At 33.3% G+C, this 57,671-nt stretch carries 32 protein-coding genes and 1 pseudogene (1 of these 33 running past the window's edge); 30 read left to right on the forward strand and 3 right to left on the reverse strand.

Features of this window, described 5'->3' with window-relative positions; translation table 11 throughout:
• Positions 1–213: 213 nt before the first annotated feature.
• Positions 214–4,344, reverse strand: a complete 4,131-nt coding sequence (locus ABYI63_RS10135; RefSeq protein WP_372756103.1) for a two-component regulator propeller domain-containing protein — start codon at positions 4,342–4,344, stop codon at positions 214–216.
• A gap of 291 nt (positions 4,345–4,635) precedes the next feature.
• On the opposite strand from ABYI63_RS10135, the gene ABYI63_RS10140 reads away from it, so the two are divergent.
• The 26 genes and pseudogenes from ABYI63_RS10140 (at position 4,636) to ABYI63_RS10265 (ending at position 50,596) form a co-directional block, all read left to right on the forward strand.
• Complete coding sequence (locus ABYI63_RS10140; RefSeq protein ID WP_372756105.1) at positions 4,636–6,105, forward strand: arylsulfatase; 1,470 nt, start codon at positions 4,636–4,638, stop codon at positions 6,103–6,105.
• A 64-nt stretch (positions 6,106–6,169) separates the two neighbouring features.
• Positions 6,170–8,758, forward strand: a complete 2,589-nt coding sequence (locus ABYI63_RS10145) for a fibronectin type III domain-containing protein (RefSeq protein WP_372756107.1) — start codon at positions 6,170–6,172, stop codon at positions 8,756–8,758.
• 25 nt (positions 8,759–8,783) lie between these two features.
• On the forward strand, positions 8,784–11,933 hold the full coding sequence (locus ABYI63_RS10150) for a glycoside hydrolase family 2 TIM barrel-domain containing protein (protein ID WP_372756109.1): 3,150 nt from the start codon (positions 8,784–8,786) through the stop codon (positions 11,931–11,933).
• A 120-nt stretch (positions 11,934–12,053) separates the two neighbouring features.
• Entirely contained in the window at positions 12,054–15,152 is a 3,099-nt protein-coding gene (locus ABYI63_RS10155; RefSeq protein WP_372756111.1) for a glycoside hydrolase family 2 TIM barrel-domain containing protein, read from the forward strand.
• Positions 15,153–15,313: 161 nt separating this feature from the next.
• Positions 15,314–17,422, forward strand: a complete 2,109-nt coding sequence (locus tag ABYI63_RS10160) for a T9SS type A sorting domain-containing protein (RefSeq protein WP_372756113.1) — start codon at positions 15,314–15,316, stop codon at positions 17,420–17,422.
• Positions 17,423–17,723: 301 nt separating this feature from the next.
• Positions 17,724–20,897, forward strand: a complete 3,174-nt coding sequence (locus tag ABYI63_RS10165) for a SusC/RagA family TonB-linked outer membrane protein (RefSeq protein ID WP_372756115.1) — start codon at positions 17,724–17,726, stop codon at positions 20,895–20,897.
• Between the two features lie 11 nt (positions 20,898–20,908).
• Entirely contained in the window at positions 20,909–22,762 is a 1,854-nt protein-coding gene (locus tag ABYI63_RS10170; protein WP_372756117.1) for a RagB/SusD family nutrient uptake outer membrane protein, read from the forward strand.
• 29 nt (positions 22,763–22,791) lie between these two features.
• Positions 22,792–25,845 (forward strand): SusC/RagA family TonB-linked outer membrane protein, encoded by a 3,054-nt coding sequence (locus ABYI63_RS10175; protein ID WP_372756119.1) that lies wholly within the window; start codon positions 22,792–22,794, stop codon positions 25,843–25,845.
• 13 nt (positions 25,846–25,858) lie between these two features.
• Positions 25,859–27,616 carry a RagB/SusD family nutrient uptake outer membrane protein gene (locus ABYI63_RS10180; protein WP_372756121.1) on the forward strand — a complete coding sequence of 586 codons (1,758 nt, stop codon included), beginning with the start codon at positions 25,859–25,861 and terminating at the stop codon, positions 27,614–27,616.
• Between the two features lie 25 nt (positions 27,617–27,641).
• Positions 27,642–28,568: a DUF1735 domain-containing protein gene (locus ABYI63_RS10185; RefSeq protein WP_372756123.1), complete on the forward strand. Its 927-nt coding sequence runs from the start codon at positions 27,642–27,644 to the stop codon at positions 28,566–28,568.
• 342 nt (positions 28,569–28,910) lie between these two features.
• A complete protein-coding gene (locus ABYI63_RS10190) occupies positions 28,911–30,425 on the forward strand; it encodes a sulfatase-like hydrolase/transferase (protein WP_372756125.1) in 1,515 nt (504 codons plus the stop codon).
• Between the two features lie 21 nt (positions 30,426–30,446).
• A complete protein-coding gene (locus ABYI63_RS10195; protein ID WP_372756127.1) occupies positions 30,447–31,568 on the forward strand; it encodes an alpha-L-fucosidase in 1,122 nt (373 codons plus the stop codon).
• Between the two features lie 294 nt (positions 31,569–31,862).
• A pseudogene (locus tag ABYI63_RS10200) lies at positions 31,863–33,392 on the forward strand (arylsulfatase).
• 15 nt (positions 33,393–33,407) lie between these two features.
• Complete coding sequence (locus ABYI63_RS10205; RefSeq protein ID WP_372756129.1) at positions 33,408–34,832, forward strand: arylsulfatase; 1,425 nt, start codon at positions 33,408–33,410, stop codon at positions 34,830–34,832.
• A gap of 25 nt (positions 34,833–34,857) precedes the next feature.
• The gene (locus tag ABYI63_RS10210; RefSeq protein ID WP_372756131.1) at positions 34,858–36,225 is read left to right on the forward strand and encodes an alpha-L-fucosidase; all 1,368 of its coding nucleotides are present in this window, start codon (positions 34,858–34,860) and stop codon (positions 36,223–36,225) included.
• A gap of 256 nt (positions 36,226–36,481) precedes the next feature.
• Positions 36,482–36,745 carry a hypothetical protein gene (locus ABYI63_RS10215; protein WP_372756133.1) on the forward strand — a complete coding sequence of 88 codons (264 nt, stop codon included), beginning with the start codon at positions 36,482–36,484 and terminating at the stop codon, positions 36,743–36,745.
• Positions 36,746–36,747: 2 nt separating this feature from the next.
• Positions 36,748–36,897 carry a T9SS type A sorting domain-containing protein gene (locus ABYI63_RS10220; protein WP_372756136.1) on the forward strand — a complete coding sequence of 50 codons (150 nt, stop codon included), beginning with the start codon at positions 36,748–36,750 and terminating at the stop codon, positions 36,895–36,897.
• Positions 36,898–36,990: 93 nt separating this feature from the next.
• Positions 36,991–38,403, forward strand: a complete 1,413-nt coding sequence (locus ABYI63_RS10225; protein WP_372756138.1) for a sulfatase — start codon at positions 36,991–36,993, stop codon at positions 38,401–38,403.
• 21 nt (positions 38,404–38,424) lie between these two features.
• Entirely contained in the window at positions 38,425–39,864 is a 1,440-nt protein-coding gene (locus tag ABYI63_RS10230) for a sulfatase-like hydrolase/transferase (RefSeq protein ID WP_372756140.1), read from the forward strand.
• 397 nt (positions 39,865–40,261) lie between these two features.
• Positions 40,262–41,200 carry a LamG-like jellyroll fold domain-containing protein gene (locus ABYI63_RS10235; protein WP_372756142.1) on the forward strand — a complete coding sequence of 313 codons (939 nt, stop codon included), beginning with the start codon at positions 40,262–40,264 and terminating at the stop codon, positions 41,198–41,200.
• Positions 41,201–41,268: 68 nt separating this feature from the next.
• Entirely contained in the window at positions 41,269–42,777 is a 1,509-nt protein-coding gene (locus tag ABYI63_RS10240; RefSeq protein WP_372756144.1) for a T9SS type A sorting domain-containing protein, read from the forward strand.
• A 348-nt stretch (positions 42,778–43,125) separates the two neighbouring features.
• Entirely contained in the window at positions 43,126–44,982 is a 1,857-nt protein-coding gene (locus ABYI63_RS10245; protein WP_372756146.1) for a sulfatase, read from the forward strand.
• Between the two features lie 69 nt (positions 44,983–45,051).
• Entirely contained in the window at positions 45,052–46,659 is a 1,608-nt protein-coding gene (locus ABYI63_RS10250) for a sulfatase (protein ID WP_372756148.1), read from the forward strand.
• Between the two features lie 56 nt (positions 46,660–46,715).
• Positions 46,716–47,864: a galactokinase gene (galK, locus tag ABYI63_RS10255; RefSeq protein ID WP_372756150.1), complete on the forward strand. Its 1,149-nt coding sequence runs from the start codon at positions 46,716–46,718 to the stop codon at positions 47,862–47,864.
• Positions 47,865–47,879: 15 nt separating this feature from the next.
• Positions 47,880–48,899 (forward strand): UDP-glucose--hexose-1-phosphate uridylyltransferase, encoded by a 1,020-nt coding sequence (locus tag ABYI63_RS10260; RefSeq protein WP_372756152.1) that lies wholly within the window; start codon positions 47,880–47,882, stop codon positions 48,897–48,899.
• A 44-nt stretch (positions 48,900–48,943) separates the two neighbouring features.
• Complete coding sequence (locus tag ABYI63_RS10265) at positions 48,944–50,596, forward strand: sodium/sugar symporter (protein ID WP_372756154.1); 1,653 nt, start codon at positions 48,944–48,946, stop codon at positions 50,594–50,596.
• 82 nt (positions 50,597–50,678) lie between these two features.
• On the opposite strand, the gene ABYI63_RS10270 is transcribed toward ABYI63_RS10265, so the two are convergent.
• Both ABYI63_RS10270 and ABYI63_RS10275 read right to left on the reverse strand, forming a co-directional pair.
• Complete coding sequence (locus ABYI63_RS10270; RefSeq protein ID WP_372756156.1) at positions 50,679–52,013, reverse strand: exonuclease domain-containing protein; 1,335 nt, start codon at positions 52,011–52,013, stop codon at positions 50,679–50,681.
• Positions 52,010–52,783: an XRE family transcriptional regulator gene (locus tag ABYI63_RS10275; protein ID WP_372756158.1), complete on the reverse strand. Its 774-nt coding sequence runs from the start codon at positions 52,781–52,783 to the stop codon at positions 52,010–52,012. The genes ABYI63_RS10270 and ABYI63_RS10275 overlap by 4 nt, the downstream gene beginning before the upstream one ends.
• 414 nt (positions 52,784–53,197) lie before the next feature.
• Here ABYI63_RS10275 and ABYI63_RS10280 point away from each other — a divergent pair, with 414 nt between their 5' ends.
• The 4 genes from ABYI63_RS10280 to ABYI63_RS10295 all read left to right on the forward strand — a co-directional run.
• Positions 53,198–53,827, forward strand: a complete 630-nt coding sequence (locus ABYI63_RS10280; RefSeq protein WP_372756160.1) for a T9SS type A sorting domain-containing protein — start codon at positions 53,198–53,200, stop codon at positions 53,825–53,827.
• A gap of 1,263 nt (positions 53,828–55,090) precedes the next feature.
• Positions 55,091–56,026 (forward strand): tetratricopeptide repeat protein, encoded by a 936-nt coding sequence (locus tag ABYI63_RS10285; protein WP_372756162.1) that lies wholly within the window; start codon positions 55,091–55,093, stop codon positions 56,024–56,026.
• 587 nt (positions 56,027–56,613) lie between these two features.
• Positions 56,614–57,522 carry a phospholipase D family protein gene (locus tag ABYI63_RS10290; RefSeq protein WP_372756164.1) on the forward strand — a complete coding sequence of 303 codons (909 nt, stop codon included), beginning with the start codon at positions 56,614–56,616 and terminating at the stop codon, positions 57,520–57,522.
• A 25-nt stretch (positions 57,523–57,547) separates the two neighbouring features.
• Positions 57,548–57,671 carry part of the coding region annotated (locus tag ABYI63_RS10295; RefSeq protein ID WP_372756166.1) for a type I restriction-modification system subunit M on the forward strand (this coding region is incomplete at its 3' end). Its footprint extends 1,264 nt past the window's final position, so 124 of the 1,388 annotated nt are shown.

The raw sequence follows: 57,671 nt of genomic DNA on the forward strand, positions 1-57,671 counted from the left end.
ACCCTAGCTCTATTTCTTGAACAACTTGTAGTTTTAGACTTAAACTGTAGTCCTTTTGCGTGCGCTTTTTGTAATTTGATTCTTGTGGTTCCATGAATGATTAAGTGTTAAGTGTAACACTATTCTAGGACGTCACAATTAAAATAAATAAAAAACCGACCTCAAGTACTTAAATTGTGGTCGGTTTTTTATTTTCAGCAGCTAATTATATAACTACAGTTGCTCTAACTCTACTTCTTGCTTTGGGGCTTTATGGTTATTAATGTATTCGGTTGGGCTCATTCCATATTCCTTATTAAAACACTTGCTGAAATATTTTTGGTTGTTAAAACCTGTCATATAAGCTACTTCAGAGATATACATTTTGTTCTGTTTTAATAATTGTGCCGCTCTTTTTAATTTAATGGTTTTTATGAAGTTTATAGGAGTGTCGTTTAAAATCAGTTGCACTTTTCTGTAAAGGTTGGCCCTGCTCATTCCAATTTCAGAAGCTAAAAATTCAACAGTTAAAATGTTATTATTCATGTTTTCTTCAATAATTTTAATAAGCTTCTTAATTAAAATTTCATCATTAGAGTCCACTTGAATATCAACAGGTGCTGTTGTAATAACCTTACTGTATTTTTCCTTTAGGTTTTCTCTGGTTTTAAAGGTGTTTTTTAGTTTCCATTTCAAGAAGTCTAAACTAAAAGGTTTTTCAATATAATCATTAGCACCAAGGCTTAAGCATTCAATTTTAGTGTCGTTAGAGTTTTTAGCGGTTAGCATGAATATGGGAATATTATTAAATTCCTCATTCTTTTTAATTTGTTTTAACATCGAAATACCATCTTGTACAGGCATCATGATGTCACTAATTATAAGATCTGGTTTTTCAGTTAATGCGGTTTCATAACCTTCTTTTCCATTAGAGGCTTCTATGATGGTGAAATCTGAATTTAATTCATCCTTAATCATTTGTCTTAAATCAATATTATCTTCTACAATAAGGATTTTTGCTTTGTTGGATTTTACAATGGCTTGTAATGGCTTAATATCGCCAGGAGTTTTATCGATAACCTGAAATTCTGAAGCTTTAATAAAGTTTCTTTTTAATGGCATTCCGGTATCAATTCGTTCATTTTTATTGTACTTACCTTTAGAAATAGGAAGGTAAAAAGTGAACTCTGTAAACACATTTTCTTCGCTTTCTACTGTAATTGCGCCATGGTGACGGTCTATTAGTTTATGTACAAGCTCCATACCAATTCCTGTACCTGGAATTTGATTTCGTTGTGCTTTAGTGGCTTGGTAATAGCGATCAAAAATATATTGTAAATCTTTTTTAGGAATACCAATACCGTTGTCTTTTACAGTACATTTTATATGTTTTCCAATTAAGTTCTTATTACCAATTAGGGTATTATTTAGTTTTACTTGTTCTAGAGTTACGGTAATAGCTCCTTTTTCTTTGGTATATTTAAAGGCATTAGACAGGAGGTTGAAAAGTGTTTTTTCTAAAATATCTACATCATACCAGCCTAAAATTTCATCTTCAGCGGAAATGAATTCGTATTTTATATCATTGTTATTGGCAAAATCATTAAAAGCATTTTTAATGGTATGAACATCTTCTACAACATTATTCTTTGAGATATTTAGCTTTAATTTACCTTCATCAAATTTTCGAATATCCATTATTTGATTAATAAGGCGGTGCATTCGGAGGGTGTTGTTATAAATACGTTCGGAACTTACTGGGCTTAAAGTAAAATTCTTTTCTTTTATTACTTTTTCAATGGTTCCTAATATTAAGGACAATGGCGTTCTTAATTCATGAGAAATATCGGTAAAGAAAACCATTTTCATTCTATTATGTTCGTTGTCTTTTTCTCGGCTAATAGTTTCTTTTAATAAATTTTTCTTCAACACATACCATCTTCTTATTAAAATAGAGCTTATATAAATTATTAATAAGCCTAATATAATATAGATGATTATAGCCCAGGTACTTTTCCAAATAGGGGGTTGAATTGTAAAGGTTACTTTTGTTGGTTCTTCGTTCCAAACGCCATCACTGTTAGAACTTTTTACCATGAAGGTATAAGTGCCATTAGCAAGGTCATTATAATTGGCATTTCTATTAAAAGCACTGGTATAAACCCAGTAATTATGAAGCCCTTCTAATTTATATGCATATTCGTTTTTATTGGGTGCTGTTAAATCTAAAGAAGAGAAATTAACATAAATGTTATTTTGACTATATGGAAGTGTAATTTCTTTGGCGGAATTAATATTAATTTCATTCATTCTATTTAGCGTGCTATCGGACTTTGAATCGTCATTTTCGCCAAATGTTGAGAAGCTTGTAATTACAGTAGTGGGTACTATTGTTTGAGGAATTAGTTTTTTAGGATAAACACTGTAAAAACCATCGGAACAACCAAAATATAAGATATCTTTCTGTGGGTTGGAAGCACTTGAATTAAAAACAAACTGGTTTTCATTAATTCCGTCTTCAACACCAAATGGGGTGAATCTTTGAGTATTTATATTGTAAACGGTTAATCCATCTCGGGTACTCATCCATATATTTCCATTATAATCTTCTTCAATGGCAGAAACAATTTTTGGACTGTTAGCCTTACTTTCTTTAAAGTTTTTAAATGTATCCGAATTTTTTTGATATAGATTTAATCCGCCGCCACGAGTACCTATCCATACATTACCGTTTTTATCTTCGTGAAGGCTTAAAATAGCATTGGAAGTTAAACCGTTTTCTTTAGTTGGTAGATAATGTTTATAACGTTCCTTAACTAAATCTATTAAATATAAACCTTCTCCGCGAGTACCTATCCATAGTTTGTCTTCACTAGTTAACAAAAGGGCAGAAGTATGATGGTTTTTTAATTTTTCTATTATTTTTTTCTTAAAATCCGATATGGATTTGTTTCTATTCCAAACATCAATGCCACCGCTCCATAAGGCCACCCAAATTTCATTTTTATTGGTAGAGGCTATATGTTTAATGTGGTTCTTATAGGATTTAAGTTTTACTAAATTTAAAGAAGATGAATTTGGTTTGTAATTAATAGATTGATAAATACTTAAATTATCGGCAATTAAAAGTTCTGTTTTTTCGTAGGTTGTGGTAATAATATTAACCTCTTTTATGTTATTTTCAATTTTTGAATGTGTTTTTGTTAATGGATTGAAATTATAAAGTCCAGCATTTGTACCTACAAGAATACTATTAGTATCTTGAACGTTTAAACTTGAAGTTAAGTTATTATTGGTGGTAATCTGAGTATATTCAAAAAGTGAAGTTCTACCAAGGTATTTATTAATGCCTTTAAAAGAGCCTATCCATAAATTTCCATAGGAATCGTAAATAGTTGAGGTAATTTGGTTATTTAATAAATGAACGTTATGGTTGTTTTTATTATAATGATTGAAAGTATATTTATTGTTATTTCTAGTGGCTTTAATCATGCCATTTGAGGTGCCCACCCACAAATTATTATTTTCTGGATTAATTGCAGTGGTAGTTAGGTTACCAGCTACATTAAATGTGTTTAAAAGTTGTGAATAATTTTCAAGGACTTCTAAATTGTTATCCGATTTATTATAGCCTAAAACATATAAATTTTGTGGAGTAATTGCCAGTATTTTATTGTTCTCAAACAATTTCATGTCTACGATTCGTTCGGTAAAATTAGTTGCAACTAAACTGCCATTACTATCTAAAATTTGTATGCCTTGGTTCGTTCCTGCCCATTGTCTTTTAAAATCATCTTCTACCAAAACACTAATTTCTTTAGTTGTTCGGAAAAGGGAATTATTTGGTAAATTGCTAAATTCCGAAGCTAAATTTAGTTTCGTTATATCTTCATTAATCTTAATTTTTAGTAGTCCAACACCTTTTAAATTAACCCAGATAAAACCGTTTTTGGATTTATTTTTAACTACAGAAGTAACATTTTTTAGAAAGCCAGTAAATTTATTTTCTTTTCTGTTAAAATGAATAAGATAACTTTCACTGCCTATCCATAAATTTTGGTATTCATCTTCAATAATTGAATTTATATTATTATTTGGGAGTGAGTTGGGGTTAAAAACATCTAATTGATATTGAACCAGGTTATGACCATCATATTTGTCTAAACCAGAATTACTACCAATCCATAAATACCCAGAACTGTCTTCAAACAAGATGTTAACCTTTTTATTAAACAAAACCCCATGAATGTCTAATTCATGAAAATTAACAGGATTAGTTTGAGAGTATGCGGATGAAACATATAGGAGCGGTATAATTATAAAAAAATACTTAAGTATGGTTAATATTGGTTTAAAAAATGTCATAAAAAATGAATGGATTAAAAATGTTGAAAAGGTGCCTTTATTTCAATTTTGAGACAATTTACATAAATTTATTTCAATAACTGGTTTTAAGTTAACAGCTTAAAGGGGTGTTTTTGTAAAAAATATGGGGTTTAAATGTTGCATTTTGTGCTGTTTTATTATGGAATAATTGGCTGCAACATTTTTAGGGTGTATTTAGGAAAATCTTTTTTTACTTTAATAATATATTTGAATGTGTTGAAATGCATGTGTTAGAACATGTTAATTCAAATTAATATAAATTGAAAATAAATGAAAAAAGGTATTGTTATCTTAACAGCTATTTCTTTAAGCTTAGTGTTTTCCTGCGTAAATAAGGCTAATAATAACCAAGTTCCTACAAAGGTTGTTGAAGAGAACCCCGCTAAACCCAATATTATTTATATTCTGGCAGATGATTTAGGTTATGGTGATTTAAGTAGTTACGGTCAAGAAAAATTTAGTACCCCTAACATTGATAAATTAGCATCTCAGGGTATGGCGTTTACACAACATTATGCCGGTAATACTGTTTGTGCGCCCTCTCGATCTGCATTATTAACAGGTATGCATACGGGACATACTCCCATTCGTGGAAACAAAGAAGTAAAACCAGAAGGACAATTTCCAATACCAGATAACACTTATACGTTAGCAGAAGCCTTAAAAAAAGTAGGATATGTTACTGGCGCATTTGGAAAATGGGGTTTAGGGTTTCCAGGTTCCGAAGGCGATCCTGTGAACCAGGGTTTTGATGTCTTTTATGGTTATAACTGTCAGCGATTAGGGCATCATTATTACCCATATCATTTGTGGTCTAACCGAGATTCTATTGTATTAACTGAAAACGCTGGAAATAAAAAAGGAGTTTATGCACCTGAATTAATTCAAGAAAAAACGATTGCCTTTTTAGAAGAAAATAAAGATAAACCTTTCTTTTTATATGTACCATCCATAATTCCTCATGCGGAATTGGCTGCGCCAGATTCTTATATAGAGAAATATAGAGGAAAGTATCCACCAGAAAAGAAATTTAAAGGATTAGATAGTGGCCCAAATTACAGACAGGGGCATTATGAATCTCAAAAAGACCCACATGCAACTTTTGTAGCTATGATAGAAATTCTTGATTATCAAGTAGGTGAAATTATGGCTAAAGTAAAAGAATTAGGTATTGAAGAAAATACCATCATAGTATTTGCGTCAGATAATGGTCCGCATGAAGAAGGTGGAGCAGATCCTGAATATTTTAACAGTAACGGGCCATTTAAAGGAGTTAAAAGAGATCTATATGAAGGTGGTATCCGTGTTCCTATGATTGTAAAGTGGCCTGGAAAAATTAAAGAAGGAACTACATCAGATTTGATTTCGGCCTTTTGGGATGTGTTTCCAACATTTTCAGAAATAGCAGGATCTCCTGTACCGAATAATTTAGATGGTATTTCATTTTTACCAACATTATTAGGTAATGATAAGGAACAAAAACAACACGACTATTTATATTGGGAATTTCACGAAAGAGGTGGAAGGCAGGCTGTTAGAAAAGGAAAATGGAAAGCCGTAAAATACAATGTTTTAAAGAAACCTAATGCAGCTATAGAATTGTATGACCTTTCTGTAGATGAAGGTGAAACTAATAATTTGGCAAGTAAATATCCTGAAATTGTTGAGGAAATGGAGACCATTATGGTAGAAGCAAGAACACCTTCAAAAGTGTTTAAGTTCAATCAAGTATCTTTTTAAGTTTAATTAAATGGCTTTTAAGTAAGTAATATATCCTCTGTTATTTAATAAGTTAATATCTGTTATGTTTTTAAAAAATATTCATGTTGTATTATTTATAGGTTTGTTACAGGTGTTTAGTGTACCTGCTCAAAATATAAAAACAATTGATATTAACACTTCTAAAGGGCATTCAATCAAAAGAGGTGCGAGTGGTTTTAATGTTAGAATTGCTGACAAAGTATGGAGTTATACGCATCCCGAGTTTGTTGAAATCGTAAAAGAACTAAAACCAGGTTGGTTACGTTTTTTTTCTGGAACTATGGGTGATGCCTTCAGCAGTGCTACGGGGCAGTATGATTTGGATTATATTGCCATGTTCGACCACCAAAAGGAGTTTCTTAAAGGGCATCATTTTGTTGAAACCAAAGGACCACACAGGCTTACCGATTTATACCGACTTTTAAGAGAAATAAATGGAAAGTTGATTATTACAGTTAATGCATTTACAGAAAGTCCGGAAATGATTTTAGAATTAGCACGTTTCTGTAAAAACAACAATATTAAAGTAGAAACCTGGCAATTTTGCAACGAGCCATATTTTTATATTCCTAATAGAAATAGATATTGGTGGAATGATGGTTACGATTATGCAGCTAAAATGCAACCTTATGCTGAAGTTATAAAACAAATTTTTCCTGATGCTAATTTAGCACTTAATTATACTTGGGATGGTGTTTGGACATTCATGAAAGAAATAAATGAATATCAAAAAGAACATGGTGCCTACTGGAATGTGTTTTCTAAACATTCATACGCACCGCATACAGGAAAAAAAGAAACCTTAGAGCAGGCTTACAAACGTGCTAATACGAAACTAATAGAAGCTACATCACCTGCAGCTATGGATGAAATTGAAGCATACACCTGGAAAGATGTTCCAATGGTAATTACCGAATTTGGAGTTTGGAATAGCCCTTTAAACGGTATTTATTCAAGCATCTACAATATAGAGTACGTAATGCGCCAATTACAACATACCAATACGCAATATGTTGGCGCTCATGAAGTAAGTAATAAATATGTGCCACTTAATGGAAAAAATAAACTTATTGAGGATGCTTTTGAAAATCGTTTAAAAATTGAAACGGATACAATATTAACCGGTATTCGTAGGGATTTGGAAGGTAAAGCTTATAAAATATTCCATGAAGCTACCAATAATTCTGATTTTCTTTTTGAAACCAATATTTTAAATGCACCTCAAGTTCCTGGATTATCCAATAAAACGGAGTTGGGGATGTACGCACAATCATATAGGGGGTGCAATGGTTACAATTATTTAGTGATTACTAATAGAAGTGGAGAATCTAATAATTTTCAGGTGAAAACTAACGGCAAATTACTTCAAGAAAAGATAGAGACCTCCTATATTTCAGCAGATTCCTTAACGACTTTTAATACCAATATTCAAGAAACTTATTACAAAGATGGTTTAATTACTATTAAGCCATACAGTATTACTGTATGCAAATGGAAATCGGAAACCAATACATTGGCACAACCAACCATTTACGAAGCAAACATAGAAAAAGACGGTGTTTTGTTACATTGGGGGATGGTATCAAATGCTTCAAATTATAAAATTTATTACGGTACCGATATTTCAAATTTGGATAAAACGCTTTCTGTTGTTAATCAGAATAGTGTTTTGGTAAAAGGGCTTGAACTTAATAAAGCCTACTATTTTAAAGTGGGTGCACTTAATAATAAGTTCGGTAGCACTTTATCTGAAAGTGTTTCCGTAGTATATCAATTGCCTCGTCAACCAAAAATTTTTAAGGTTTCAAGGCGTGATGATGCTGTAACTCTTTTTTGGCAGAGTGTACCAAATGCTACAGGCTATTTAATAAATTACACCGACGAACATGGAAAGGCTATTGAAATAAATACCGATAATGTTTTTGGCTATAGGATGGAAGGTTTTAACGACCATACAACATATCAATTCACGGTTACGGCTTACAATGGCTTGGGTAAGGGGTTGTCTTCTGAAGCTGAAACAGTTTTGGTGTCATCAAGAGTACCCTTAAGCCCAAGAAATGTATCTGCAACAAAAAACACTTCAAATAGTATTGAAGTTAAATGGCATGCTCAAGATGAAGTATTGCCTAATACTTGTTATAATGTATATCGCGGAGAAAAATTACATGAATTTATTAAAATTGCTACTTGTATTCAAGATACCATTTATACAGATAATGATGTAGATGCAAGCAAGCAATATTACTATACTGTAAAGGCTCAAACCGAAGTTGGAGAAAGTAATTTTCATCCTAATATCGCAACTACTTTATCAGTAAAGAATGCTGATAAAATTACAATTCAATTTATAGAAACTCAGGAATCAGGTTATTTGGTTAAGGTGAAATTAAATAAAATGAGCTTAAACCCTAAGGATGATTATGGTGTAATTATTAACAATGTTTCTTATTTAAACGTCGAGGATTTAAAAATTTCTGGAGCTCCTGAAAAGGAGGGAAGCACTACTTTTAATGTGTTTATTCCGTTAAGTAAAGTAAAGGAAAATTCAAATTACGCTATAAAAGCATTTGTCACCAAACAGGGGAAAACAACCGAAAGTGCCATAGTAAATCAAAAAATAACTAAATAACAATAATACAATTAACATTTATAAAATGACAAAGTATTCTATTATCATTCTCACAATTTTTACTTTTATTTCTTGCCATCAGGTACAAAAAAATAAAATGGTTTATGTAGCAGATACATGGGTTAATCCAGAATGGGAAAATCCAGAAATATTTCAAATAAATAGAGAGGAACCAACGGCTTCTTTTTATAAATATCTAGACGAAGCATCGGCCATTGCGAATGCAGATTGGAAAAAATCGCCTTTGTATCAATCTTTAAGCGGGACATGGAAATTTTATTATGCAGATAGTGTACAAGCAAGACCAGCCGATTTTTATAAAAACAATTTTGATGTGTCTCAATGGGGCACTATCGAGGTGCCATCAAACTGGGAGTTGAAAGGGCATGGGATTCCTGTATATACAAACAGAACTTATATGTTTCCTGCAAATCCTCCATTCATACCTCACAATTTAAACAACAATGGAAGTTATAAAAGAGATTTTGAGGTTTCTGAAGATTGGAATGGTAAAGATATTTATCTTCATTTTGAAGGTGTAAGTGGTGCCATGTATGTTTGGTTAAACGGCAAGATGGTGGGTTATAATGAAGGTAGTAAAACAGCAGCCGAATTTAAAATTACAGACTTAGTTAAAAAAGGAAAAAATAGTTTGGCAGTTCAAGTATTACGCTGGTCCGATGCTAGTTATATGGAAGATCAAGACTTTTGGAGATTAAGCGGTATCGAACGTGATGTGTATGTATATGCTACTAATAAAGTGACTTTAAGAGACTTTAGAGTGACTTCAGATTTAGAAAACAATTTTAAAGATGGTATTTTTAAGGTCGATTTAAAGCTAGATAATAATTCGCGAAATAGTGTTGAAAAAGAAGTGAAAATACAATTATTGGATGGTGATAAAGTCATTTATTCGAATGCTAAAAAAGTACAATTAGATAAGGGTAGAACACTTGTAAGTTTTGATAAAAATATTCCAAATGTTAAAACTTGGAATGCAGAAACACCAAATTTATACACACTTTTAATTAGTGTAAATGGAGAATCTACTGCTATAAAAGTTGGATTCAGAAATATCGCAATCAAGAACAATCAGTTTTTGGTAAATGGAATGCCTGTTTTATTAAAAGGAGCCAATTTACACGACCATAGTGATACGGAAGGACACGTTATTTCAGAAGCATTAACCATCCTTGATTTACAAGTAATGAAACAGAATAACTTAAACGCCATTCGTTGCAGTCATTATCCCAAAAATCCACATTTTTATAGATTGTGTGATAAATATGGTTTTTATGTAATTGATGAAGCAAACATTGAAACCCACGGCATGGGAACCACTAATCAAGGTTTAAATAATGATAAAAAGGCACAAGCTATACATCCTGCATATTTACCACAATGGAAAGGGGCGCATATGGATAGAACAATACGAATGTTTGAACGCGATAAAAATTACCCATCTATAGTAACCTGGTCTTTAGGAAACGAAGCAGGTAATGGAGAAAACTTTTTTGCTACTTACGATTGGTTAAAGGCACAAGATAAAACAAGACCGACCCAATACGAAGGTGCAACAGCATATTCAAATACCGATATTCAGGCACCAATGTATTGGCCAATTGAAAAAATGATTGAGTATGCAGAGAATAATCCAAAACGTCCTTTAATTCAATGTGAATATGCACATGCTATGGGTAATAGTGTTGGTAACTTGCAAGATTATTGGGATGTTATTGAAAAGTACGACATTATGCAAGGTGGTTTCATCTGGGATTGGGTAGATCAAGGTATTTTAACAAAAAATGAAGCAGGCGAATCGTTTTGGGCGTATGGTGGCGATTTAGGCGGTGCAAATTTACAAAACGATCAAAACTTCTGTTTAAACGGTATCGTTAATCCAGACAGAACTGCACATCCTGCACTTTATGAGGTTAAAAAAGTATATCAATATATTAAGTTTAAAGATGTAAACGTAAAAAATGGTGAGATTGAAATTAAAAATATTTATGATTTTACTAATTTAAATACTCTAGACTTCTCATGGATATTACTTAAAAACGGTAAAGAAGTTGCCAATGGCAAACTGCCAGTTTTAAATGTTGCACCATACACCTCTGAAAAAGTAAAAATTAATTTGCCTACACTTGATGATGCATCAGCAGAATACCATTTAAATCTATATGCAAAAACCCAAAAAGGTACAGATTTGGTGCCAAGTAATCACGTAGTAGCTTATGAGCAATTGGTGGTTTCAAAAGGGAATAATGTATTTCAATTTGAAAATTCAAATGAAGCTATTTCTGTAAATGAAAATACAGATGAAATTAACCTTTCAGGTAAATCATTTAAAATGTCGTTTAGCAAAATAACAGGTGCTTTAATAGTTTTAGATTATGGAAATGGAAATGTATTATTAGATGGTATTAAGGTTAATTTCTGGAGACCAACTACCGATAATGATTTTGGTTTTAAAATGCCAAAAAAATTAGGAGTTTGGAAAGAGGCTTCAAAAACGCAAGAACTTATTTCCATAAATAAAACTATGGAGAATAATAATATAACCATTAGCACTAAATTTAAATTACCTGCTGTAAATGGTAGTTTAGAAATTAATTACACGGTAAATGAAAAGGGTGTTATTATGGTTAAAACAAATATTTCAAATATAAATTCAAACTTGCCTGTAATGCCAAGATTTGGAAATAATTTTATAGTTAAAAATGAGTTTAGCAACGTAAAATGGTTTGGAAGAGGGCCTCATGAAAATTATCAGGATAGAAATACGGCGGCATTAATTGGTAGTTATGAAGCCTCTGTTGATGATTTGTATTTCCCGTACATTCGTCCGCAAGAAAATGGTTATAAAACTGAAACGCGCTGGGTGTCATTTACAAATAATATTGGAAACGGTATAAAAGTAACAGCCTCAGATTTAGTGTCTTTTAGTGCGCATCATCAGTACAATAACGATTTTGATGCAGGTGAAGAAAAATCACAAACACATACCACAGATATTAAGAAACGCGATTTAGTAAACATCAATATCGATTACAAACAAATGGGTGTTGGTGGTGATAATAGTTGGGGAAGAATGCCTCATGATAAATATCAAATTAAAGCACAAGATTTGAGTTATGGTTATTTTATTGAACCTATAAAAGCAGGAAAGTAAAGAGTTTTAGTTAGTTGTTGATAGTTAGTTTAACTGTTGGGTGTAATTATAAAGAATGAATTAAAATCGTTTTTTTAATAATTGCGCCCAACTATTTTAATACCAAAAACACAATTAAACATGGTAAGATTTTTAAATATTTTTAGAATTGAAAAATTAGCGGTTTTTATCCTTTTTTTTGCCCCATGTTTGGAGCTAACAGCAATTAATTATACTGCAGAATCCAATAAAGCGTCCAAAAGAATCAGTTTTAACACCGATTGGAAATTTATACAAAGCGATATTTTTGGTGCCGAGAAAATTGATTTTGATGATGCTTCATGGCGAACTTTAAGCTTACCACACGATTGGAGTATTGAAGGTGAATACGATGAAAATAATCCAATGGGAGATCAATGTGGGTATTTACCAGCAGGATTTGGATGGTATCGCAAAACCATAGAAGTACCCTCAGACTGGAGAGGCAAACATATTGAAATTGCATTTGATGGTGTGTTTATGAATAGTACCGTTTGGGCAAACGGACAAAAACTAGGCACCAGACCCTATGGTTGGATTTCCTTTGCCTATGATATAAGTGAAATAGTTAAGCATTCGAATAAAATAACCTTTGCGGTTCGTGTAGATAATGATAAACAACCCGCCGCACGTTGGTATACAGGTAGTGGTATTTATGCTCATGCCTGGATTGATATAAAAAATAACACCCATGTTGCTAGGAATGGGATTTTTGTTAAAACTGAAGGCAATAATGTTTTTGTTGAAACAGATGTAATAAATAAGTTTAATGAACAAAAAAGAGCCTTATTAATTACTTCCATTGTTGATAAAAATGGCTTGATGGTGGCATCATCTAAAAATAAAATCAAATTTACCGAAACGTCTTCAGTAAAAACGAAGTTAGCGATTTTAGCTCCAGAACGTTGGTCTATTGAAAAGCCGTATTTATATACTTTGAAAACTGAACTGAGGGCAGGAAATAAGCTTATAGATTTGGTTGAAACTAAATTTGGCGTTCGCGATATTGAATGGATACCTGAAACCGGTATGTGGTTAAATGGTAAAAACGTGAAGTTACAAGGGGTTTGTAATCATCAGGATGCTGGGGCTTTAGGAGCCGCTGTGCCAGATAAAATTCTTCGTTTTAGAATTCAGCAATTAAAGGATATGGGCGTAAATGCTATTCGAACATCGCATAATCCGCAAACCCCTATCTTTTATGATATTTGTGATGAGTTGGGTATGCTAGTTATGGATGAAATTTTTGATGGTTGGAAGGAAAAAGCCAAAAACGATTATGGAGCACATCACTTTGATACTTGGTGGAAACGCGATTTAACCGATTGGATAAAACGCGACAGAAATCATCCTTCAATAGTTATTTACAGTGTAGGTAACGAAACGGGAGGTGCTATTGCTAAAGATTTAGTGGAAACTTGTAATGTTTTGGACCCAACACGCCCAGTTACTTCGGGGCATTCGGGCTCAGAATATATGAATGTTTTGGGAGTTAATGGCGGAAGCGAAAAACAAGGGTTTCTGGAAAATATAGAAAAAAATCAAGAAGGGAAAGTGTTTATTGGTACCGAAAACACACATACATGGCAAGTAAGAGGCTATTACAGAACCAAAACTTGGTATAGAGATGGATTTCCAAATAAAAATCAAAGACCTTACGAAATTTCAGATTTAACCGAGAAGGAAGTTTTTACCCACGATTGGATTGAAGATTCCAAAAGAAAAAATAGAAAGCAAATTTTCAACTCAAGTTTTGATAATGCTACGGTACGAGTGCCGTCTCGATTGAATATTGCACAATTGCGCGACATTCCAGCTTATGCAGGTTCGTTCCGATGGACGGGTCATGATTACATAGGAGAAGCAGGATATGTGCATGGTGGCTGGCCGTTTAAAGCTTTTATGGGTGGTGCAATCGATTTAGCAAATTTTGAAAAAGATTTGTACTATTTGTATCAGAGTCAATGGACCACAAAGCCTATGGTGCATATTTTACCACATTGGACGCACCCTAAGGTACAACTTGGTACAGAAATTCCAGTTTGGGTATATTCGAATTGTGATGAGGTAGAACTATTCTTCAATAATACATCGTTGGGAAAATTAAAACCAGGAACCGAATGGGATAAAATGCAATGCCAGTGGTTAGTAAACTGGCAACAAGGAACTTTAAAAGCTGTAGGGTACATAAAGGGGAATGTGGTCGCAGAAGCAAAAATTGCTTCGGCTAATCAACCTTCTAAAATTAGATTATCCGTAGATGGTGAATCTCTGGGAAATAAGCTAAATGACATCGTTCAAGTACGTGTTACCACAACCGACAGTAAAGGAGAATTTTATCCTTACGGTGAAAATAGAACGTATTTTAATGTATTTGGTGCTGGAAAAATTAAGGCATTAGACAATGGAAGCCCTGTAGATGTAGAACAACATGTAGGGCCTAATCACAGAACTGCTTTTTACGGATTAACGCGTGCATACATAGAATCTACAAAAGAAGATGGGGATATTAACCTTTTGGCAAGTTGTATTTTGGGTGAGAAGAAATTAATCACTTCCAACAAAGTAAGTGTAGATACACAAATCATTAATTTAAGAGGCAAAACAATACAACCTAATATTGAAATATTCTATACAACCAATGGTGATGAACCTACGAGGCATTCTACTAGATACACCGGTAGTTTTGAAATAGAATTAGAAACGACTGTGAAAGCGTTAATCGTAATGGATGAAAAACCAATTCAAGTTTTAGTAGAACAATTTGGAAAACATGAGGGCTTTACTTGGAATGAAAACACGAATAACATCGGAGAAATAGGAGAACAAGCCGAAGAAGCAAATCTTACGAAAGCTGAAGTTTCTTCAAAAGGAACAAATTACAACGGAAAGGGTTATGTTATTTTGGCAGGAATTGGATCTGGGATTTCTTGGTATCAGGAGAATGATGGTGCTGCTGGAAATGTAGATTTATCCATTCGTTATAGCTCAAAAAATCAAAATTCAACAGAAAATGCCATTCAAATTATAGTTAACGGCAAAGTTGAAAAAAACAAATTATTATTGCCTAATACCGATAATTTAGGAAATTCATGGCACGTATTAGAACTTCCAATTCAAATAGAGCGTGGTGCTAACACTATTAAAATAGAAGCATTAAATAATGAAGCGTTTTTTATAGATGAGATTTCTATTAAATAAAAGGTTGTATTAAAATATGGCCTTTTAAAATTAAGCACAAGTATTTTAATTGCAACATTTGTTGTCCTAAATAGAGATTTTTAAATTATTTATTGGGTTTAATTTAGTGGTTATTATCACAATACATAATAATCGAGCCAACTAACTAACCATTAAAATAAATGAATTTCAATTTAACTATCATTATTAGAGGTGCTTTCCCGTTCTTTTTATTTTTATTCGGAAAACATTTAATTGCTCAAAGCATTACTGTCAATACGGCTAATGTAAAACAGAAAATAGAATTTGTGGGAGCCGATTTTGAACGCTCTCAAAACTTTGTACAAAAAGCTTTAAATCCGGATGATATTATAGAATGGGCATTTAAAGATATTAATTTTAACATCTGTAGAGTTGCTTATGACAAAGTTCAGAAAACCGAAAACTACAAATTTGAAGTAGAAGCAAATAATATATCAGGAACAGGAACCTATGTGCAATGGCAGTTAATAGATGCGGGCAATGGTTATTATTATATTAAAAATGTAGCTTCCAATACGAATCTTCAATGTATAGACACAAAAACAGTTGATAATGGTGGTAATTTGGTTTATTCACGTCCAGCTAGTTCCTGTACAGGTAGCTGGTGTAAATGGGAGTTGGTAGAAAGTACAATTTCACCTGGTTATTATAATATTAGAAATGTAGGTTTAAATAAATATCTACAATGTACTTCTGATGTATCTGCCAACACTGGTCTATTTGTTAGAGCAGTTGATGTAAACATAGCGAATTCTGAAAACGATGCTGCTTTATGGTCAATCTCGCAGCAAGGTAATTCGACAACTACAATTTTTATTGATAATAAAGGCTTTCAAAAAAGACTGCGTTATACCGACATTGATGAAGTTGTAGAGAATATGGCTTTTTATGACGATGCTATTTTGACCATGAAAGCTATCAAAGCAGCAAATCCAGATGTGAAATTTTTAGCAACAATGCGTTCAGATTATAATGGATACAATAGTGATAATAGAAATAATTTGCCCGAGTATATCTATAACTATTCCTGTGTAGAAGCCAATGAGGAAGGAAAATGTATTAGAACCTTAGGAAACAGTGCCTTTAATACTGATGCCTTTGGGATATTTCTTGCCGATTATTTGGAATTAATGCATACAAACGGACTAACAATATCTTATTTAGCAACAGCTAAAGAATGGACAGTAGTTACCGCGCAACGCTCGCACGACACTTATTTGAAATTAGTAAGTGAGTGTGCTAATAGGGGAATTCCTGTTCCAGAAATAATAGCACCAGCATCTTGGTCACTTTCCCAAGGTATAAATTATGCCAATCAAGTAGCTGATTTAGGATTTCAAGATGAATATCATTCATTTTCGTCGCACAATTTAAATAGCCAAGATGAGCTGTTTAGCGATTTTGCAAACGCCGCAAGTGCTATAGGAAAAAAAGCATGGAATGATGAATCGTCTGCGGGTGGGGGTTCAAGAACACAGGGGGTAAACCCAGATCTCAGTTTAGCTATTGACGCCTATATAGAAAAAACTAAACAATATGAAGGCGGTTTGGTAGGAGAGTGTTTTTTTGAAATTAATTCTAGGGGTGTAGATTCAGAAACACGAACCATATATTTTAAAAATAATACGGAAGCTAAAAGGTTACGTAGCTACTATATCATGAAAGATTTTGCTAATAATATTGTCGATAAGAATTATATACAAAGCACGATTTCTTCATTGACTAATGTACACACTATGGCGTTTGGTTCCGACCATAGATTTACCTTGGTTGTAATTAATGATGGTGAAAGCGATATTAATAATTTACCTATTCATTTCAATAATGTCCAATTAAATGGAAATATTCAGGAGTCTTCATGGGTAAACACTTCAAATGATGAGGGTGATAAAAGAGTAATAATTAAAGAAAACGCCAGTTCATTTAAAACAGATATTAGAGCCAAAAGTATTAACATCTATACAATAAATGACACTAGTAGTTTGTCTGCCAACTCGTCAATTGTGAAAAATGCAGCAACTATTTACCCCAATCCTGTTTCTGATGATCTGATTCAAGTAGCCATTGATGATTCTTATTTTAATGAAACCGTTGTTTTTTCAATTTCAGATTTAAGCGGGCGCATTGTAAAAAAAGGAATTTTAGAAAAGACTAAAACAATTAATATAGGCAAACTTTCAAAAGAGATTTATCTGCTAAAACTTGAGTTCAAGTCTATTAAACAAACCTTTAAAATTGCTAAAAATTAGCGCGCAATTGGGAATTTTTTTATATGAAATTGATAATATGTTTTCTTGAAAAGTTCAGATTGATATCATAAAACAAGCAATAATAGTTTTATAAACAGGATTAGAGTGATAAATGATCATTTCGCAACATTTGTATCCCTCATTTGAGAATTTTACAACTGTTAAATGTGTTAAAAATTCTTAAAATTACATTCTATTAAATATTGAACCAATTAATAACCAATAACTAAACAAACTAAATTATTTCATGAATATGAGAACAGATTGCAAAAAAGGATTTTATCGTTTTTTAAATAAAACAATGAAAATACCTATTAGGCTATTCAGCGCATCGTTATGTGTTATTTTAATTTGTATGCCACATGTTTTGTTGGCTACGAATAAAGATTTATCTAACGTAGAGCTCCAGCAGGATATCATAATAAAAGGAAAAGTATTGGATGAGTTAGGAGTGCCATTGGTAGGAGCCACTATAATTCAACAAGGTACTTCAAAAGGAACCACTGCGGATTTTGATGGCGAGTTTAGCCTAAAAGTAGATTACAATTCTAATATAGAAATTAGTTATATAGGTTACAAAACTAAAGTTATAGCTAACATCATTTCTGCTTCTTCAGTAACAATAGCAATGGAACCTGATACCACTAGTTTAAACGAGGTAGTAATTGTTGGTTTCTCTACCCAAACAAAACAAACTTTGGTTGGTGCCGTTGAATCCATAAAAGGAGAATCGTTGCAACAAGTTGGTTCTGTAAGTACTATTTCAGAATCGTTACAAGGTGCAATTCCTGGTTTAACAGCTATCAATACTAGTGGAAAACCTGGTGCAGATGCAGCCGATTTATATTTAAGAGGCCGTTCCTCTTGGCAAGGCGATGGTGGGCCACTTACATTAGTTGATGGTATTGAACGTGATATAAACAATTTGGACCCTAATGAAATTGCAACTATTTCTGTTTTAAAAGATGCATCTGCAACTGCAGTTTACGGGGTAAGAGGTGCAAATGGTGTAATTTTAATAACAACAAAACGAGGTAAAATAGGAACCCCTAAATTTAATTTCAATACCAATATTGGTTTTAAGCAATCTACAGCAAAGCCACGTTTTGCGGATTATATTACAGCTCAAAATTTATATAATGAAGCAGCGGCTAACGATAAAAACTGGGGACAATTAATTCCAGGTTCAACAATTGCTGCATGGGAACAAAATTACGACCAAAGAGGACCATACAATATATATTTCCCAGAAGTGGCTTGGACTGATGAAATTATGGGTACAGGTTTAGAGCAAACTTATAATATGAGTATGAGTGGTGGATCTACTTTAGTTAAATATTTCGTGTCCTTAGGGTATAGAAATGATGGTGATATTTTTAAAACAACGCCTAATGAAGATTACGACCCTGCTTTTGGTTTACAAAAGTACAATTGGCGCTCTAATTTTGATTTTGATGTAACACCTACAACAAAATTTAGTATTAATTTTTCTGGGAATTACAGAGAAAGAACCCAACCAGGTTATCGTATCGATGGTGGTGGAGAAGATGGTTATGGTCAATCCCAGTTCTTTTCTTTATTGTTTACAGCGCCTAGAAATTTGTTTCCTATAAAAGATGAAGAAGGTATATATGGAGATAGTACAACAGGAGAATCGAACGTTATAATGGCGTTGAATGAAGGAGGTAAAAGAACCTATCAATATTTTCAAGGTTTTTATGATGCCGAAGTTACTCAAGGTTTAGATTTTATTACTAAAGGATTGGACTTTAAAGGAAGCATCAATTACTCATCTGAATCAAGTTATGAAAAACAAATACTTCGTGGTGGTCTTGGTTCTGCACGTGTTGGGATTATTAGATATTATAGAACTTACGACTATTCCAATCCTACTGTTGGTGCCGATGGGCAGGTAACCTATCCCATATTAAATGAGATCAGATTTCCAGATGATACGTCACAAGGAGACCCCGTAACAGCAACGACCCCAAGCTTGTATGCTTATGGACGAAGATTGAATTATAAATTTCAATTTAATTACAAACGCCTTTTTGGAAATCACAGTGTAAGCGCCAATGCTATTATGTGGAGACAATTAGATACCTATAGAACTAGTTACTCTGCTAAAAGAGAAGAATGGATTGGTCGTGTAAATTATTATTATAAAAACCGTTATTTATTAGAAGCTAATGGTTCTTACTCTGGCTCGGAAAAGTTTGCAGCAGGGCAACGATTTGGTTTCTTTCCTTCTATTGGTTTAGGTTGGGTAGCATCTGAAGAGCCAATCATCAAAAAAATGACTGAAAATTGGTTAGATTTATTCAAAATTAACTTTTCTTATGGTATAACAGGTGATGATCCAGGTGCACGTTTTCAATATTTTCAATCCTTCGGAACAGCCAATGCGGGTATTAACTTAGGCTATGATAATTTAACAAACTATGGCCCAAGATATACCGAAGGTGCTCTTGCAAATTTAAATTCAACTTGGGAAGAAAGTAAAGTACATAACCTTAGTTTTAAACTAGATTTATTGAAAAAAATAGAATTTAGTTTAGACTTATATAAAGAGCAACGAACAGGTATTTTAATGGATGTTAGGCTTCCTACTTTTGTAGGTGTTCCAGACTTAGCAACAGGTAACATTGGAGAAACTAAAAAGCATGGTTACGAATTGCAAGTTGCTTGGAAAGATAATATAACCAAAGACCTTAAGTATAGAGTTAACTTTAATACCGCTTTTTCTGAAAATAGAGTGGTATACAGAAATGACCCAAGGTTAAAGCCCGAATATTTGCAACAAGCAGGAAAACCAATTGGTTGGTCAAGTAGATTATTAGAAGCTGGTTTGTATCAAAGTTTAGATGATATTTATAATGGAGCAACACCAAGTTTAGGTATTTCACAAGCTAACTTAATACCTGGCGATGCTTTGTATGTGGACTATAATGGTGATGGCGTTATAACCAATGCCGATAATGTGGCCATGGATAAAAATATTGGTTTCCCGTTACGAACCTATTCATTAGGTCTTAATTTGGATTATAAGAATTTTGCATTATCCGCTAATTTTTATGGGGTATCCGATGTGGGATACATTATTCCAAACGTTTATTATTTCAATTTTCTAAATTTCATTCAAGCCAATGAAGATGTAGGAAATCGATGGACCCCAGACAATGTAACAGCAACAAAACCAGCATTGCATTTAACCGATACACATAACAGAACTGCAAGTACTTTAACCTATGCCGATGGTTCCTATATTCGGTTGAAAAGTGTAGAGTTAAGTTATAAGTTTGAAAAAGGAGCTGTGAAAAAATTAGGCTTAACGTCAGCACAACTTTATGCTAATGGTAATAACTTATACACATGGTCTAGGTTGAATAACGATCAGTTAGACCCTGAATCAGGAGGAACAGGTGATTACCCGATAGTAAAAAGATTTAGTTTAGGTTTAAGAGTAGCATTTTAATTTAAGAAGACATGAAAACGAAAATATATAAAATATGGATGCTAATAGCTTTTATAAGTTTAGCATCTTGTGAAGATTTTTTAGATGTTAATCCCGATTTAGGACTTACTGAAGAGGATGTATTCTCAAGTTATGAATCCACTAGAGGATATCTGGACAATTGTTATGAAGTGCTTTTAGATATTCATCATTGGCGCTCCCAAGGGTTAGATAGAACTACAGTTAACGCATTATCTGATGAAGCTGGAAGTCCCTATAATGGTAATATAGCGCAAGTACTTAATTCAGGAGCATGGTCAAACCGATGGGCAGGTATTCCTGAAATAGGTTGGGGAGGAACTGCTGGATACGATCAAGGTTCTGCAATTACAAATGCTGTTTATGCTATAAGAATTGCCAATAAAGTAATTGCCCGATTAGTAGATAGTCAGGTACCTGGAGTTTCGGCTAATCAAACTAACGAATTATTAGGTCAGGCATACTTTTTTAGAGCATGGTATTATTTCCAAATTATACAAAGAGTTGGTGGAATGCCAGCCTTAGATAAAGCATTTTCTTCTGATGATAACACGGATTTAGAGCGCCTTACATATTCACAAAGCTCGGAGTTGCTAATTGAAGATTTAAATAAAGCCATTCCTCTTTTACCAGATGCATGGAATGAAAACGAATTTGGTCGTGTAACCAAAGGGGCAGCTATGGCTGTAAAATCAATGGCAACATTATATGCGGCCAGTCCATTAATGCAGAATGATACCTCTAGCACCCAATATTTAAGCTACAGTCAGGCCTGGACGGAGCGTGCAGCAGAATATGCCAATGATGTTCTTAAATATATTAATGCGGGTTCTGGTGGAGCTAACTTTAGATTAATGGATAAATCGGAATATAAAAACATATTCTACACAGATGGTATTCAGGCATCTCCAGAGTCTATTTGGTTCCGATTAGATGCTGGAAAACGTTCTAGTCAATCTAGAGGCTTACGTTGTAATTACATTCCTCAATATTTTTCTGGAGGTACAGGTAACGATGCTACGGCCTATTCCAATCCTACGCAAAATATAGTAGATATGTTTGAGGTTATTAATGGAACATCTGCATATCCAATAAGTGATTCTAGATCAGGCTACGATCCTACAAACCCATTTGTGAATAGAGATCCAAGATTTTATAATAACGTTATTGTTCCTGGGGAAGAATGGGGTGTAAATGCAAGTGGTAAAGCCATCTATCAAGAATTGTATGTAGATGGACGTGATTACAAAATAAATTTAGCTAGTCAGTACACCCGAAACAGAATGTTTACAGGCTATATGATAAAAAAGTATTTATGGCCTGAAGCAAATACCTTTACTAGCAAGTATGATATTTTCAATTTAAACTCAATTTACATTCGAGTAGCTCAAATTTATTTAGATTATGCTGAAGCTATGAATGAAGCATATGGTCCGAATGCAGACCCGAAGGGCTATGGTTTAACAGCAGTTCAGGCTATTAATATTATTAGAAACAGAGTTGATATGCCAAACGTTTTGGCTGAATTCACCACCAATAAAGATGTCTTTAGAGATCGTATTCGAAACGAACGTGCTGTAGAGCTTATGTGGGAAAACCACAGATGGCACGATTTAAGACGTTGGATGATTGCAGAAGATGTTTTTAAAAATCCAATAAGAGGTCTAGTAGCTACCCCTCCAACGGGCCATGCTAGTGTTGCAGATAAAAGCACGCTAAACTTCACATACGAGTATATTGATTTACCAACCGAACAGCGTGTTTTTAATTTAAGAAATTATTGGTATCCAGTATCCGAAACTGATGCGCAAGATTTGTATAACTACAAACAAAATCCAGGATGGTAATTATTAATAGTTTAAAAGAAATTAAAATAATGGAGAATTATAAAATCAAATTATTATCTGCTTTTTTTGTTTTGATAATGATGAACTTAAATAGTTTTGTTCATGCTCAAGAAAAAGTATCATTAGTTATTCAATCTGTTTTGGTTGATGAAAATGACAATCCAATCCCTAATGCTTTAATAGTTTTGGGCGATGGTCTGGTGGAAACACATTCCGATTTACAAGGCAACTTTTCTATTAAAGCAATGCCGGAAAACATCATGCTAATTAGTGCAAATGGCTACCAAAGCAAAACCGTCTATTTAAAATCGGAAAAAGTAGAAAGTAAAACCATTCTTAAAAAAGCAGCCCTTTTTACAGGAGATGAACATGTTATTAAGCTTCCTGCAAACGCAAAAACAACCCAACGTGCTCTAACAGGTGCCGTAAGTAAAGTGTCAGGTAAAGAATTTGAATCTCAACCAGACGTTGTTTTTCATAACGCATTACAAGGTAGGTTGGCTGGTGTTTCTACACAAATGACTACTAATGGGTTAGGTAATAATCAGCCAAACATTTATGTTCGTGGTTTAGGAAGACAATCGGCTAATACAGCACTAACTATTGTAGATGGTATAGAGCGTCCTTTAGAATTTTTAACGGCAGAAGAAATTGAAAGTATTGAAGTTTTAAAAGATGCAACAGCAAAAATACTATACGGTCCGCGTGCCGCTAATGGTGTAATTCTGGTAACAACTAAAAAAGGTCGTGTTAATACACAAGTAATTAAGGCATCTTTAGAATATGGTACTAATATGAATACCAGAATGGCTAAATATTTAAATAGTGGAGATTACGCTACACTTTATAATGAAGCTTTAGGAAATGATGGTTTTTCACCACTATATTCAGCAACAGACATTGCGGGGTATTACGCAAGTAGTGGCGAAAATGATCAGCGATACCCAAATATTGACCATAATAATTATTTTCTAAATGAAAGCGCTCCAATTAGGAAAGTGAATTTTGAATATTCTGGAGGAACTAATGAATCGCAATATGGGGTTTATTTAGGTTACATTGGTACAAATGGTATCGAGAAAATAGGAGAACAAGTATCTCAAGATAGAATTAATGTTCGTGGGAATTTAGACTTTAAAATATCTGACAACCTTGTAGGGCATATTGAAGGTAATGGTATAATCGAATCTAGAAAATGGGGTAAATTAGGTCAGGATCAAATTTTCGGTAAAATAAATACAGAACGACCAAATGAGTTTCCATTATTAATTCAAGATCCTAATTTTAGCGGAGAAGCTGCTTCCTTAGGTGATGAAATTATTCCACCATTAGGGGGTTCTTATCAAAACAAGCAAAGTTTGTATGGTGATATGATTTATGGCGGTTATCAAGAATATCAATTCTTTTATGGACAAACTAACTTTGGTTTAGATTGGGACTTAAATAATACGGTAAAAGGCTTATCGGCAACTTCAACACTTAATTTTGATAACTATCAATACCATGCTGCCGACCAAATAAGCAATCCTATTCGTTATGCTCTTGCTTATAACGAGGATGCAAGTATAATGGAATACACCAAATTAAATCAAAGAGCTATTGAACGCGACCGTACTGAAAGGAGTAGTAATATTACAAGATCGTTAGGTTGGACTTCAAATTTAAAGTATGAATTAAAGATTAATAAGGATAATCAGTTAAATGCAGATTTATCATATTTCTACTATTTAAATCAAGAAAATTCAAGACGTCAGCATATTAAAAATGCGAACACAGCTTTAAAAACAAACTATGCTTATAAAAACAAGTTGTTTTTCGAATTAACTTACGCTTTAATGGAAAGTAATAAATTTGTTGGAAAAAACAGGCTGTTTTTATCACATGCTGTTGGTGCTGGTTGGGTAATAAGTGAAGAGCCTTTTATGAGTTCCAATGAAACGATTGACTTCCTGAAACTTAAATCAAGCTACGGAATTTTAGGTTATGATGCAGCAACTGATTTTTATTTATATGAAACGCGTTATTCTAGAAATGGTACAATTAGTTTAGGTGAACGAAACTCAGCAAGTGCCGTAAGAACAGGTTTTGATAATTTTGGAAACCCAAATTTAGTTTGGGAAAAATCAAAAGAATTTAATATTGGTATTGAAGGCTTAGTGTTTAATAAGGCCTTACAATTCGAGTTCAACTATTTTCATGAAACTAGAGATGATATTATTTCTTCTAACCCTTCATCAAGTACAACCTCTATTGTGGGGGCAATTAAGGTACCAGAGAATATAGGAACGGTAGCTAATCAGGGCGTTGATGGCAGCGTAAATTGGTTTAAAAATTTTGGAGACCTAAAATTAAACTTCGGTGCTAACTTTCTAATTTCTAAAAACAACGTAAGATCAGCCGATGCCATTAATAATACTGATAGCAATTTAAATGTTGAGGGACGTGCTTCCGATGTTATTTTTGGATACGTATCAAATGGGCTATTTAAAACCCAGCAAGAAGTTGATGCTGCACCTATTCAAAATTTAGGACCTTATGGTATTGGAAATATCTCATATAAAGATTTAAATAACGATGGAGTTATTAACGAACAAGATAGAACCGTTATCGGGAATAGTTTTCCGAGATCTAGTTTTGGAGTTAATCTAGATGCACAATATAAAGGTTTTGGAGTGTCTGTTTTAGGAGTTGCCGATACTGGAGTTGATATGATTAAGAGTAATTCTTATTACAGAAACAATGGGGAAAGTAAATACTCGGTGTTGGCTTCAGATAGATTTCACCCTGCAAACAACCCCAACGGAACACAGCCAATACTAACCACCTTAACCCCTATTAATGATAATGTAACATCAACCTTTTGGATGGAAAACGCAGCTTTTTTTAGATTGAAAAATGTAGAATTAAGCTATTCATTTTCTAATGATTTATGGTTAGCTAAAACAACACGATTTTATCTAAGAGGGACAAACCTTTTTGTATTATCAAGTGTGAAAGATTTAGATCCTGAAGTTCCAAATTCAGGCGTAACTAATTATCCTTTGTTTAGAACCTTGACTGCAGGTGTATCTGTAGCATTTTAAAAAATAAGAAAAGATGAAAAATAATTTTATAAAAATTATATTTATTGTATCCGCAATACTAAATATAGCCTGTTCATTCGAGCCGGAAATAGAAAATACATTTGATGAAGATTATGCGTTTGGACTGCCCGAGAATATGGAAGGTATCCTTCTTAATGCCTATGGAAATTTACCAAATACCATTGTAGATGGATATGGAGGTGACTTTTTAGATGCAGCTACCGATAATGCAGTTACAAATAGTTATTCTAATGGGATTTTTCGTGTAGGTTCAGGTGGCTTAACACCAAATAATAATCCAATTGGTCAATGGGATAATGCCTATAATCAATTAAGAAATATTCACATATTTCTTGAAAACGGATTAGGAGATAGTGTTATTTATGATATTACTTCAGAAACTGAAGATCAATTAAAAAGAAATAATTTAAAGGGAGAAGCATTATATTTACGTGCTTGGTGGAGTTTTCATTTGCTACAAGTTTATGGCGGAAAAACAGCAACTGGTGAAGCCTTAGGATACCCAATTGTTTTAAAATCCTTATCGCAAGAGGAAGCAACAGATTTTGAATCGGTTAAACGAAATTCTTACGAAGAATGCGTGGCTCAAATCATTAAAGATATCGATTCTTCTATTGTTTATCTTCCTTTCAAATATACAGGTTTACACCCGACTACAGGTATTAACAATTTAGGAAGAGCAGACCAACAAGTAGCTTTAGCATTAAAATCAAGGGTTTCCTTATATGCTGCTAGCCCGGCTTATCAATCAGATGATGTGGTCTCTCTTACAGGTATGGGACAATTTTCAGTTGTAGACCAAACTACATATATTAATAAATGGACTACGGCCGCTGTATATGCACAAGATGCTATTAATAAAATAGGAACTTTCTCAAGTTTATCGGAATCAGATTTTGCAAGCAATACCACACCAGCAGAATTTATTTGGAGAAGCTTTTTTACCAATTCTAGTTTAGAAAACAATAATTATCCAATAGCAGAATTTGGAGCAGCAAGAACAGGACCTTCTCAAAATTTAGTTAATGCTTTTTATTCTAAAAATGGCTACCCAATTAGTGATGCTCGGTCAAACTATGATGCAACTAAACCTTATGATAACAGAGATCCAAGGTTATATTTAAACGTTTTATTTAACGGAAGCAGTTTTAATAACAGAAATTTAGAAACTTTTGTAGGTGGTTTGGATTCCAGAGAAAAGTTTTCTAGAAACACAAGAACAGGGTATTATGTTAGAAAATGGCTATCATTACAACCGGGCTTAATAAGTGTAGATAACTCTAGCAGTTCACGCCACTACAATCCTTACTTCCGCAGAACCGAGCTATTTTTAAACCTTGCCGAGGCCGCTAATGAAGCTTTTGGACCTACAGGTGTTGGTACTGGCGTAACCCAAAATGCGGTAAGTATCATCAAATCTATTAGAACGAAAGCAGGTATTACAAATAACGCCTATGTTGATGAAGTGGCGGCTTTGGGTAAAGATGAATTTAGAAAATTAATCCAAAATGAAAGACGTTTAGAATTAGCGTTCGAAAACCACAGATATTTTGATCTTAGAAGAAACTTATTACCTTTGGATGAAACAGTAAAAGGTATTAAAATAACTAAAAATACCGATGGTTCTTTAAACTTTGTTGAAGTGGATGTTGAGGAACGAAAATTCAATAGTTTAAAGTATTATTACGCACCACTACCGTACGATGAGCTATCAAAAAGTCCTAATTTAATAAATAACTTAGGTTGGTAAAAATTAATTCAAAATGAACATACAAATGAAAACATATATAAACAAAATCGCATTAGTATTGATTGTTATTGGTGCAGCATTCACCTCATGTGAATCATACGAAGATTTTACTGGAGATTTTGATAAAACAACAGTCTATTTTGCAACCCAAAAACCATTACGAACCATTGTTTCTTACGATGAAATGTCTTTTAAAGTTGGTGTTTCGCTAGGAGGGAAAAGAGAAAATAATGTAGATGAATATGCCGATTTTGAAATAGACCCAACGCTTTTAACTACAGTTAGTGGAGCAGATGCCTTTACATTACTTCCAAGTTCTTATTATGAGTTAAGTGATAACTCAAGAATGGTAATTTCAAAAGGAAAATTTATTGGAGATGTTACTGTAACCTTAAATAGAGAATTGTTTACCAACGATCCTTTAGCTGTACAAAACACTTATGCGCTGCCATTAAAAATAACAGCCTCTTCATTAGATTCTATTGGTGGATTTGATCCTGATGGTACGGTTTTAGACCTTCCTAAGAATTACACTATTTTGGTTGTAAAGTATATAAGTTCATATTCCGGCACCTATTATCACAAAGGTGTTCAAAAAGAAGTTGATGGTTCTGGTGGGGTTATTAATGAAACTGTTTATGATAATGCCGATCTTATTAAAAACCAAACATGGGCTCTTACTACAGTAGATAGAAATTCAGTAAAAACACCGGGTATTGGCGCTGTTAATAATCAAAGTTTTGTAATCAATATTAATGAAACTACCAATGCCGTAAGCATTGATACGCCTAGTGGAGGTGTTACAAATCTGGTAGGAACTGGTACTGTAAATGCGGATAGATCTATTTCATTAAGCTATTCTTATACTTTAAATGGTAAAAATTATCAAGTTGAAGATACCTTAGTATTACGTCAGGCAGTAGAAAAGGATTTGATTTTTGAAGAATGGTAAAATCCTATTAAATTAATAATTTGATATTTAAGAAAACGTCTAAACGCTATGTTTTAGACGTTTTTTTTGATAGTAACTTCATTAGTATTTAGTTTCCCTAACCAGCTAACTGTTCTGAGTTAGCCATGTACTATCAAATACTATAGAATGCAACATTTGTTACCCTAAATTGATATAATTAAAATCAAGGTATACGGCTTAAATTATTAGATTTGTTAACATCATAAATATAAAAATAACCTTACTAAAAGTAGCTAATTACATTAAATAAAGTTAAATGTTGTTTTTATGTTGAAAAACGCATAGGTTATATATTTTAAAAATTATATAGAACAATACATAATGAATACACTAGTTTTAAGAGTGCTAATTTTTGCAAGTATTTTTGTTTTTTTTAGTAATACCAATGGGTATTGTCAAGAGAAAAAGAATACGAATCCTAATGTCTTATTTATTTTTACTGATGACCAAAGAGCCGATGCTATAGGGGCAAGTGGTAATACCTACATTAAAACACCCAATATTGACAAATTAAGCCAAGAAGGAATTCGGTTTGATAACGCCTATGTTATGGGAGGAAATCATGGGGCAGTTTGTGCTGCAAGTAGAGCGATGTTAATGAGCGGAAAAAGCCTGTTTCATGTATATGATAAGTTGAAAGGGCACACCACCATGCCTATGTATTTTAACCAATTTGGCTACGAATCCTTCGGAACTGGCAAATGGCACAATGAAGCTGCGGTTTTTGAAGCGAGTTTTCATAAAGGAAAAAATGTAATGACCATGGGGATGGCAGATCATTTTAGTGTTCCAGTAAGAGATTTGGATGCCAATGGAAAATTAACAGATGCGGTTGAAAAAGGATTTTCAACTGATTTGTTTGCAGATGCCACAATCGAGTATTTAAATAATTACGCTAAAGATAAATCCGAAAAGCCATTTTTTTGTTATGTGGCATTTAATGCACCTCATGATCCAAGATCCCCGCGAGTAGATTACATCGGGATGTACAAAAACGAATCTATTCCCTTACCCGGAAATTTTAAACCATACCACCCCTTTAAGTTTGATGATATGAACATTCGTGATGAAACTTTAGGGGCTTGGCCAAGAACTCCAGAGTTAATAAATGCTTCTTTAGAAGATTATTATGCACTTATTAGCCACATGGATGGCCGAATTGGGGATATCATTCAAACGCTAAAAGATAATAAGTTATATGACAATACGATTATTGTTTTTGCCTCCGATAATGGTTTAGGCATTGGAAGTCATGGGCTATTGGGTAAACAAAACCTTTATGAACATAGCATTAAAGTCCCATTAATTATGTGTGGGCCAGGGATTAATAAAAACCAAGAAAGTGATGCCTTACTCTATTTATATGATTTATTTCCAACGCTGGCCGATTTATGTAAACTACCACAACCTAAAAATATTGATGGAGAAAATTTTACTCCTTTATTAAAAGGAAAAACAATAACTACCCGGAAATCATTATACACGGCTTACCGAAATACCGTTCGTGCTGTAAGGACTGATGAATGGAAATTAATTAAATATCCAAATCAAAACTACCAACAATTATTCAATTTGGTAAATGATCCATTAGAATTGAATAATCTTGCTGAATTGCCAGAGAATAAAAATAAAGTAGACGAATTATCAAAATTGATGGCAACTTGGTACGTTACATCCCATGATACAGCAAATATGGCTCCCGAGAAAATACTTCCTATGGAATATGATTATAAAACTTTAAAACAAAAGCCGGATGACAAACAACCGCAATATGTTTTAGATAAATATTTTAAGGGAGTCGATTTAAAAAATATTAAAAAAACATCACACGATTAACATACCAACAAGGAAATTAAAATGGATAGAAGAAAATTTATTGAGCTTTCGGCTTTGGCAACAACCGGGGCATTTTTAATGACAAACTGCGGCGTTTTTCAAGGTAATAATATACCGCTTTATTTAAGCGATGTAAAAGATGATTACAAAAATGATCCTCGAAAAGCATCGATAGATTGGTTTAAAGACGCACGTTATGGTATGTTTATTCATTATGGACTGTATTCAATTTTAGGAAGACACGAATGGGTAATGTACAATGAAAAAATACATGTTGCAGAGTACGCAAAACTTAAAGACCAATTTACAGCCGAAAAATTTGATGCCGATTTTATTACCGATTTAGCTTTGGAAGCCGGTATGAAATACATCAACCTTACAACACGTCACCATGATAGTTTTTGTTTGTGGGATAGTAAATTTACAGATTTTAAAAGTACCAATTCACCAGCTAAAAGAGATTTAGTAGCCGAACTGTCTGAACAATGTAATAAAAAAGGATTAGCCTTTTTCTTATATTATTCTCACGGTAGGGATTGGCGACATCCGCATGCTCCAAATAATGATAATTGGGGAGGTGCCGCCCGTCCTAAATACGAAACAACTGAACCTTTTTACAAATATGGTGATGAACATAACCTACAGCTGTATTTAGAGTTTATGAGCAATCAGGTAAATGAATTACTAACTAATTATTCGCCTATTGCAGGTATTTGGTTAGATGGGTTTGCTACACCAGCTTCAGGTGATAGGAGTAAATTTAAAATTCAGGAGTTGTATGATTTAGTGCATTCAAAACAGCCACAAGCATTGGTTTCTTATAAACAAGGGATGCTTGGTACGGAAGATTTTTTAGCCCCAGAACGTAAGTACAACGCAGATGAAAAGATAGGAAAACCTTTAGAAATTTGTGATCACTTACAACGAAAAGGTTGGGGATACACTAAAACAGAAGATGGTAACCATAAAACCAAAGACGAGGTAATACAAATGCTAAAGAAAGCAGCAAGTTACCCTGCCAACTTATTGTTAAACACAGGGCCTTTGCCATCGGGCGAAATACATCCAGAGGATGTAAAAGTGCTACGCGAGGTAGGTGCGGAGATTCGATCTAAAGGCTGGGAAGGTATCCTTCAGTCTTAATTTTAAAAATCTAACTCATAAATTGATATGGTATTTATCGTTAGTCCTAAATTGTGACCTTTATTATAATATTCACCCCTCAGAACTTATATAGCAATGAGGGCATTTTTTTAAAATAAAATTTATTTCAATTTTTTCACACATTTAAAAATGAAATTAACTTCTTGTTTTGTTTTTAGTAAAAATTTTCAAATCTAAAATATGAATTTTTAATACTCTAATTCAATGATTTGTATGTTATTTAAACGCTAATAAATTCACTCTATAGGGCTAAATTAAACCCTAATAATCATAATGAAATTTAAACTATTTATTTTTTTTATTGTCGCAGCATCATTATGTATTAACGTTGGTTGTAAGAGTAGTAATTCTAAATCATCAACTGTTGTTGTTCCTAACAAACAAATGCCCAATATTGTTATCATTTATTTAGACGATTTAGGGTATGGCGATTTAAGTAGTTATGGTGCAACAGCGATTAAAACACCCAATATTGATGCTTTAGCAAATGGAGGTATTCGGTTTACCAACGGTTATGCAACTTCAGCAACATGTACTCCTAGTCGTTTTGGTTTATTAACTGGAATGTATCCTTGGCGAAACAAAGATGCCAGAATATTAGCTGGAGATGCTCCATTGCTAATTGATACGAATCAACAAACATTACCAAGAATGCTTTCTAAAGCAGGATATCAAACAGCTATAATAGGGAAATGGCATTTAGGTTTGGGTTTAGGAGATGTAAACTGGAACAAAACAATTAAACCAGGCCCTAATGAAGTAGGCTTTGATGAATCCTATGTTATGGCAGCCACTCAAGATCGGGTACCAACCGTTTATATTGAAAATGGTAACGTTGTAAATTTAGATGAACATGACCCAATTCAAGTAGATTACAAGACTAATTTTGAAGGCGAACCTACCGCAATTTCTAATCCTGAAATGCAAACTATGAAGTGGCATCATGGCCATAATAATAGTATTGTAAATGGCATTCCTAGAATTGGTTTTATGACGGGTGGTGCATCAGCTAAATGGAGTGATATTGATATGGCCGATCATTTTTTAGGTAAGGCCAAGGCTTATGTGAAAACACATAACCAAACCCCGTTTTTTCTTTATTATGCCATGCAGCAACCTCATGTGCCGAGAACGCCACATCCAAGATTTGAAGGTAAGTCAGGTATGGGACCAAGGGGCGATGTGATTTTGGAAGCCGATTGGTGTATTGGTGAATTCATAAAAACCTTAAAAGAGGAGGGGATTTTAGAAAATACCTTAATTGTTTTTTCAAGTGATAATGGTCCGGTTCTAAATGATGGTTATTATGATAATGCTGTTGAGAAAATAGGAAAACACGACCCTAAGGGAGGTATGTGAGGCGGTAAATACAGTCTTTTTGAAGCAGGTACACGCGTGCCTTTTATTACTTATTGGAAAGGTCATATTGAACCGAAAGTATCTGATGCAATTGTTTGTCAAATGGATTTAATGGCTTCACTAGGAAATCTTGTCGGTATAAATGAGGTAGAAACGGATAGCCAGAACTTGCTAAATTCATTTTTAGGTAAAACAGACAAGGGTAGAGATCATTTAATATTAGAAGCGAATTCTAACACGGCATTGCGAAGTGGCGACTGGATTCTGATTCCACCGTATAAAGGACCGGATATGAACAAAAAAGTTGGTGTAGAAACAGGTATCTCACCAGAGTATAGTTTGTTCAATGTGAAAAAGGATGCAGGACAACGAATTAACTTAGCTAATGAAAACCCTGAAAAATTGAAAGAAATGATTCGAACATTCGAGAATTTAAAAAAATAAAAAAGTATGTTGAGCATGCAGTATAGTTTATTCCTCGTTTTTGTGCTAAGTTTTTTTAGTTGTAAAGGTCAAGTCATTGAAAAATCGAAAGAAAAACCTAACATTATTTTTGTGATGGCAGACGATTTGGGATATGGTGATTTAGGTTGTTTTGGACAAACAAAAATAAAAACACCAAATCTAGACAAAATGGCTTCGGAGGGCGTGATGTTTACCAATCATTATTCAGGTTCAACTGTATGTATGCCTTCAAGAGCCAGTTTATTAACAGGTTATGATCAAGGGCATGCCACCGTAAGAGGCAATCCAACATGGACACAAAGCGGAACCCCCGTTAATCTTAAACCTAATGAAGTAACAGTTGCGACCGAGTTAAAAAAAGCAGGATACCGTACTGCTATTATTGGTAAATGGGGATTAGCAGAAGGGAATGGTATCAAAAATATGCCTTCTGAGCATGTTTTCTATTATTTTTTAGGCTATAAAGAACATGTACATGCGCATCATTATTATTGGGATACATTGTACAGAAATAACGAACCATTCATTCTTAATGACAATAATTTTGAATTAAAACAAGGGAAATATACACATGATGTTTTTGTGAATGAAGCCTTGGATTATGTGGAAAAACAAAAGGATAATCCCTTTTTTCTTTATTTAGCCTTAACAATTCCTCATCTGGAGTTAACGGTGCCAGAAGAATCCAAAAAACCGTATCTAGATCTGGGATGGCCCAAACGAAAAATGAATACAACAGGGCATTATAAAAATGATGAAGAAGGAAATACAACCTACGCAGGTATGGTTTCTCGGATGGATAAGGATATAGGGCTGTTATTTGAAAAACTGAAAGCCTTAGGAATTGATGACAAGACGATTGTGATTTTTACCAGTGATAATGGTCCTGAATATGAAAAAACGGATCGATTTTTTAATAGTAATAGCGCATTTAGAGGAGGAAAAAGAGACTTGTATGAAGGAGGCATTCGTACGCCTTTTATAGCAAGATATCCCGAAAAGATTGCTGCAGGTTCTGTTAGTGATCATATTTCTGCCTTTTGGGATTTTTTGCCGACAGTTTGTGATTTAGTAGGGATTAAACCTACGAATAAAGACATTAACGGAATTTCTTTTGCCCCAGAGTTAATGGGAAATCAAAAAAATCAACAAAAACATGATTACTTGTATTGGGAATTTAATGAAAATCAAGGTCCTATTCAGGCCATTCGGAAAGGGGATTGGAAATTAGTTTGGAAATATGAAACCGATCCAGAGTTATATAATCTTTCTAAAGACATTGGAGAATCTAACAATTTAGCATCTCAAGAACCTGCAAAGTTAAAGGAAATGTTAACTCTGCTTAAAAATGCAAGAACTGAACATAGTGAATTTCCATTAACAATAAGAGATCTGGCTCTTAAAAAAAGAAGCAAGTAACAGTATGTCTAAATAATATAAAACAATGAAAAAACTAATTATCCTTTGCTTATTATGCCTAACTAACTTAGGCGTTAACGCTCAGTCAAAAAAAATATGGAACGAAACCGAGCAAGAAAAAACAGAAAGATTAGCTTGGTGGACAAACGATCGTTTTGGAATGTTTATTCATTGGGGAACCTACTCTTTAGCAGGAAGGCATGAATGGGTGAAAAAGCGTGAAAAAATTTCAGACGAAGCGTACCAAAAATACTTTGATAATTTCAATCCAGATTTATACCATCCACAAGAATGGGCAAAAATGGCAAAAGCAGCAGGAATGAAATATGCTGTTATTACAACCAAACATCATGAAGGTTTTACTTTATTCGATTCTGAGTTTACAGAATATAAAGTAACGAATACGCAATACGGTAAAGATGCGCTTAAAGAATGGGTTAATGCATTTAGAGCAGAAGGATTAAAAATAGGGTTTTATTACTCAATTATAGACTGGCATCATCCACATTACACCATCGATAGAGTGCATCCAGAAGCACCCAATAACGACAAAGATTACATCGCTCTAAACAAAAATCGTGATATGCGAATATATCGCGAATACCTCAAAAATCAAATAACCGAAATTTTAACAAACTATGGTAAAGTTGATATGTTATGGTTAGATTATTCCATTCCAGGAAAAAATGGTAAAGGAAAAGACGATTGGGGTTCGGTTGAATTAATGAAATTAATTAGAAAACTACAACCTAAAATTATTGTTAACGATCGCTTAGATTTAAAAGAATATGCCGGTGGATGGGATTTTACAACGCCAGAGCAGTTTAAAGTTTCTAAATGGCCAACGTATGAGGGTAAAAAGATTCCTTGGGAAACTTGCCAAACATTTAGTGGCTCTTGGGGGTATTATAGAGATGAATTAACCTGGAAAGATAACAAGCAATTACTAGCATTGTTAATAGAGTCTGTGAGCAAAGGAGGTAACCTTTTGCTAAATGTCGGGCCAACCGGAAGAGGTGAAATAGATTATAGAGCCGAAGAGGCTTTATCAAAAATGGGTAGCTGGATGAAGTATAATTCAAAAGCCATTTATGGCTGCACACAAGCACCTGAACAGTTTGAAGCTCCTGAAAATACAATTTTAACATACAATCCAACCACCAACAGACTTTATGTGCATTTAATTGACTACCCTCTCGAAAATTTAACATTAAAAGGCTTAAAAGGAAAAGTGAAATACGTTCAGTTTTTACATGATATGTCTGAAATAAAAATTACGCCTCCACATGGTGCTTGGGGTAAGGAAGCGCTGGCAGAACAAGATATTAATCTTAGACTTCCAGTAGTGAAACCGAATTTGGAAATTCCGGTTATCGAGATTATCTTAAATTAAATAGATAAAAGTAAGTAAGGTTTTAAATTTATTAGTGATTGAAAAAGCAGCATCTTAATTATTTTTTAAGATGCTGCTTTTTTTATGCCTATTTCTAAAATGACATTTCATTAGATGTTAATTTCTGGAACGATACTGAATAACATCTTGTTTTAGTGCTAATATTTCCTGATTGCAACATTTATACGACGAAATTGGGAATTATAAAGTATTGAATTTTAATAGTTTTGAAGCACTAAACTAAATAACCGAAAAAATGAAAAGAACATTACTATTTGTTTCAATTTTACTTTTATCATTAAATAATTATGCTCAAACCAGCATATGTGGCAGTATTGTAAATGATACTTTTGATACAGCAGGTCTATTACCTTCTGAATGGATAGAATATAATACAACTAGTCAAGTTACAATTGATAATGGACGATTGAAGTTAAACCACACAACAGACAAGCCTGCTATATACCGTGATTTTAACCCTGTAAATGAAAATTTTTCATATGCTTTTGAGGTTGATTAGAGTTGAGTATTTGTACAACAACTGGACAATTAGTAAAGTATGTATCAGGTTTAAATACAAAGGTTGATGTTAGTGCACTTTCAAGTGGTTTGTATATCGTGAAGATACAATCAGGTTTTAGTCGTTTTATTGAAAAGATAATTATTAAATAAAAGCGTAGTTAATCTTTGAATTTAAACTTATTTACTATTCAAAACCTTTCATTAAAAGCACTTAAATTTATTATAAAACAAAATATGATTAAAATGACCAACTTATTTACTATTATTCTGTGTTTTGTACTTGCATCTGGTCAGGCTCAAAAATTAGTTAAAGTTATAAATCAACCAAATATCATTTACATTAATGTGGATGACCTAGGATGGATGGATACTGAAACCTATGGAAGTAAATTTTATGAAACACCAAATATAAGCAGGCTTGCAAAAGAAGGTATGTTATTTACAAATGGTTATGCATCTGCTGCAAATTGTGCACCAAGTAGAGCTTGTTTAATTAGCGGACAAAATACCCCTAGACATGGTATCTACACAGTTGGTAACTCAGATAGAGGCAATGCTAAAACCAGAAAATTAATACCAATTGAAAACACTGAAATTTTAGCCGATGAAAATATTACAATAACAGAGATGCTGAAAAAAGCCGGTTATGTTACAGGAACTTTTGGCAAGTGGCATTTAGGAAACGACCCAAAAACACAAGGGTTTGATGTGAATATAGGAGGCGCCCACAATGGGAATCCAGGTGCTGGCGGTTATTTTAGTCCTTATAATTTAGAGCATATTGATGACAACAAAAAAGGTGAAAATTTAACGGATAGATTAACCCAAGAAGCTATCTCCTTTATAAAAACTAATCAAGAGAAACAATTTTTTGTGTACTTACCTTATTATGCGGTACACACGCCATTGTCCACAACTTCGGAATTAGAAAGAAAATATACGGAAAAAGGTGGAGATTCACTTCAGAATAAGGCTATTTATGCCGGTATGATTGAAACGGTTGATAAAAATATAGGATTAATTCTTGATGCTATAGACCACTTGAAATTGAAAAACACACTCATAGTCTTTACTTCTGATAATGGCGGAATTAGAGATATATCATCCCAACATCCTTTGCGAGCTGGTAAGGGTTCATATTATGAGGGCGGAATACGTGTGCCTTATATTATGTTTTGGAAAGAAGTAATTAAACCTGGTACGGTTTCAAATAGCCCTATTACCAATTTAGATTTTTACCCTACGTTTATGGATATACTAAATTTAGAAATGCCTGAAAAAATATTAGATGGTACGTCTATTTTGCCAATTTTAAAAGGGAAAAACTTAAAAAACAGGTCTTTATATTTTCATTTTCCAATTTATTTACAAGCGTATAATTCTAAAACAGATGATGCTAGAGACCCTCTGTTCAGAACGCGTCCAGGTTCAGTAATTATAGATGGCGATTGGAAATTACATCACTATTTTGAAGATGATAAGGTCGAATTATATAATCTTAAAACAGATTTAGGAGAAAGAAATAATCTTGCGGAAATACACTCCAAAAAAGCTTCGACATTATTAAAAAAATTAGATGCATGGAGAAAAAAGATTAATGCGCCAATTCCAAGGGAGTTAAACCCCAAATTCAATCCAAATGTTCAATCCAAGTAAGTTTTATAAATAGTACATAATATGAAAAATGGTTTTGTTATTGTTTTAATTGCAAGCTTATTTTTAACTTGTAAGACCGTCTCTAATAAAAAAGAAGAAACTGTACTTTCAAAACAAGTTAAAAAACCAAACATCATCATTATTTTAATTGATGATGCAGGTTATGCCGATTTTGGCTTTATGGGTTGTAAAGACTTAGAAACGCCTAATATTGATAAGCTAGCAAAAAATGGTGTGGTTTTTACAGATGCCCATGTAAGTGCCACGGTTTGTGCACCTAGTAGAGCGGGTTTAATTACTGGGAAATATCAACAACGTTTTGGTTTTGAAGCAAATGATACTGGTGATGAAAACTCAGGAGATATTGGTCTTTCGGATGATGTGGTAACCATGGCAGATGTTTTTAAACAAAACGGCTATAAAACAATTGCATTAGGGAAATGGCATTTAGGAAAACATAAATCAGACCATCCCAATCAACGCGGATTTGATGAGTTTTATGGTTTTGAAGTCGGAAGCAGATCGTATTTCCCAATAGAAAATCCTAACAAAGGAGTTATGTTACAACATAATGGTAAGCGAGTTGTTTTTGATGGTTATTTAACGGATGTTTTAGGTGATCAATCTGTAAAATATATTGAAGAAAATAAGGGTAAACCATTCTTCATGTATTTGGCTTACAATGCGGTACATACTCCAATGGAGGCTAAAAAGGAACATTTAGAGAAATATAAAAATCACCCAAGACAAGCCTTAGCTGCTATGACGTGGTCTTTAGATGAGAATGTTGGAAAACTTCGGCAAAAATTAAAAACATTAGGTATTGAAGAAAACACCTTGATTTATTTTTTAAGTGATAATGGTGGTGCTGCCAATAATAGTTCTAGTGGCGGACCCTTAAAAGGCTGGAAAGGAAATAAGTTTGAAGGTGGACACCGTGTGCCTTTTATAGTTAGTTGGCCGTCTAACATCAAAAGCGGACAAACTTTTACAGGGCTTTCGTCTTCTCTAGATATTTTTACAACCTCTTTAGCTGCTGCTAATATTAAAAAGAACTCCGATTTAATTTTAGATGGGGTGAATCTTCTACCTTTTTTAAAAGGAGAGAAAACAGGTGATCCCCACGATATGCTTTTCTGGAGAAAACTGGAGGAAGCAGGAGCTAGAATGGGAGATTTTAAAATAGTGCGTCTTAAAAATTATGGAAGTGCGCTGTATAACCTGGAATCAGATTTAGGGGAAACCACTAATCTTTTGGATATAAAAAAAACGGAGTTCAAGGCCTTGGATGATGCATTAAAAACATGGGAATCTCAAATGATGGCACCACTTTGGGTAGAGGGTAGAGATTGGATGGATGTTACCTATCACATTCATGAGCGATTAATGCAAAATAAGGATATATTATATTCGAATCCTTATCAGATGAAGCAATTATTGTTTAAAAGTTCTAAGAATTAATTTTGTTGTTTCTAAAAGCCAATGATTTTATAAGGCATAAAGTATTTATTAAAAATGTCAAAAAAAAAAATGATTAAACTACTTAACTATTATAAATCAATACGCTGATAATAGTTAAGAATTTTGTTATAAATAAGGTTTTTGCTTTGTTGTTGTTTTGTGTGTAACTATGTAACGGTATTTTTTTAATTACTGTTAATAAAAATAATCCATGATTTTTATAATAATATGGAAATTCATCTGTATTTAAGTTAGATATAAATAAGAAGTTTCATTAATAGTGGAAAAAGAAATCTACTGCAACATTTTCCATGCTTTTTTGAAACAATTCTACTCCTTGTTGCATGTTTTAATTAATACTTTAGTAATCAACTAAATAACATTAAACAAAAACAAAATGAACAAAAAAATTACATTATTAGTATTGCTAGTGGTTGTAACAATTACAACTTCTAAATTAAATGCACAATCGCTTGTTGCACATTACAAATTTGATAATAGTTTAAATGATGAAACGGGGACTTATAACTTAACAGCCTCATCAGGTTTCACCCCACTTTTTACAGAAACAGGTCAGGATGGAACCACAAACGGCGCCGTATCTGGATTTTCAGCTTCTGATATTTTAGAAACTGCAATTAATTTTGAAATTGATGGAAATGAATCTCGTACTATGGCAGCATGGATTAAAGTAACTACCTTGAGTAATGGAGGGTTGGCAGTAGTTGGTTTAGGATCAGCGGCCACAGGTGCAAGATGGACATTTGGAACTCAGGGTGATAAGGCACGAATAGAAATTCAAGGCTCAGGTTTTAATGCAGTTGCATCACCTTTAACCGTTGATACTTGGTATCATATTGCGGTTGTTTTTGACAACTTTGATGATTCAGCAAAATTATTTGTGAATGGTGTTAAAATAGACTCTAGAACTTGGAATAATGTAAATACTACTGCGGCACCACTTAGAGTTGGTAACGATTATAATGCAGTTCCTCCTGTTAGAGGTTTTACAGGGGTTATAGATGATTTAAGAATTTATGCAGGTGCAGGTACAGATGCATTTGTGTTAAATTTATATAGCACCACGGTATTAGCAGTTAACATTCAATCTTCAGAACTTTTTAATTCTTACCCAAACCCGGTTGTAGACCGCCTACATTTTTCATCAAATACCATACATGCCGTGAATATTTATAGCGTATTGGGGTCTAAAATAAGTTCTCAAAAAGTTAAAGATGGTGTGGATATGAGCAATTTCCCTAAAGGAATTTATTTAGTGAAATGTGAAGATGTTTTAGGGCAACACGTAGCTACCATTAAAGCTGTTAAGAAATAAATATAATTAACTTGAATAGGAGTGGGATTTTTGAATTTCACTCCTTTTTTATAAAATTCATGGTCAAAATGAAAAAATTAATATTTGTATGTTTTTTTCTGATGCTATATGGGTATTCCTATTCGCAATCAGATGTTATTGTAATAGATCCTGCTGAAGCAAATCAAGCCGTAGTTTTTGGCGGTGATAATAAATTAACGGTGAAAGCGTGGGCAGAAGGTAATACAAATAGTGTTTCAAGTAAATTGTTTAGGGATATGAATCTTAAAATTTTACGGGTTCCTATTTTCGCTTTACAGCCTATCACGGATGCAATATATGATAATGTTATAACCGTAATAAATTCTGTTAAGAGTTATAATCCTGATGTTAAAATTTTTGCAAGTATTGCAAATGGTGATGGTTATGGCGTGGACCATCATGGTGCCGCAAAGTTTCCTTCTGGGTGGACTGGATGCTGTGATTATAACGTTTACAAACTTAACCTTACAGCCTATGCTGCTTATTTAGATAGTTTTATGCAACGAATGACTGATGCAGGAATTACTGTAGATTATTTAGGGCCGTATAATGAAGATCCGGGAGACGATTCCGATTATCTAAAGATTATAGATCAAATGAAAAAATTAGGATCCACTAAAATGGTAGGAGTTGAAAGGTGGGGATTATTAACGTCAATAGCCGATGTTGACGATGTTGAAGATAGAGTAGAAGTTGTAGGTTCTCATTTTTATGATGATACTACCATTGCTGAGGCAGATTGGGACAGTACCTGGGCCTCACTTGTAGCAAAATCTGAAGATCCAGTTTGGTATACAGAATCCACGAGGTATTCAACCGGAGATAATATTGGGCTTCTTATTGCTGGTTTGGATAATATTTTTGCACCCATAAGAGGTGGTGTAGAGAGTGTAATCTTCTATCAAGTATGTAAACGGTTTGTATATGCTAATGGTAGCCCACTTACTGTAAAATATAGTGGCTTTCAAAATATTGTAAATAATGCGGAAGGAAAGGTGATAACATCTAGTTCCAATAATGGTAATATTAAAGTTGTTGTTTTTGGAGATGGTACAACCTTGGATGTCCATATAATTAATAAAAACACAAGTAATACGAATGTTGATTTACAATTACTAAACAATTATAAAGGCAATGGTACAGTAACCAGAAAAATTTGGACAGCATCTTATACAGGTACTTCATCAAATTTTAGCCTTACTAATGAATCTAATTGGAATATTGAGCTGCCTGCAACGTCCTATTCTCATTTAAAAGTTACCTTAGATAAGGCGGTTTTAAGTATTGATGATAATGTGTTAAAGACAGGTTTACAAACTATAAAAGTGATTCCAAATCCTTCTAATAGTAATTTTCAACTAATTCTTCCAAGTGCTTCTAATTCGGATAAGATTGAATTAAAAATATATGCTGTAGATGGAAGAGAAGTCTTTTCTGAAACCAGAAAACATGAATCTAAAGTTCAAATAAATAAAACTCTCCAATCAGGAATATATTTAATTTCGGTAAAAGCGGGTTCCAATATTTTTAACGAAAAAATCATTATTAAAAATTAATTTAGGGTTTAATAAAAAACTTCTAGAAATAACATAAATTATAATAATCTAATTTAAAGGGATAACATTTCTAATTGTGATTTTCTATGCAATTAGGGGTGTTTCCTTATTTTAAATGAAAATCAACTAATTAAGATTTATAAAAGTGAAGTATTCAAAGTTAAATTGTCATTTTGATACCCTAAATGAGTGAAAATTGCCCATAGTTATTAAGATGCTTTTATTATGTTTACAAAGAATTCTGAAATAGTTATTGTAGAGAAAATGAAGATGATTGAAATATTACAATAACCAACCAGTAAACTATTTATGAAATCTCTTTTTTATTTTGCCTTTATCATAACTTTTTTGAATAGTCTTATAGCTCAAGAAAGACCAAATATTTTATGGATAACTATTGAGGATACTTCGCCTCAGTTTATAGGTTGTTATGGTAATAAAAACGCGAATACCCCAGTTATTGATAAATTGGCTAAAGAAGGTTTCCGTTTTACAAATGCATTTTCAACGGGTACTGTTTGTTCACCTAGTAGATCAACTATTATAACGGGAGTCCCTACTTATAAAATGGGAACAGGAAATCATCGAAGTAAATACCCCATTCCAGAATTCATTAAAGGGTTTCCAAATTATTTAAAACAGAAGGGGTATTACACGTCTAATAATGCTAAAACAGATTATAATATTGCAAATGAAAAGGCTTTTGTAAAGGATGCCTGGAATGAGAGTTCTGATACTGCAAGTTGGACTGGTCGGGATGTTAATCAGCCATTTTTTTCAGTATTTAATTTTGTAGAATCGCACCAATCGCGAACCATGACAATGCCTTTTGATTGGTATGAAAAAAACGTTTGGAATCACCTACCAATAAGTGATAGAATTGCGAATGATGCTTTTGATATGCCTCCGTTTTACAACGATACACCAGAAATGCGCAAACAGTTTGCTCGGGTTTACAATGCTATAAAACTTACCGATAATCGTATTGGAGCACTTTTAGAAAAATTAGAAAAGGACAATTTAAGAGAAAATACCATAATTTTCTTTTTTTCTGATCACGGTGAAGGGATGCCACGAGGAAAAACTAACGGAATTAATTTAGGGTATCGTGTGCCATTTGTTATTTGGTTTCCAGAAAAATACAAACATCTGTCGCCTTGGGGGAAGCCAGGAGCGGTGAGCGAAGAGTTGATAAATTTTGAAGATTTAGCGCCCACTATCCTAAGTCTTGCGGGAGCTGAAGTTCCGGAACATTTTAAAGGGCGTGTTTTAATAGGGGAGCACCGTTCTAAAGAAAAAGACCATTTGTTGCTTTCCTCAGATCGTTCCGACAATAGTACCGATTTGGTAAGAACAATTACCAATGGCCGCTTTGTATATTCTCGTAATTTTATGCCTTTTATGCCCGAAATGCGTTATATCCGATATATGGAGATAGGGGATATAACCAAACACATACGTTACGATTTTAAAAATAAAAAGTTGAACGAATTGCAAAAACGAGGGTTTAAACCACGTTCTGCAGAAGTACTTTACGATATTGAAAATGATCTTTGGGAAACAAAAAACTTAGCAAATAACCCAGAATATAAAAGTGTTTTGGAGACTATGAGAAGGCAGTTGGATATGGAAATCCAAAAAGCACGTGATGTACATTTTATACCTGAATATGAAATTGGACTCATTTCCAAAAATGAAACCCTTTACGAGTATCGAATGGATGATGATAACTACCCGATTAATAGGGTTTATAGTGCCGCATCTTTGTCGGGAAAACAAGGAAAGAATATTGTGGAAAAGCAAATTAAACTGCTTGAAAGTTATAATAAATTAGAAAGGTATTGGGCAGCTGTGGGATTGATGAGTCAAGATGTAAATTTTATTAAACATCATGTAAATCATTTAGAAAAAGCATTAAAGAATACGTATCCACCTGTGGCAATAACAGCTGCAGCAATCTTGTATAAAAATTTTAATACTGATAAAGCTTTCGAAGTTCTTAAGAATTTCAGCGAAAGTGATAATATGGATTTGGCCTTAATGAGTATAAACTACATGATTTATATGGAAAATAAAAAGCCATTTATTGAAACTATTAAGAATGTGCTTGCTATGCCAAAACGTAATTATAATGTAAAAGCAGCTTGTCTGGATTTTCTTGGGATACTGGGATTGGTCGATAATAATATAGCAACTGAAAACTAAACGTGAATAGAAATTTATACAAGATGTGAATTGGCTTAAACCTTTTTTAAATAATAGGAACTCATAAATATGAATATTAATCGAAATTTTATTCAACTATCGTCAACCGTATTAATCATGGTTTTTGTTTTAGTTCGTGCCAATGCACAGCAAACTAATACAACCCAAAAACCTAATGTTTTATTTATTGTTGTAGATGATTTAGGGTATGCCGATTTAAGTGTTATGGGGAGTAACTATTATGAAACACCAATCATAGATAATATCGCAAAATCGGGATGTATTTTCACAAATGGATATGCTGCTAGTGCAGTGTGCAGTCCAGCAAGAGCTAGTTTAATGACGGGGCAGTTTACTGCAAGACATGGTATTACACAGTATGAAGGCGCTAAAACTGGTCAAGATTGGAAAAATCTCAATCGTCATACCAAATTATTACCACCAGAATTTAAATTACATTTAGATTCTAGTGCTATCACGCTTCCAGAAGTGTTCAAAGAGCAAGGGTATCTTACTTTTTTCGCAGGTAAATGGCATTTGGGTGGTAAAGAACAGAATTCATTGCCTACTAATCATGGTTTTGATATTAATCAGGGAGGAAATGAACATGGTGGTCCGGTGGGAGGTTTCTTTTCGCCATTTAATAATCCTAATTTAGAAAATAAACCGGAAGAAAAGGGAATGAACCTTTCAATGAAATTAGCCAATGAAACTTCTAAATTTATTCGTGCCAATAAAGATTCATCTTTTCTAGCTTATTTGTCTTTTTATGCTGTTCATGCACCAATTCAAACTACGAAAGAGAAATGGACTAAGTATCGAAACAAAGCTGAGAAAATGGGTATTCATCAAACAGGCTTTGAAATGGAACGTATTTTACCCGTTAGAAAATACCAAGACAATCCTGTTTATGCTGGTTTGATTGAGCAGGTTGACGAAGCCGTTGGAAGTGTAATTAAAACGTTAAAAGACTTAAAATTAGATAAAAACACCATTATCATTTTCACCTCAGATAATGGTGGTGTAACATCTGGAGATAACTATTCTACAAATCAACTTAGTTTGCGTGGTGGTAAAGGTTATCAATGGGAGGGAGGTATACGGGTTCCTTATTTTATTTATGTTCCTTGGTTGTACAATGCAGAAAAAAATATTGATGTGCCAGTTTCAGGTGTCGATTTATTTCCGACACTTTTGGAATTGTCCGGAATACCGCTTCAACCGCAAGCGCATCTGGACGGTGTAAGTTTAGTGCCGCTTTTAAAAGGAGGAAACATTGAACCAAGACCACTGTATTGGCATTATCCTCATTATGGGAATCAAGGGGGAGAACCAAGCTCTATAATTAGAAAAGGGGAATGGAAGCTTATTTATTATTGGGAAGACCATCATGCAGAATTGTATAATATTGAAAAAGACATCAATGAACGTGATGACGTAGCAAATAGCAATGAAAATTTAGTTTTGGAAATGAAAAATGAATTATTGCAATGGCTTGATTCTATGGATACACATTATGCTGTTATAGATCCAAATTGGGATGAAGCAGCTTTCAAAAAAAAATTAGACGATAACAAGACCTTATTATTACCTAAATTAGAAGCTCAAAGAAAAGAAATGTTATCACCAGATTGGAAGCCAAATAGTAATTGGTGGGGAAGTCAAAATGAAAACTAAATAAAAAACAAATTCAAATAAAGTTCAAAATAATCGATATTCTAAATACACATAACATGAATACAGAATTGGTACAAAAAATAAAAAGGAGTTTTATAGATACTTATAAAACAGAGCCATTGATGATTTTTTCACCAGGTAGAATAAACATAATCGGGGAACATACAGACTATAATGATGGTTTTGTGTTTCCGGCAGCTGTAAATAAAGGCATTGTAGCAGGCATTCATAAAAGCGATTCTGGTAAATCTACTGCTTTTGCTGTTGATAAGGATGAAAAAATAGAATTTTCATTAGATAGTTTAAAACCAGCAACAGCAGGAAGTTGGGAAAATTACATTTTAGGCGTGGTAGCCGAAATACAAAACAGAAGTAAAATTATTGGCAATTTCAACATTGCTTTTGGAGGCGATATTCCGGGGGGCGCAGGTATGTCTTCCTCGGCTGCTTTAGAGAACAGTGTGGTTTTTGGCTTGAATGAATTGTTCAATTTAGGACTTTCAAAAGAAGAAATGATTTTAATTTCACAAAAGGCAGAACATAATTATGTTGGGGTAAAATGTGGAATTATGGATCAATATGCAAGTATGTTTGGTATAGAAAACCATGCTCTTTTGTTGGATTGCAGAACAGTTAAGGCTAAACCTTACAAGATAGATTTTAAAGATTACGAGCTTATTTTAATAAACACAAATGTAAAACATAGTCTCTCAGATAGCGCTTATAACGACAGACGTTCGGTTTGTGAGTCTATTGCCGATATGCTTAAAGTAAAGGCGTTAAGAGATGCTACCGAGTATGATTTGGAAAGTATTAAAGCTAATGTAACTCCAGAAAACTATCAAAAGGCACTTTATGTGATTCAAGAAAATAACCGTGTTGTAGCAGCTTCAAAGGCCATGGAAGCCGATGATTTAAAAACATTGGGAGCCTTGATATATGCTTCTCATGAAGGTTTGCAAAATCAGTATAAAGTAAGTTGTGATGAATTAGACTTTTTGGTAGCACAAGCAAAATTGAATGGTCACGTTTTAGGAGCAAGAATGATGGGTGGCGGCTTTGGAGGTTGTACGATTAATTTGGTTGCAAAAAACGAATCGGAAGCATTTCAAACTCAAGTTTCAAAAGTATATAAAGAAAAATTCAATAAAGAATGCTCTATATATGCAGTGAAACTTTCAGAAGGAACTCATTTAATAAAATAATTTTGAAAACAAAAAATGACAACCGATTTACAAGATTATTCACATAAAAGATACAATATTTTAACTGGCGAGTGGGTGTTAGTATCACCACATCGCGCAAAACGCCCATGGCAGGGACAAAACGAGGTGGCTTCAAATGAAGTTCGACCTTCACATGATGAAAGCTGTTACTTATGCGCCGGAAACAAGCGAATCAACGGCGAATTAAACCCACAGTATGAAAATGCTTTTGTGTTCACCAATGATTTTGCAGCTTTACAAAAAGACTCCAAAGTGTTTAATTTTGAAGATGGCCTACTAAAAGCTCAAAGCGAAACCGGTATTTGTAAAGTAATTTGCTTTAGTCCAGACCACTCAAAAAGTCTGGCAGATATGTCTGTTAATGCAATACAAAAAGTAGTAGAAACATGGCAACATGAATTTAAACTACTGGGTGAAAAAGAGGGCATCAACCATGTTCAAATATTTGAGAACAAAGGTGCTGTTATGGGGTGTAGCAATCCGCATCCGCATGGGCAAATTTGGAGTCAGTCTACATTGCCAAATGAAGTTGAAAAAAAAGATAAACATCAAAGGGTGTATTTTAATAAAAATAAGATAAGTTTGTTAGGCGACTATCTAAAACAAGAATTAGATAAACATGAACGTATCATTTTTGAAAACGAAAGTTTTGTAGTATTGGTGCCTTTTTGGGCAGTTTGGCCATTCGAAACTATAATAGTTCCAAAAAAACATCAAAAAAATATTCTTGAAATGAATACAAGTGAAACATCCCTTTATGCCGAAGCAATTTCGGTGCTAACTAAAGCTTACGATAAACTTTTTAATACATCATTTCCCTACTCGAGTGGTATTCATCAGGCACCTACCAATGGTGAGGATAATACGCATTGGCATTGGCACATGTGTTTCTACCCACCATTGTTACGAAGTGCAACGGTTAAGAAATTTATGGTAGGTTATGAAATGTTCGGTTCGCCACAGCGCGATATTACTGCCGAAATTGCAACACAAAAACTTAAGGAATTAGTATAATTCAAAATTTAATAATTTAAAATAACTAAACAACTAAAACAAATATGACCACACATTTCGAATTTTGGGATTACTTTATTTTCATAGCCTACGCCATTTTAATATTGGGGGTAGGATTATGGGTTTCAAGAGATAAACAAGGGCACCAAAAAAATGCTGAAGATTATTTTTTGGCAAGTAAATCACTGCCTTGGTGGGCTATCGGAGCCTCATTAATTGCAGCAAATATATCGGCAGAACAATTTATTGGCATGTCAGGTTCTGGCTTTGCCTTAGGACTTGCAATAGCCTCTTACGAATGGATGGCGGCAGTTACGCTGATTATAGTCGGAAAATACTTTTTACCCATTTTTATTGAAAAAGGATTGTATACCATTCCTGAGTTTGTTGAAAAGCGATTTTCAACGAATTTGAAAACTATATTAGCAGTTTTTTGGATTGCTTTATATGTATTCGTAAACTTAGCTTCTGTATTGTATTTGGGTAGTTTGGCATTGGAAACCATAATGGGGATTCCTATGGTTTATGGTGTAATAGGTTTGGCATTGTTTGCAGCAGCTTATTCGTTGTATGGCGGACTTTCAGCTGTTGCTTGGACCGATGTTATTCAGGTTATCTTCTTAGTGTTAGGTGGTTTGGTTACCACATATATAGCCTTAAACACGGTGTCAGGTGGAGAAGGTGTTATATCTGGGATAAAAACGGTTTATGAAGCAACACCGGACCGATTTGCTATGATTTTTGATAAATCGAACGTCTATTACGATATGTTACCTGGTGTAGGTGTTTTATTAGGAGGTATGTGGGTTGCAAATCTGTATTATTGGGGTTTCAATCAATATATCATTCAAAGAACCTTGGCTGCAAAATCATTAAAGGAAGCGCAAAAAGGAATTTTATTAGCTGCATTTTTAAAGTTAGTTATTCCGGTAATAGTTGTGGTGCCTGGAATTGCTGCTTATGTTATGATTAATGATCCTGAGATAATGAGTAGATTAGGAGCATCGGCTTTACATAATTTACCATCATTAGAACAAGCTGATAAAGCTTACCCATGGTTATTACAATTTTTACCAACAGGGATGAAAGGAATTGCCTTTGCTGCTTTGGCAGCAGCTATTGTGTCATCATTGGCATCTATGTTAAATTCTACCTCTACCATTTTTACAATGGATATTTATAAGCAATATATTAACCCAAATGCAAGTGATAAAGCGACAGTTAATGTAGGTCGTTTGTCTGCAGCAGTGGCTTTGATTATTGGAGGTATTATGGCACCATTATTAGGAGGTATAGACCAAGCATTTCAATTTATACAAGAATACACAGGCATTGTAAGTCCCGGAATTTTAGCGGTATTTATTTTAGGCTTATTCTGGAAAAAAACAACCAACAAAGCAGCAATTGTTGGTGCTTTAGTTTCCATTCCGATAGCTTTATATTTTAAAGTGGCACCAAACGGGTGGTCTACGTCTCCTTTCTTTGTTGATGTTCCTTTTATGGATCAAATGGGGTATACGTTGCTGTTAACTATGGCTGTTATTGCTTTTGTAAGCTATAAACAACATAAAGGAGCTGACGATGAAAAAGGAATTCCTATTACAAAAGAATCCTTTAAAACCAGTCCGTTATTTAATATCGGTGCATTTGCAGTGTTATTAATTGTAGCTGCCTTATATGCATCATTCTGGAATTAAAACCTAATGGAAAGCCAAGAGATAATTTTTGGCTTTCCATTTTCTTTTTTTTGTAAAATCTAAAAATTTTATTTATCCAATTTTAAGTTAAAAGGAGTTTCTTTAAAACCCGCTGAACATCAACATTATCCTTTTGTGGAATTAAAAATCGTTCCAAATCTTCATTTGTATTAATTTGTTCATCCTTATCAACAAATCCATACCCACGGTAGTTGTTGTTTTCAATCATAATAAAAGCTTCTTCATTTTCATGCCTGCCCTGTTGTTTTAAAACAATATCTTTTGAACCATTTTTAAGATGTTCTATAGCTTGTTTTACACGAACATTATATAGAGCAATGGATTCGGTTGCTTTGCAAACACCCTTACATGTTTGGATGGTAAAATGGGAACATTGAGTAACACCTTCCTGTAAATGGCAATATTTTGGACATAAATTAAACTGTTTACATAAACTTTCTAAATACAAACGGCACTCTTGAATACTGTAAAGAATTTGAATAGCGTTTGGTGTAGCTTTTAATGTGTTGTATGCTAAATGGATGATGCCATTTCTATCTTGGTAACTGAAAATGCCATAGGCTTTGGGGCTACGTTTTGCTGCTTGGTTAAATTCTGGAAAGTGGTGTTTTATGGCAGCATCTTCCATAAGTAGTGCTATAGTTTCGCTTCCTGAAAGTTCAAAGTCTATATCAGCGGTTGCTCTGCAAAGCGCTAGTTCTTTTTCTGTTTTACTGTAAAAATGACTTAATACTCGTTTTTGCAGGTCTTTGGCTTTTCCGACGTAAATGATTTTGTCTTTTTTATCCTTAAAATAATAAACACCCGTTGCATTAGGAATTGTATCAAACGTTTCTTGTGGTAGATGCTGAGGTAAGGTTCCTTCTTTGGATGTTTTTTTTAGAAAGGATTGAATAACATTATCTGCATCAGGTTGGTTTAATAATTTTTTAAATAGAATAACGGTTGCTTCTGCATCTCCTTTTGCACGGTGCCTGCCTATAATAGGAATTGTTAATGAAGCACATAGTTTACCTAAACTATATGATTTATGGCCGGGTAGTAATTTGCGTGATAGTCTTACGGTACAAAGTTTCTTTCTATTAAAATTTATTCCAATAGATTTAAACTCATTTCTAATTATGTTATAATCAAAATTAACGTTATGAGCAATAAAAATGGCATTTTGGGTAATCTCCAAAATGGTTTCGGCAATTTCAGAAAATACGGGAGCTTTGGCCACCATATAATCGTCAATGCCTGTTAATGCGGTAATGTAATCGGGAATTAGGCGTTCTGGATTTACTAAAGATGTAAATTCATTAACCAAGGTATCGTTTTCATATCTAAAAATAGAAATTTCGGTAATCTTATTTCCGGTTCCAGTGGTTTCAACATCAATTACGGTGTAAATCATGGTATTAATTTTTCTAAAGCTTTTAATTCAACACCAAGTTCATTAAACATTGTAATGATGCTGCTTAATTTTAATTCTTCTGGTGAATATTCTTGGGTGTTAATGCTGCATGTAAATTCCCAAAGTTCTAAAACTTCATCTATTGGTACACTATAATCGTGGTATGATTTGTTGTCGGATATGAGTAGTAAAGAGCCATTAAAATCGATATTATTCATAACACGTTTGTAAACCATACCGTCATTTAAAGTGACTAGTACATAGGTTTTGCCACTTTTAATCTCTGTTCTATCTTCAACAAACCGACCAACAACATAGGAGCCGCTTTTCATTGGTAACATGGAATCACCTTTTATGGGAAACGCGCGGTGTTTGCCTGTTGGAAGAAAAGGAAGCCTGATTTTTTCCAATTGCTCAATATATTCAGGGTCGTCATAACCTGCTAAATACCCAGCAGAAGCTTTAACGGGAACCACTTCAATAAGGTTTTCATTATCATTATCAACTGTAATTGGAAATAAAACACGTTGGCTGCCAATTTCAATAAAAGAGGAATCTTTAGCCTTGGTTAAATCATTCCGAAGCAAAATATCAATAGGCAATTTAAAATAATCTGATAGTTGAATAAGCATCTCTATAGTGGGTGCAGAGCGACCTTCTTCGTAGGAACCAATACGCGAGCGGGTTACGTTCAACTCATCAGCAAGCACTTCTTGCGAAAGCTTTTTAAGGGTTCTTAAATGTTTTATGTTTTTTGCTATCATTTTCATAATACTACAAATATAAGCAATAAAAACTATAATATGTAGCTAATTTTGTGGTATGAATAAAAATATTTTACATCTCGATTTAGATACGTTTTTTGTGTCGTGGGTTGATAGGGCGCATACAAGGTGAGCCACATACAGCAGATGAAAGTGAGCATAGCAATAATTACTGTAAACCCGTTCATAGCTTAGGCTGAAATGAGTTTTAGTTGGCTCAACAATTTCTGTTTTAAGTAATTCGCTTTAATCTTTCTTTACACGTTTTGAACCAGTTATTATCTTTATCGTATCAATCTTATAATCTAGTCATTGTAATACAGTGAATTTAAGAATTTTCACTTCATCTAATAAAATATAAATTATTTGCCTAAAAAGAATAAACCTATTACTTTTGAGTCTTAACCCAAATCTTATAACATGAAAAAAACATTACTTTTTATTTCCTCATTATTATTTATGTCAAATTTGTTTTCCCAAAGTATTACTATTTCTGGGGCAGGATCGACATCTGTAAACAAAACTATTTACACAAATATTGGCCCATATAATAATGCCGATTTTTGGTATTATAATTCAAATCCACAAATATGGGTGGTATACAACTACAATGGAACTGGTCAATGGGAAATTGTTCACCAAACTACGGGATCTGAAGGTGTTAGAACTGTGATGTATGTCAATCCTAGCAATGCGGCACCTGCACCTCCTTCAACAGGTTGGGTTTCGTACAATTCAAACGGTCTTAATCCGGCACCTGTTCTTTGTGGACCTGGAGTTGCAGGTAGTCCGGATTGTTCAACATTATCAATTAATGAACCACATGTTTTAGATAAAATTAACCTTTATCCTAACCCGACAACCGGGTTTATATCTATAGATGATATGGAAGGGAAAATGAAAGTATTTGATCTTCAAGGGAAAATGGTGTCAGAATCCATAATTGGGAATAATAAAACAATCGACATAAGTAATCAACCACCTGGTGTTTATGTTTTAATTTTAGAAACACAGGATTTAACTTATCATAGAAAAATTATTAAGTTATAATAATACGGAATTGTATGAACTTAAGAAAAAGGGCTGTCTTGATTTTCAAAACAGCCTCTTTTTTGTCTTGTCCTGAAATATAGCTACCTAGTATGGGATGGATAATGAGAACCATGAAAAATGGTCATTTTATTTCCGAAATGTTTTTCCGCGAGTTCAATAGCAGTTTTATAAATCTGAATTCCCATAGCATTTATTCCTTTTTGGACAAACAGTTGAGCATTTCGTCCGTATGAAAAAAAACGGCAAGACAATATCACCTTCGGCGGAAAAAAGTAGGATAGTTAAATTATCAATAATTTATTGTATTGCATTAGTTTAAAGCTGTAAATGATCTGCTTTTTAATGGTTCTCATCATCCGTTACTTCCAATATGGCGTTATTTTCTTGTACACCACAAGCTATACCGGAAACAGGGAAAGCAACGAAAAAACAAGCAATTACGGGTGATAATGGAGAGATTTTGCCATCAGAAGAAAAAAATTAATAAAATATTTTAACTATAATATTAACTAAAAATTAGCTGTTAATTTGAGGAATGAAAGACCTAAGATCATCATTCCTCTTTTTTGTTTATTCGTCAGTACAACGATTTTTGGAGTGTATACTTTGAACGTTCAAAAAGCGATAGACAGTTTAAGTAATTATCACCAATTAAGTGAAGATACATCCCGAAATTATGAACAAAACTTTAGAAATGCAAGCAAGTTACTTGATTTTGCAATCAAAAAAAATAACACGTATTATATATTAAATGGGTTAGATGGATAGGGCGGGCAAAGTGAACCACTTGCGGCGGATGAAAGTGAGCATAGCAAAAATTATTGTAAAATTCTTTTAATAGCTTAGGCTGAAAAGAGTTTTTAAATGGCTTACAAAATTCTGTTCTCAGTGGTTCACTTTTACCGTTTTTTGCACCTCCGGGTTATGAATTAATTCAAGAGTTTTTTGCGATTTTTAAAAACCTGATAATCAATTACATCATAATATGCTATTCAAAAAATGTGTTCCAAAACTAGTCAGTTTTGTGTTCACTGTTGTTATTAAATCTTCTAGTTGTAAATATATATTTTTCAACCAAATATATTACGATTTTCAATAAAAATGCTTCGTTTTTCTTAAACCCAAATTGTTTTATTAAATTCTATTTATTAACCGCTGCAAGTAAAAATTACTTATTAAATTTGACTAATGAAAGTTAGAAAACCTTTGCTCTTTTTTTGTCTTATAATAATCAACACTGTCAGTGTTTTTAATACTTATTTGCTACCCCAAACAATCAAAAATAGTACTACATATTATGCATCTATTGCAAACAACCCGGAATTAAGTTTAAGTTTAGCAAATGCATATAAATTCTTCAATAAGAAGAAAGATGAATGTCTAAAAAAACACGACACCATAAATGCCATTAACCATTTAAGGCAATTAGCCATTATTCAGAATGAACTAGGAGATTATTTGGGATGTGAAACCAATATTGTACACGCATTAAAATTATTAAACCAATTAAAAGAGACAGAGATTACAAACGAGAGTAAAGTTGGTTTATATAATCAGATAGGTCGTTTAAATTTGATTTTATTAAAATATGAAACCTCACTTGACTACTTTAAAAAAGGGTTGAAAATTGCTAAACATCCAAGACATATTAATATTTTACAAAACAATATGGCCTTGGTTTATATTAAACAATTAAATTTTGAATTAGCAGAAAAGATATTGGCTGAGATCTATGAAAAAAGCAAAACACAAGTAGGTGCAGAACAAACCACTGCTAGAGCACTGGATAACCTTGGTAATGTTCAAGCAAAATTAGGAAGGCCTGTTGCTTTAGATAACTTAAAAAAAGCACTAAAAATGCGACTAGAAATTAAAGATAATTATGGTCTTTATTCAAGTTATAGTCATTTAAAGGAGTTTTATAGCGATAAAAAGGATGTAAATAAGGCAGTTTTTTACGCAAATCAAGCTTATGATGTAGCAAAAACTGTAAACAGTATTTCCTACATTGAAGATGCGCTTTCAAATATTATATCATTAAGTTCAGATCCTAATGTGTTAAAATATAAACAATTGAAGGATAGTATTACAAATGCAAGACAAATTGCAGATAACAAGTATGCTCTTATAAAATACGACTACTTGAAAAAGGAAAATGAAGCCAAAGTGGATGGGACGGATTATGAGAACCATTAAAAGCGGATAATTTGAACTAGATCATTTACGGATTTAAACTAATGCAATACAATGAGTTATTGATAATTTAACTATGCTCACTTATTGCCGCTAAGGGTGGTATTGTCTTGCCGTTTTTTGCAAAAAGTACTTGTGGATTTTTAAAATATTCCAAAAAAGAGATTACTCTAGAAAAAGCCTTGGAATTAAAGTACGGCGCCTCTTCCGTTTGTAACCATCATCAGAAGCTGGTGCATCGCAACACGCTTCAAACTTTAAAAGTATAACAAAATCAACTTCATCCGTTGAGGTTAAGGCTATTCAATGTTCGGGGAAAATAAGACGGGAGCAAGATGTAAACGCATAACTAAAGATTCCAGTGGTAGGTGTTATCAGCATTCAAAAGATTAATATTTAATTGCACCATACGGTATTCCGTAAAATTTCTATATAAAAGGTTTTTAGTTTTATTACAAGTTTTCTGGTGAACAGCTAATTTTTTAAAGCGAATTTTTATATGCTTTTAACATGTTAAGTTTTTCATTTTTTAAATTGAATGATTATGTTTACAACTTTTAATTTTTAAAACCCCAAAAAACTAAAAACCTATGGCAAAATTTATTACAGGAAATGAACTTATAGAGGAAGTTTACGATATTATTTACAAAGCTAAAAAACAATTACTTATAGTTTCTCCTTACATAAAACTAGATGGTTATTTTAAAAATATATTCGATAAACATAAAAAGGATCCTGAATTACATTTAATAATTGCATTCGGGAAAAACCCTGGAAATCCTCAAAAAAGTTTAAAAAAAGAAGATTTGAATTATTTTAAGGACTTTCCAAATGCTTCTATAATTTATGTGCCTAATCTACACGCCAAGTATTATGCCAATGAAAGTAGAGGGGTAATAACTTCCATTAATTTGTACGATTATTCATTTGAAAATAATGTTGAGTTTGGTGTAATAAGTGAAACAAAAATAATTGGAGGTACTGCAATTGATAAAGAGGCATGGGATTCTACCATACAAATTTTAAAAGAAAATTATTCTGTATTTATTAGAAGACCTCGATTTAAGAAAAAAATGATTTTAGGTAAAAATTATATGGGGTCGGAAGATCTTCTTGATTTTACTGATGCATTGTTAAGAGGCGAGCTGCCTGAAAAAGTAAGTGTTTTTAATTTTGATTCTGAGATATACATTAATTCAGAGAATGAAACAGAAAGAATAAGCCGTGATGAATTTTTAAAAGCACATCCTAAAGAAGAAGTTGTAAATGATAAAAAAATACATGACCTACAGTCTATTAAATGTCTGTCAGCAACTAATCTTGGGAAAATAAAAGACAAATCTTTTGATGACGTTATTGATGTAATGGTAGCAAAAAATTATATTTATGATAAACAAACAATATCTCCAGAAGGTGAAAAAGTTGGTATTAAATATAATGAAAGTAAAAATGGTAACAAATGGATAGTTTACCCCGAATTTTTGTCAGAAATATTATAAATTTACCACACACCAATACCCAACAATGACCGAACAAAAAGCAAAACTAGAACAACAACTCTGGAACATCGCCAACACCCTACGTGGTAAAATGGATGCTGATGATTTTAGAGACTATATATTAGGTTTCATTTTCTATAAATACCTAA

Origin of the sequence: Mariniflexile sp. (assembly GCF_041583155.1) — a bacterium.
Taxonomy (GTDB): Bacteria; Bacteroidota; Bacteroidia; order Flavobacteriales; family Flavobacteriaceae; genus Mariniflexile.

Coding starts and splice junctions, on each gene's coding strand:
- ABYI63_RS10135 (WP_372756103.1), bottom strand. CDS start 4,344: ATGACATTTTTTAAACCAATATTAACCATACTTAAGTATTTTTTTATA.
- ABYI63_RS10140 (WP_372756105.1), top strand. CDS start 4,636: ATGAAAAAAGGTATTGTTATCTTAACAGCTATTTCTTTAAGCTTAGTG.
- ABYI63_RS10145 (WP_372756107.1), top strand. CDS start 6,170: ATGTTTTTAAAAAATATTCATGTTGTATTATTTATAGGTTTGTTACAG.
- ABYI63_RS10150 (WP_372756109.1), top strand. CDS start 8,784: ATGACAAAGTATTCTATTATCATTCTCACAATTTTTACTTTTATTTCT.
- ABYI63_RS10155 (WP_372756111.1), top strand. CDS start 12,054: ATGGTAAGATTTTTAAATATTTTTAGAATTGAAAAATTAGCGGTTTTT.
- ABYI63_RS10160 (WP_372756113.1), top strand. CDS start 15,314: ATGAATTTCAATTTAACTATCATTATTAGAGGTGCTTTCCCGTTCTTT.
- ABYI63_RS10165 (WP_372756115.1), top strand. CDS start 17,724: ATGAAAATACCTATTAGGCTATTCAGCGCATCGTTATGTGTTATTTTA.
- ABYI63_RS10170 (WP_372756117.1), top strand. CDS start 20,909: ATGAAAACGAAAATATATAAAATATGGATGCTAATAGCTTTTATAAGT.
- ABYI63_RS10175 (WP_372756119.1), top strand. CDS start 22,792: ATGGAGAATTATAAAATCAAATTATTATCTGCTTTTTTTGTTTTGATA.
- ABYI63_RS10180 (WP_372756121.1), top strand. CDS start 25,859: ATGAAAAATAATTTTATAAAAATTATATTTATTGTATCCGCAATACTA.
- ABYI63_RS10185 (WP_372756123.1), top strand. CDS start 27,642: ATGAAAACATATATAAACAAAATCGCATTAGTATTGATTGTTATTGGT.
- ABYI63_RS10190 (WP_372756125.1), top strand. CDS start 28,911: ATGAATACACTAGTTTTAAGAGTGCTAATTTTTGCAAGTATTTTTGTT.
- ABYI63_RS10195 (WP_372756127.1), top strand. CDS start 30,447: ATGGATAGAAGAAAATTTATTGAGCTTTCGGCTTTGGCAACAACCGGG.
- ABYI63_RS10205 (WP_372756129.1), top strand. CDS start 33,408: ATGCAGTATAGTTTATTCCTCGTTTTTGTGCTAAGTTTTTTTAGTTGT.
- ABYI63_RS10210 (WP_372756131.1), top strand. CDS start 34,858: ATGAAAAAACTAATTATCCTTTGCTTATTATGCCTAACTAACTTAGGC.
- ABYI63_RS10215 (WP_372756133.1), top strand. CDS start 36,482: ATGAAAAGAACATTACTATTTGTTTCAATTTTACTTTTATCATTAAAT.
- ABYI63_RS10225 (WP_372756138.1), top strand. CDS start 36,991: ATGACCAACTTATTTACTATTATTCTGTGTTTTGTACTTGCATCTGGT.
- ABYI63_RS10230 (WP_372756140.1), top strand. CDS start 38,425: ATGAAAAATGGTTTTGTTATTGTTTTAATTGCAAGCTTATTTTTAACT.
- ABYI63_RS10235 (WP_372756142.1), top strand. CDS start 40,262: ATGAACAAAAAAATTACATTATTAGTATTGCTAGTGGTTGTAACAATT.
- ABYI63_RS10240 (WP_372756144.1), top strand. CDS start 41,269: ATGAAAAAATTAATATTTGTATGTTTTTTTCTGATGCTATATGGGTAT.
- ABYI63_RS10250 (WP_372756148.1), top strand. CDS start 45,052: ATGAATATTAATCGAAATTTTATTCAACTATCGTCAACCGTATTAATC.
- galK (WP_372756150.1), top strand. CDS start 46,716: ATGAATACAGAATTGGTACAAAAAATAAAAAGGAGTTTTATAGATACT.
- ABYI63_RS10260 (WP_372756152.1), top strand. CDS start 47,880: ATGACAACCGATTTACAAGATTATTCACATAAAAGATACAATATTTTA.
- ABYI63_RS10265 (WP_372756154.1), top strand. CDS start 48,944: ATGACCACACATTTCGAATTTTGGGATTACTTTATTTTCATAGCCTAC.
- ABYI63_RS10270 (WP_372756156.1), bottom strand. CDS start 52,013: ATGATTTACACCGTAATTGATGTTGAAACCACTGGAACCGGAAATAAG.
- ABYI63_RS10275 (WP_372756158.1), bottom strand. CDS start 52,783: ATGAAAATGATAGCAAAAAACATAAAACATTTAAGAACCCTTAAAAAG.
- ABYI63_RS10280 (WP_372756160.1), top strand. CDS start 53,198: ATGAAAAAAACATTACTTTTTATTTCCTCATTATTATTTATGTCAAAT.
- ABYI63_RS10290 (WP_372756164.1), top strand. CDS start 56,614: ATGGCAAAATTTATTACAGGAAATGAACTTATAGAGGAAGTTTACGAT.